Below are 54,228 nucleotides of genomic sequence, written 5' to 3'. Positions count from 1 at the left end.
ACGGTGTCGCCGACTTTCAGGTGCGTACCAGCATCTTCAACGCGGTCGCGCGAGATTTCGGAAGCGCGCAGGTAGCCTTCAACTTCTTCGGACAGTTGGATCACGGCGCCTTTAGGCTCAACCGATTTAACGGTACCGGTTACCAGCGAGCCTTTGTCGTTCATGGCTGCGAAGTTGTTGAATGGGTCACCTTCCAGTTGCTTGACGCCCAGGGAAACGCGCTCGCGCTCAACGTCGATGGCCAGAACGATGGCTTCCAGTTCGTCACCTTTCTTGAAGCGACGCACGGCTTCTTCGCCGGTTTCGGTCCAGGACAGGTCGGACAGGTGCACCAGACCGTCGATGTTGCCGGCCAGGCCGATGAACACGCCGAAGTCGGTGATCGATTTGATCGCGCCGCGGACTTTATCGCCCTTCTTGTGGGTAACGCCAAAGTCATCCCAAGGGTTGGCTTTGCACTGTTTCATACCCAGCGAGATACGACGACGCTCTTCGTCGATTTCCAGAACCATGACTTCTACTTCGTCGCCCAGTTGGACAACTTTGTTAGGAGCAACGTTTTTGTTCGTCCAGTCCATTTCGGAAACGTGTACCAGACCTTCGATACCCTGTTCCACTTCCACGAATGCGCCGTAGTCGGTCAGGTTCGTTACTTTACCGAACAGACGGGTGCTTTGTGGGTAACGACGGGACAGACCGGTCCAAGGATCGTCGCCCAGTTGTTTCACGCCCAGCGAAACACGGTTTTTCTCTTGATCGTATTTCAGGACTTTGGCGGTGATTTCCTGGCCAACCGTCAACACTTCCGACGGGTGACGTACACGGCGCCATGCCAGATCGGTGATGTGCAGCAGGCCATCGATACCGCCCAGATCCACGAACGCGCCGTAGTCGGTGATATTTTTGACGACGCCGGTCACGACCGTGCCTTCTTTCAGCGTTTCCATCAGTTTCTGACGCTCTTCGCCCATCGAAGCTTCGATGACGGCGCGGCGGGACAGAACCACGTTGTTACGCTTGCGATCCAGCTTGATGACCTTGAATTCGAGGGTTTTGCCTTCGAATGGGGTGGTGTCTTTGACAGGACGGGTATCAACCAGCGAGCCCGGCAGGAACGCGCGGATGCCGTTGGTCAACACGGTCAGGCCGCCTTTGACTTTACCATTGACGGTACCGACGACGATTTCGCCCGATTCCATCGCTTTTTCCAGAGCCAGCCACGAAGCCAGACGCTTGGCTTTATCGCGCGACAGGATGGTATCGCCGAAACCATTTTCCAGCGATTCGATCGCCACGGAAACGAAGTCACCAACTTTGACTTCCAGTTCGCCGTGGTCGTTCTTGAATTCTTCGACAGGGATGAATGCTTCGGATTTGAGGCCAGCGTTGACGATCACGAAATTGTGGTCGAGGCGCACGACTTCAGCGGAAATAACTTCGCCGGAGCGCATATCTTGACGCGACAACGATTCCTCGAAGAGCGCAGCAAAACTTTCCATACCGGTAGATTCGTTAGTTGTAACAGTAGACATAGGGTTCACACAGGTTATCCAGCAGAGTTCGCACGACGCGACTTAAACTGGGTTAGGTTTTTGACACACCCGGACAGGCCAGGAGCCGTCACGGGCACCACATAGCACGCACTACAGACATAACGCACGCTATTTTGCTGCTTATTTTGCAACTACCGCATACCATTTCAACACGGTTTCAACAGCCTCATCGGCCGTCATTTCCGAGGTATCGAGGACATGCGCCCCTTCTGCGGGGACCAGCGGCGCAATCGCACGGTGAGTATCACGTTCGTCCCGCGCCTGCAAATCCATCAGAAGGTCTTCCATATTAGCAGAAAAACCCTTGTCTATCAATTGCTTGTAGCGGCGTTGTGCGCGCGCCTCGGCGCTGGCCGTGAGGAAGACCTTCAGCGGGGCATGCGGAAAGATCACCGTGCCCATGTCGCGCCCGTCGGCCACCAGGCCCGGCGCCTTGCGAAAACCCAGCTGCAAACCGACCAGCGCCTGGCGCACGGTTGGCAGGACAGCAATTTTCGACGCCGTATTGCCCACCACTTCGGCGCGGATCTGCTCAGTGACATTTTCGTTTGCCAGCAGGATCTCGCCGCCGGCAAAGTGGCACGGCAGGTGTTCGGCCAGCTTGGCCAGCGCGTGCTCGTCGTGCAAGTCCGTGCCACGGCGAATCGCCGTCAGGGCCGTCAGGCGGTACAGGGCGCCCGAATCGAGGTAATGAAAGCCGAGCTTGTCGGCCACGCGGTGCGCTACCGTGCCCTTGCCGGAAGCGGTCGGGCCGTCGATGGCGATGACTGGGATGTGAGATGTGGACATTTTATAGGCTATCAATTAAATCAAAGTGTCCTGGGCAATCCCCGCAAACGCGGCAAAATATTCGGGGAAGGTCTTGGCTACGCATTTCGGGTCGTTGATGCGCATGGCGTTGCCGCGCCGCGCGGCGCCGTCGAGCGAGGCCAGCGAGAAGCACATCGCCATGCGGTGGTCGTCATAGGTATCGATGGTGGCAGCCTGGATGTGCGCCGGCGGCGTCACGCGCAGGTAGTCCGCGCCCTCTTCCACTTGCGCGCCGAGCTTGCGCAATTCGGTGGCCATGGCGGCCAGGCGGTCCGTTTCCTTCACGCGCCAGCTGGCGATATTGCGCAAGGTACTGGTGCCGTCCGCGTACAGGGCGGCCACGGCGATCGTCATGGCCGCATCGGGGATGTGGTTGAAATCCATGTCGATGGCTTTCAGCACGCCGTTGGAACGGGCCTCGATCCAGTTTTCGCCCATGGTGATGGTCGCGCCCATCTGTTGCAAGGCTTCGACGAAGCGCACGTCGCCCTGGATGCTGTCGCGTCCCACGCCTTCCACGCGCACGGGACCGCCGCCAATCGCGCCGGCTGCCAGAAAATACGAGGCCGACGAGGCATCGCCTTCGACGTGGATGGTGCCCGGGCTTTGATACTGCTGGCCCGGCTGCACGGTAAACGACTGCCAGCCGTCATGCTCGACCGTCACGCCGAAGCGGCGCATCAGGTTCAGCGTAATTTCGATATACGGCTTCGAAATCAGCTCGCCCGTGACATCGATGGTCACCGCATGGTCGCGCGCCATCAGCGGCGCTACCATCAGCAAGGCCGTCAAGAACTGGCTCGACACATTGCCGCGCACGGCGATGCGCTGCGCGTGAATGTGGCCACGGCGGATGCGCAGCGGCGGGAAGCCCTGCTCGCCCGTGTATTCGATTTGCGTGCCGACGGCATTGAGTGCATCGACCAGGTCGCCGATGGGGCGCTCGTGCATGCGCGACACGCCGTGCAGCGTGTAGTCGCCGCCGATCACTGCCAGCGCCGCCGTCAGCGGGCGAATCGCCGTACCGGCATTGCCCATGAAGAGGTCCGCCGCGTGCTGCGGGAAGACGCCGCCGCAACCTTCCACGTGGTGAATCTGGTGGGCCGTGGCCGGATCGCCCTGCAACTCGTCCTGCGTCCATTTGACGCCCAGCGAGGTCAGCGCCGTGAGCATGACAAAGGTGTCGTCGGAAGCGAGCAAATCGACGATTTTCGTCGTGCCGCTGGCCAGCGCGGCCAGCAGCAGCACGCGGTTGGAAATGCTTTTCGAGCCGGGCAGGCGCACCGTGCCTTCGGCATGCATCACCGGTTCTAAATCGATATGCTGGGGGTAGTGCTTGCTCTGGGTCATGCTGGAATCCTTCAATATTTAGTGTGTGGGCGCGGCCGGCGCAGGCACTTCCGCCGTTTCGATCGCCTCTGTCCATTGCTGCCGGGCGTGCTGGGCGTTCGCATACACGCGTTCAATCGCTGCGCCATCGTTGGCGGCAAGGTGCGCGCGCAAGACAGTCAACTGCGCCAGGTAGGCATCGAGTTCGTGCAGCAGCGCCGGCTGGTTGGCCAGGCTGATGTCGCGCCACATTTCCGGCGATGAACCGGCGATGCGCGTAAAGTCGCGAAAGCCGCTGGCCGCGTATTGAAACAGCAGGCCCGCGTGCGGTTTGTTGGCGATGTCGTCGACCAGCGCAAAGGCCAGCAGATGCGGCAAATGGCTGACGGCGGCAAACACCTTGTCATGTTCTTCTGGTGTCAAGGTGTGCAGGATGGCACCGCAGGCGCGCCACGCGGCCGCCACCAGCGCCACGTCGTCCGCGGCGTTTTCCGCCAGCGGCGTGAGCACCACTTTCTTGCCTTGATACAGATCAATGATGGCCGCATCGGGGCCATTCGTCTCGCGCCCCGCGATCGGGTGGCCGGGCACGAATTGCGCCACTTTGCTGCCCAAAGCCGCGTGCGCCGCCGCCACCACGTCGCTTTTCGTGCTGCCCGCGTCGGTGACGATGGTGCCGGGCTGCAGGTGCGGCGCGATGGATGCCAGGATCGCGCCAGTTTGCGCCACCGGCGCGGCCAGCAGCACCAGGTCGGCGTCCGCCAAGACGCCGGCCAAATCGTGCGCCATGTTGCCGCCGATCTCGTCGATGATGCCCAGCTCCAGGGCGCGCGCCAGCGAGGCTGGCGAACGGCCCATGCCGACCACCGTGCCCACAGCGCCCGCGTGCTTCAGGGCGCGCGCGAACGAGCCGCCGATCAGGCCCACGCCGAAAATAACGACCTTATTCATCATCGGTTCAAGCCAGCGCTTTCGTCAGCGCGGCGATGAAGATGGCGTTTTCCTGCGGCAGGCCGATGGAAATGCGCAGCCATTGCGGCAAGCCATAGCTGCCGACGGGACGCACGATCACACCCTGCTTGAGCAGCGCCAGATTCACGCGTGCGCCCGCCTCGTCGTCGTCGCCCACCCTCACCAGCACGAAATTACCGTGCGATGGCACGTATTCCAGGCCAAGTTGCGTGAACGCTTGCGTAAACTGCTGGTAGCCGGCCGCGTTGTTGCGCGCGCTTTGCTCCAGGAATGCCTTGTCATCCAGCGCGGCGATGGCTGCCGCCTGCGCCAGGGTATTGACGTTGAATGGCTGGCGGATGCGGTTCATCAAGTCCGTCAGCACCGGCTGGGCGATGGCAAAGCCGATGCGCAGGCCAGCCAGCCCATAGGCCTTCGACAGGGTGCGCGACACCACCAGGTTCGGATACTGGCGCACCCACGCCGTCGACTCGTACTGGTCCTCGGCCGAGAGGAACTCGTTGTAGGCCTCGTCGAGCACCACCACTACGTGCTGCGGCACTTTCTGCAGGAACGCTTCGAGTTGGGCAGCCGAGAGGAAGGTGCCGGTCGGGTTGTTCGGGTTGGCGATAAACAGCAAACGCGTGTCGTCGGTAATCGCCGCTGCCATCGCATCGAGATCATGGCCATAGGCTTGCGCCGGCACCACCAGGTGACGCGCGCCCAAGCCTTGCGTGGCCAGCGCATACACGGCAAACGAATACTGCGAGTACACCACCGACTGGCCATGCTGCACGAAAGCGTGCGCGGCGATTTCCAGGATGTCGTTGCTGCCATTGCCCAGGGTGATCCAGTCGGCAGGCACGTCATAGCGCTTGGACAGCACGGCTTTCAAATCAAAGCCATTGGCGTCCGGGTAGCGGCCCAGGTCGTCGATGGCGGCGATCATCGCCTGCTTGGCCGACTCGGGCATGCCGTACGGGTTTTCATTCGACGCCAGCTTGACGATGGAGGCCTCGTCGAGGCCAAATTCGCGCGCAACTTCGGCGATCGGCTTGCCGCTCTGGTAAGGGGCGATGGCGCGGACGTATTCTGGACCGATATTTTTAGACATGGTGTGTTTTAAAGAGATAGGTAATTAGAAAAAGCAGCGGCTTCACAGGCTGACGGGATATGACCCCAGCACCTTGAAGAAGGCCGCATTGCCCTGCAACTCGGCCAGCGCCTGGGCGACGGCGCCATCGTGCACGTGGCCTTCCACGTCGACATAGAAATAATACTCCCAGCTGCCCATGCGCGCCGGGCGCGACTCGAAGCGCGTCATCGACACGCCGTGCTTGGCCAGGGGCGCCAGCAACTGGTATACGGCACCGGCCTTGTTCGGCACGGCCAGCACCAGGGACGTCTGGTCCTTGCCCGACGGCGCGGTCTGCAAAGTGCCCACGACGGCAAAACGCGTGCGGTTGTGCGGATCGTCCTGGATATGGCCCTTGACCACGCCCAGCTTGTACTGCGCACCGGCCAGTTCGCTGGCAATGGCGGCGACCGCCGAGTCCTCGCTGGCCATGCGGGCCGCTTCGGCGTTCGACGCCACGGCGTGGCGCGCGATGTGCGGGTAATTCTGGTTCAGCCAGACCTGGCACTGCGCCAGCGCCTGCGAGTGGGCGCAGATGGAAGTGACGCCATCCATGTTGCCGCTCTTCGTCATCAGGCTGTGGTGCACGGCGATCGCCACCTCGCCGCTGATGACGAGGCTAGTCTGCAGCATCATGTCGAGCGTGCGGTTGACGGCGCCTTCCGAGGAATTTTCGATCGGCACCACGCCGAAATCGGCCGTTCCCGCTTCCGCCGAGCGGAATACTTCATCGATGGAAGCGCACGGCAAGCCTTCGACGGCGCTGCCAAACTGCTGATACACGGCCTGCTCGCTGAAGGTGCCGGCCGGGCCCAGGTAGGCCACGGTGACGCGCTTTTCCAGCGAACGGCAGGACGACATGATTTCGCGGAAGATGGTCTGCACTTCGCGGTCGCCCATGGGGCCGGGATTGCGCTCGGCCACGCCGCGCAGCACTTGCGCTTCGCGCTCGGGGCGGAACACGGGCGCCTGCGTTTCGGCCTTGACGTGGCCCACTTGCTGGGCGATCAGGGCGCGGCGGTTCAGGAGTTCGAGGATTTGCGCGTCGATCGCATCGATCTGTTCGCGCAGCGGTTTCAATTTATCGGTCATGGTGTTGTTTCGTCAGCTGTATGGCTATCATGGCCGCGCGGTCGGCTATGCGACTCTGCGTCCGGCAAATTCATTGAGGTAATCGACCAGGGCTTGCACGCCCTCGATCGGCATCGCGTTATAGATCGATGCACGCATGCCACCGACGGACTTGTGGCCCTTCAGTTGCAGCAGGCCGCGCTGCTTGGCGCCGGCCAGGAATGCGTCGTTCAAACTTTCGTCGCGCAGATAGAACGGGATGGTCATGCGCGAACGGTATGCTGGTGCGACCCGGTTCTGGTAGAAGTCGTCCGCATCGAGCGCCGCGTACAGCAGCGCCGCTTTCTCAATATTACGCTGTTCCATGGCTGCCACGCCACCCTGGCGTTTCAGCCACTGGAAAACCAGGCCGGCGATATAGATGCCGTAGGTAGGCGGCGTGTTGTACATCGACTCATGTTCGGCCACGATGGTCCAGTCAAAAGCCGACGGACAGATGGCCAGCGCCTTGCCCAGCAAGTCTTCGCGCACGATGACCAGGGTCAGGCCGGCCGGGCCGATGTTTTTCTGCGCGCCGCCGAAGATCACGCCGTATTGCGCTACATCAATCACGCGCGACAAAATGTGCGAGGACATGTCGGCCACGATAGTGGTGCCAGCCGGCACGCTTGGTGCCTGCTGGAATTCCACGCCATCGATGGTTTCATTGGTGCAGATATGCAGGTAGGCGGCGCCTGGTGTCAGCTTCCAGTGCGCAACTGGCGGCACGTGCGTAAAACTGGCCGCCTGCGAGGACGCCGCCACGTTGACGTTGGCGTACTTTGCCGCTTCCTTGATCGATTTGCCCGACCAGGAACCCGTGTGCACGAAGTCCACGGTGGCCGGCTGCGTGGCGCCATGGCCCACCAGGTTCATCGGGATGATGGCGTTCTCGCCCAGGCCACCGCCCTGCAGGAACAGTATCTTGTAGTTCTCGGGCACGGCCAGCAGTTCGCGCAAGTCGGCGATGGCCTGTTTGTAGATGGAGATGAATTCCGGGCCACGGTGGCTCATTTCCATTACCGACATGCCGCTGCCATGCCAGTCCAGCATTTCGGCAGCGGCCTGCGCCAGCACTTCCTTGGGCAGCACGGCCGGGCCGGCGGAGAAATTATAGATGTGAGTCACGATACGATCCTTGGCAAAATGGAAATTATTGAGGCGGCTGCGTGGCCGCCCGCATGACTTGCTCCAGCACGGCGTTGACGCGGGGAATCAGCACGCGCTGGCTGATGGCCATCGATTCGGCCGACAGCTGCGGCATGGTGGCCAGCATCTTGCGCCCCAGCGGCGTCTTGTAGAACGCCGTCAGCTGCTCGACTTCCGGCACCGTGTAGTAGCGCGCGTAGAGAGGCACCATCTCGGCGCTCAGTTCATCGAACAGGGTCGGATCGGCCAGTACCTGCGTCAGGGTGGCAACGGCAACGGGAATCTCTTCCTCGGCGCTGGCCAGCGCGCGCGCCTTGCGCTGCGCGTCCAGGTTCGGGTTGGTATTGATTTGCTGCTGCGCCGACTGGCGGATCATGGCCGGCACCGATTGCAGCATCTGGTCAAAGATGTTGCGCGTCAGCTGGGGGAACTGCATCGCGTCGAGCATGCGCCGCACGGCCACTCTCATGGCAGGGCTGGGCGCAGCCTGGCTGGCTGGCGTGGCTGGCGTGTTTTGCGCCAGGGCTGGCAGGGTCGCAAGAATGGCCAGCGAAAACGCGGCGAAGAAGGTGGCGACGATTTTTCTCATGGCATGCTGGACTTTACAAAAGCGGGGAACTACCTGGGGGTACGCAGGCTGGCGCCGCGATTGGCACGCCAACAGCATTGGGGCTCCTCGCGGAGCCCCAATCATCTTACTCCGGCTGGTCCGGATCAACAGGATCGGCTGGCTCAGCCGCTGCCGGCGCAGGAGTAGCTGCGGCATCGCTGCCCGCCTCCGTCGTCAGCTCGACTTCGTCGATATCCGTTTCCACCACGCGCTGCAGGCCGGACAGCTTGGTGCCGTCTTCCACGGCGATCAGGGTCACGCCCTGCGTCGCGCGGCCCATCTCGCGGATTTCCGACACACGGGTACGTATCAGCACACCGCCGGTGGTGATCAGCATGATTTCATCGCTGGTATTGACCAGGGTCGCGGCAACCACTTTACCGTTGCGCTCGCTGGTCTGGATGGCGATCATGCCTTTCGTGCCACGGCCATGGCGCGTGTACTCGGTAATCGGGGTACGCTTGCCGTAGCCGTTTTCGGTTGCCGTCAGCACCGACATAGGCGCAAGCTTAACTTTATCCGTCCCTTCGGTGGCAACATCAGTTTGCGCTACGTCTTTAGCCTCGACATCCAGCTCTTTCTCTTGTTCAGCCACCAGCATGGCGATCACTTGCTGGCCTTCTTCCAGGTTCATGCCGCGCACGCCGCGCGCCGTACGGCCCATCGGACGCACATCGTTTTCGTCGAAGCGCACTGCCTTGCCCGAGTCCGAGAACAGCATCACGTCGTGCTGGCCATCGGTCAGCGCCGCGCCGATCAGGAAGTCGCCGTCGTCCAGGTCGACGGCGATGATGCCGGCCTTGCGTGGATTGCTGAAGTCCTTCAGCGGCGTTTTCTTGACCGTACCCAGGCTGGTCGACATGAAGACGTAATGGTCTTCCGGGAAGGTGCGGTTCTCGCCCGACAGCGGCAGGATCACGGTGATCTTTTCGTTGTCTTGCAGCGGGAACATGTTGACGATCGGCTTGCCGCGCGAGTTGCGCGAGCCTTGCGGCACTTCCCACACCTTCAGCCAGTACAGGCGGCCACGATCCGAGAAGCACAGGATGTAGTCGTGCGTATTGGCGATGAACAGCTGGTCGATCCAGTCTTCCTCTTTGGTTGCCATGGCCTGCTTGCCGCGGCCACCGCGTTTTTGCGCGCGGTATTCGGTGATCGGCTGCGCCTTCATGTAGCCCGTGTGCGACAGGGTCACGACCATGTCTTGCGGCGTAATCAGGTCTTCCGTTTCCAGGTCGGTGGCGTTGAGTTCGATCTGCGAACGGCGGACGTCCTTGTTGCCGGCGCCGTATTCGTTCATGGCCGCCGTCATTTCATCGGTAATGATGACGGTGACGCGTTCCGGCTTGGCCAGGATGTCGAGCAAGTCGGCGATGTGCGCCATGATTTCCTTGTACTCGTTGACGATCTTGTCCTGCTCCAGGCCGGTCAGGCGCTGCAGACGCATCTGCAAAATTTCCTGCGCCTGGTCGTCCGACAGCTTGTACAGGCCATCTGACTGCATGCCGTAGTGTTTCGGCAAGTTTTCCGGACGGTAAGCGTCGATGCCGCCTGGCGTGTTGCCGTCGCCCGTACGGGCCAGCATCTCGCGCACCACGGACGAATCCCAGGCCGTTGCCATCAGCTCGACCTTGGCGATCGGCGGCGTCGGCGCGGCCTTGATGATGGCGATGAAGTCATCGATATTGGCCAGCGCAACGGCCAGGCCTTCGAGCACGTGGCCCCGTTCGCGCGCCTTGCGCAGTTCGAACACGGTACGGCGCGTCACCACTTCGCGGCGGTGCGACAGGAAGCATTGCAGCATCTGCTTGAGGTTCAGCAACTTCGGCTGGCCATCGACCAGGGCGACCATGTTCATGCCGAAGGTGTCTTGCAGTTGAGTCTGCTTGTACAGGTTGTTCAGCACCACTTCCGGCACTTCGCCGCGTTTCAGCTCGATCACCACGCGCATGCCCGACTTGTCGGACTCGTCGCGGATGTCGGAAATACCATCGAGCTTCTTGTCGCGCACGTTTTCGGCGATGCGTTCAAGCAAGGATTTCTTGTTGACCTGGAATGGCAGCTCGTCGACGATGATGGCGATGCGGCCGCCATCCTTGCCGTACTCTTCAAAGTGCGTCTTGGCGCGCATGACCACGCGGCCGCGGCCCGTACGGTAACCGTCGCGCACGCCCGAGACGCCATAGATGATACCGGCGGTCGGGAAATCGGGCGCAGGGATCAGCTCGATCAATTCATCGATCGTGCAGTCCGGATTGCGCAGCACGTACAGGGCGCCGTTGATGACCTCGGTAATGTTATGTGGCGGAATGTTCGTCGCCATGCCCACCGCGATACCGGAGGAGCCGTTGATCAGCAGGTTCGGGATACGCGTCGGCAATACCGTCGGTTCCTTTTCCTTGCCGTCATAGTTGGGCTGGAAGTCGACGGTATCTTTATCGATATCGGCCAGCAGTTCGCCGGCGATCTTGTCCAGGCGGCACTCGGTGTAACGCATCGCCGCGGCGCCATCGCCGTCGACGGAGCCGAAATTGCCCTGGCCATCGATGAGCATGTAACGCAGCGAAAAATTTTGCGCCATGCGCACCAAGGTGTCGTAGATCGAGGCGTCGCCGTGGGGATGGTATTTACCCATGGTTTCGCCGACCACGCGGGCGCACTTGACGTAAGGGCGGTTCCACACGTTGTTCATTTCATGCATCGCGAACAAGACGCGGCGGTGCACTGGCTTCAAGCCATCGCGCGCATCCGGCAAGGCGCGCCCGACGATCACGCTCATGGCGTAATCTAGGTAGCTCTTGCGCATCTCTTCTTCGAGGGAAATAGGAATTGTTTCTTTTGCGAATTGATCCATTGGCGGTTCGACTGATCTCAGGCTGTGGTTAACTTATCTGCTACGCAATGTATGACGCAATACTGCATATCCTGGGTGGCTGTTATGGCGGAGTGCCAGGCAAAAAATGCCCAGGACAGTGACAAGGCGGCAAGCCGTACCGGCGGTACGTTCAGGCCATGCAGTGCCACCGTGAACTTTTTGTTTAGCACTCTTAACAGTCAAGCGCTCGATTTTAGCATGCGCGCCCAGCTACCTGTACAAATTGGCCAGACCTGCAATATTGACAGTTTGCACCGCCAGCGTGCGCGCCACCCCATCGATAAGGCACAATGACAATACCAGTTCAAGGCCTCTGCCCTAAAAAGTGGCAAAAAAAACGATCAAATGTTACCGACGCGTTACAAATGGGCATTTACGTTGCGCGAAAACAACGTGCGGTCTAAAATCGGGCAGGCTTTGATTTAACCACGGTCGTGTGCCCATGATGCATGTGGCAAAATGACTAGGAAGTTAATTGCTAGTTTCGCAATCTGAAACGAGCGCATCTGGTCTACATGATAAAATCTTGGCACGTAGCACCAGTAGCGCAGTGTTATTCTGCGGATATCACCCCCCGAAAGGAAAAAAGAATGAATAAATTTGTAACGTTGTTTTTCGCTGCATCCGCAGTGATTGCTGGCTCGGCTTCGGCCCAAACCCCAACCTCCCCACCGTTCGCGCCAGTGACCACTGACATCAAAGCACCAAGCCCAAAAAGCGCTTACGTGCAAGATGCTCGCGGCATCATCGTGCGTGACCCGTTCGGCCTGTGCTGGCGTACCGGTTACTGGACACCTGCTGACGCGGTGCCAGGTTGCGACGTGCCACTGTGCGTAGAGCCAGAAACTCTGCAAGATGGCAAATGCGTGGCTCCACCTGCGCCACCAGTCGTCGCACCAGCACCAGCTGTTGTCGTGCCAGTACCAGTCGTTGTTGCTCCTACCTCGGAAAAAGTCAGCTTCGCTGCTGATGCATTCTTCGATTTCGACAAAGCCACGCTGAAGCCAGAAGGCAAAGCCAAGCTGGACGAGCTGACCGCACAACTGGGCGGCATCAACCTGGAAGTCATCATCGCTGTGGGTCACACCGACTCCGTCGGCACCGATGCTTACAACCAAAAACTGTCGGTACGTCGTGCTGATGCTGTCAAAGCCTACCTGGTCACCAAAGGCGTTGAAAGCAACCGCGTGTACACCGAAGGCAAAGGCGAGAAGCAACCAGTCGCTAGCAACGCTACCGCTGAAGGCCGTGCTAAAAACCGTCGCGTGGAAATCGAAGTTGTCGGTACCCGCAACAAGTAATAGCTGAGCCGCTACCTGCGCGCTTGCCGCAAGTTATCGCGCAAGTCAAGGTCAGCATGAAAAACCCCGCCTCGGCGGGGTTTTTTTTCGTCCGTGGCTGCCCAATTGTAAAATTGCCGCTATTATTCGACCTATGAACGCCGACCCTCTCGAAATCCAAAAATTCAGTGAGCTGGCCCACCGCTGGTGGGACCCCACTTCCGAGTTTCGTCCTCTGCACGAAATTAACCCCCTGCGCCTGGAATGGATCAACGCGAAAGTGCCGCTGGCCGGCAAGCGCGTGATCGACATCGGCTGCGGCGGCGGCATCCTGGCCGAATCGATGGCCGGCAAGGGCGCCGACGTGACGGGTATCGACCTGTCCGACAAAGCCCTGAAAGTGGCCGACCTGCACAGCCTGGAATCGGGCGCCAAGATGCGCTACAAGCTGATCGCTGCCGAAGCCATGGCCGACGAAGAGGCGGGCCAGTACGACGTCGTGACGTGCATGGAAATGCTCGAGCACGTGCCGGACCCCGCCGCCATCGTCAAAGCTTGCGCCACGCTGGTGAAACCGGGCGGCCACGTCTTCCTGTCGACCCTGAACCGCAACCCGAAAGCCTACCTGTTCGCCATCCTGGGCGCCGAGTACCTGCTGCGCCTGCTGCCGAAAGGCACGCACGACTACGACAAATTCATCACCCCCGCCGAGCTGTCGCAATATGCCCGCAGCGCCGGCCTGGATGTGAATAGCATGCGCGGCATGAGCTACAACCCATTGACCAAGATTTACTCACTTAATAGCGATACCAGCGTCAATTATCTGGTGGCCTGCACCCGGCCCCTGTAACCATCGCGCATAATCAAGGCGGCTGCGGCCGCCATTTTTCATTCCCACTTGACATACTTGCCGCCATGACCACAGACCATCTGCCAGCCCCGCGCGCCATCCTGTTCGACCTTGACGGCACCCTTGCCGACACCGCGCCCGACTTGGCGGCCGCCATCAACCTGCTGCGTTCGCGCGCCGGCCTGGAGCCAACGCCGTACGACATCCTGCGCCCCACCGCCTCGGCCGGCGCACGCGGCATGATCGGTGCGTCCTACGGCGTAGCCCCTGGAGAAAGTGGCTATGAAGCGCTGAAAGATGGCTTCCTCAACAACTATGCAGCGGCGCTGGCCGTGGAAAGCCGTTTATTTGACGGTATCCCTACCATGCTCGACGGCTTGAGCGCCCTGGGCCTGGCTTGGGGCATCGTCACCAACAAGGCCGCCCGCTTCACCGACCCGCTGGTGGGCCAGATCGGCCTGGGCGCCGCCGGCTGCGTGATCTCGGGCGACACCATGGGCCACCCGAAACCGCACCCCGCCCCCCTGCTGGAGGCCGCCCGCCGCCTGGCTCTGGCACCAGAAGAATGCTGGTATGTAGGCGATGACTTGCGCGACATCCAGGCCGGCCGCGCCGCCGGCATGCGCACGGTGGCCTGCGCCTGGGGCTACTGCGGCCCCGTCGAGCCCCAGCACTGGAACGCCGACCATTTGCTCGACACGCCGCAAGCCTTGCTCGAACTGGTACGCGAGCTGGTAAAGGCGGCGCAGGAGCGGCAGCTGGCTGCTTGAATCGGTATCGGTCTCACCTGGCACGCATACACGCGAATGCAGCATGCAAGAATGTGAAGATTGTGCCACGGGATTAAATGATAGTGCTAAGTATGTAGAACTGTCTGTGGAGTGCTTGCGGACGCGGGGATTGTGAGGGACTTCGACGGGCACAGCCCGGCGCCGCACAACCGGCTTGCGCTCGCAAGCGCAAGCCTCTCCGAATCGCCTGACTCAAGCGACTCGAAGAGCCGCCATTCCTTACCGCGAATGCATCATGCAAGACTATGAAGATTGCGCTACAATGAAGGTTCTGTGGGGACGACCAGGTTTCGACGTGGGTTGCAAAGCAGTGCAGGGCATACCGAGGGCGGGCTACCTCGTAAATACAACCTGAAAAAACTTAACTGCAAACGATAACTCGTACGCACTGGCAGCTTAATCGCTGTTAGCTCTAGAACACCTCGTCCCTGGGGTGGGCCGTTAAAAGCTCTAGAGTCATTTACAGGGACTCGTCTGATGCTGGGTTACTTAGCATTCGACTAAATAATAGGTAACTCGCTTGTTCATAACGTGCACATCCGTGCTGAACCGGTTAAATCAAATGATAGTGCTAAGTATGTAGAACTGTCTGTGGAGTGCTTGCGGACGCGGGTTCGATTCCCGCCGTCTCCACCACTGAATTGTTTAGAATCAAGTAGTTAGCAAGAAGAAGGCTGTCATTATTTGGGTTGTTTTTGGGCTGTTTTAGCCTAGGAATGACAACAAAATGACAGCTTTTTTTTCGCCTATTCACCGGTCATTGGCGCTGGATCGATGATGCCAATGCATCATCGATTTGAAATGACTAGCAGACTCTAGTTTTCAAGTCTTAAAAATATCTCTTTTATTCCAATAGCTTAGACCTAAAACACTTCCGCACGGAGCGTTTTTTCACTGCCGTGTAACGCCCAGCTTTCGCGGGTCTATCCAAATACTGCGGAAATGATTTTTGAGAGTAATGCTTACACATACATTTCACCTATATACTCTAGAGAGTTAGTGGTTCGAACAGCATTTATTAACGGCATTCTTGATATATTTAACTCCGTTCACAGGTGTAAGTTTGGCGTCCCTTAGTGATTTTCACTCTCTAACGTTGCGAAAACTCACGAATAAAATAGTACGGGCGCGGCATCCAGAATTGGCAATAATTACAATTAAAATTCATACCAAAATAGTCTCCCCGAGAAAGTTGCCATGAAACATTTAATCGACGCTACCAGGTTCGCACTGAAGGATGAAAACTGGTATGCAGCACTCGCGCTTGCATTGACTCTTCCTGATATATGCGGACGTATCGCTTATCCCCAACTAAAAAAAATGTCCGAAAAGCGTACTACGCTTTGGTTCGACAAGTATTTAGCGCCGTACTATAAAATAGGCGTATCGGCAAACATCCAGTTAATGCGTGGCGGAGACTTCTACGCCTTACGCTGTGCGTATTTACATCAGGGAGAATTTGATCTTGTCGGTCATAATGCCGCGAAGATCGTCAAAAAATTTATTTTTCACAGCCCAAAGGCCGGTGGCTCACATAAAAACATGAAAACCGATGGCATAGATGGAAATGGACTTCCTATCAATCCAGTGGTTCAATTAGATATTAGTAATTTTTCTGAGGAAGTCTGTGTCGCGGTCGAACAATGGATACTCGATACAGCGCTTGACGTGCGCATAAATACGGAGGTTGAAGCGCTTTCCAAAGTACATGACAGGTTCGTATTTTAAAACCGATGAACCGTTATATTTTAAGCCAATAAGGGATCAGTATTTTCACCCTAAAATAGATCACAAGAACACTCGGCACATAAAAATCTAAGTTAGCAAGATTGAATCGCTTCCTTGGCTTAGTTTTCTATATGCTGCGCATACCTATGATCACGTACACTTTTGGAGTTAACTTTGCGAAAATTTCTTTACCTGACACAACATGCATTTCAGGATGCTTGGATTAATGGCGGTGAAATCCCCATCATGCCAGCTAGCACATATCTGAGCGATGTTCGGAACGGCACATCAACTCCTGATGAAAATTTGATTCACAAATCCAAACATGACCTGACCAAATTCCCCTTACTTGACCTTAGTGCACCCAACGCATTTCTACTCAACGCCACCATCATCGGCTGCAGCTTTGATGGCATCAGAGTGCCAGATATTGTGAAGGCGAATTATTACACCGAAGACGGTGCGATACTTTCTTTCTGCCACGAAAAAAACGCTGAAATCATGAACCGCTTGGGCAAAGTATGCTGCGTTCGAATCCTAGACGTCGAGCGATTAAAGTCAGTAATTGACCTGCAGCTTGGAATAAAAGGAAAAATGGGATCATGTAAGTACACGAAAGACCATCAACGCAGCCATTTTCTAAAGTCAAACATGGATGCTTGGCAGCAAGAATATCGTCTCTTCTGGAAAAATGTGGGCAAGACATTTATTACACTTCCTCCTGGAATTGGTGAGGCAGTCCAATTTTAGCTACCTCCCAGCACATCTCTACTTTAGCTTAGTCGATCATTTTTAAAACCTATTGTTCGCTCGGCAGGCCTGCTTGTCACGCCTCCAACAGAAGTGTCATGCAGCCGCACGTCGTGCTATCGCGCTGTACCGGGTCAATCTTCAAAGCCAGTGATCACAGCAGTTTGCTCTACCTTAAACACACATTGATGCCGCACACCTCTTTGTACAGGTCAATCTTGCTTAGGCACTCATGAGTCAGCGAGGACTTTAATTGCATAGCTTGTCTCGTTGTAAATCACCGATCAATATGCATCAAAATGCGTCAAATCGAGTGCCCCCACATCGCCCCGCCGCGCCAGTCCTCATGCGCCTTCGGCCATGGCGCAAATTTGAGTCAAAAGACCCCTATATAGCGGGCAGGTGTGGAGGGGGGACAACTGCGCGCGCCGGGCCGAAATGGGCCTTTTTATTGCCTCCGAGGCAACAACATTCGCTGGGACGTGAAAAAGCCGCCTCGTGGGCGGCTTGTGCGGTGGCTGGGGCGCTCCGGTGCGGCTGGCCTGTCGCGGCCCCGCAATGCCAGCTATCGCGGCGTGGCGGTCATCCTGTGCGGCCGGCGCGTGCCTCGGCCGCCTGCTCCTTGTCGTAGTCGTCGCGGCAGTCCACACCACAGAACAGCAGCTCGGGCGCCACCGGCTCTTCACAGTAATGGCAGCGGAAGTCTGCCAGCAGCGCGGATTGACGGCGCACGGCGGCCAGGCCGCGCGCCACCTCGGCAAAGATGATCTTGTCGGTGTTGTCGATGTGGTCGCTCATGCTGCACCCTCCCCGCCTGTGGCCAGGTCATACGGGGCGAAGCGCACCACTTCCACGCCGGCCCACTCGTTGATGGCCATGAACTGCGCCTGCAGTGGCACCAGCTCGTTGCGGGCGAAGACGCGCGCGGCCGGTTCGACGGCGCCGAAGCCGCCGGCATTGTTCGGCAAGATGCCCATCAGCTGGGGCGGCACGCGGTGCGCGGCCAGCTGGTCGTCGCGCGTCACACTCTTGATGTTGAAAAACTCGTCCTTGGCGGCCACGTCCGACACGGGCAGGATCTGGATGCCGTCCTTCTTGCCGTTCGGCGCGTACATGAACAGGTTACGGAAGTTACCCGGCCCCTTGCTGTCGCGCATCGCCTGGCGCAGGTTGTCCACGTCCTGCGTGTTCGCTGCGGCGTCGGTCATGTAGAAGACGAAGCCGGCGTGCGAGCCGTTCTTGTAATACTTGCGGCGAAACAGGGTGGCCGCCTCGTTGAGCCAGGCCGATTGCAAGGCGCTCAGGTATTGCGGCACGCCGTACAGTTCCTGGTTCACGTCCGGTTCCATCAAGTGGAACACGCGGCCCTTGTCGAACTGGTGCACCGTTTGATATGCATTGACAAAAAAATACGTATCCAGATCGACGCCGCGCCGCATGTACTTGGCCAGGGCGTGTTCAAACTTCAGCGCCTTGCCGCTGCGGCTGGGCCGGTCTTCCAGGTAGGCATTGCCGAACGTCAGGAAGTCGAGCGCCATGCGCTTGAAGGCGTCGCGCGACAGGTACTTGCTTGGAATCAGCGTAGAGGCCAGCACGTTGGCCTTGAAGTGAATGGCGCTGCTGTGGTGCACACCCGCGTTGAAGGACTTGGCCAAGCCGGCCAGATTGACGGGCGGTTCATACCAGTGGCCGTTCTTCCAGCATTCGAAGCAGTCGAGAATGTCGGCGTGCTCCAGCACGGGCGTCGGGTCGCCGAAGGAAAACGCCTCGATGCCGGCGGCGGCCGGCGCCGTGATCGCTGGTGATGGCGCGGGCTGGGCCTGGCGGCCGCGCGCGCGCAAGTGTCGTGCTTTGCTCAAGAATAAATCTCCATGAAAGATTGGTTGTTGTCGGTCGTGCCTTCAAATGGCTCGTGATCGAGGGCATGCATGCAGGCCCATGCCAGATCGGCGTGGCCGGTTTCATCGGTGCGCCCCGCCACGTAAGTGACGTTGCGCCCGCTGGGGGTGAGGGTCTTGCGGATGGCCATGAACGATTGCGCGATGTCAGTCCAGCCGGCGTCAAACTCCAGCCTGGCCTTGCTGATGATGTTTTTCGCCTTCAAGACCATGCGGGTTTTGACTTCGGGCGAGTAGTTAATGGCCGTCGCGGCCGGGAAGAACTGGCGCACGATGGGGAAGACGCCAATGCCCATGCCCGTGGTATCGATGCCGATGTACTCGACGTTGTAACGCTGGGTCATCTGGCGGATGGCTTCGGCGTGATCCTTGAAATCCTGCCCACGCCACTGGTGGCGCTCCAGGATGCGGAACTTGCCGCCGGCCGTCATGGGCGGCGCCAGCACTACGCAGCCGGCGCTGTCGCCGTTCAAGGCAGGGTCATAACCGATCCACACTGGCCGGTTGCCGAACGGGCGCAGCGACATCAACGGCTTGTAGTCGTCCCAGTCCACCCAGGAATCGACCATGCAGCGCTGCAGCTCGGCCAGCGGGAACACCGAGGCCGAGTCGTCGATAAAGTTACACATCAGCAGATTGTCGAACTGGTCCGGGCTGTATTCGAAGTTACGCAGCTCGTCAATGTCGAACAGGTTGCAGCCGCCGCGCTCGGCGTCCAGGATGGTGACGATCTGGCGCCAGATCTTGTCCTCGCCCGTAAAACCCGACGACAGCCGGCCATGGCTCACGTCGATGTTGACCTGGTCGGCCTTGGCGCGGCGCTTGTTGAACAGCTCACCCGTCCAGAACGGATAGGCCTGGTGCGTGGTCGAGGAAGGCGTGGAAAAATAGGTCTTGCGCCATTTCTTGTGGATGGCCATACCCGAGGCCACCTTGTTCAGTTCCTGGAAGTTCTGTGTCCAGAAGAATTCATCGAAGTAGAAATTGCCGTGGTAGCCCTGCGCCGTGCGGGCGTTCGTGCCCAGGAAATACAGGTGGGCTCCATTCGGCAGCACGATGGGGTCGCCCGTCAGCTCGATGCCGGCCGCCTCGCGCGCGAACTGCACGATGTATTGCTTGAAGACGTGGGCCTGGCTCTTGGAAGCGGACAGGAAAATCTGGTTGCGCCCGGTCTTCATGGCGTCGGCCAGCGCCTCGCGGGCGAAATACCAAGTGGCGCCGATCTGGCGCGACTTGAGGATGGCGCGCGTGCGCTGATCGCCATTGCGATACCAGACCTTTTGATAGTCGAAGAGCGAATCCTGGAAGGCGTCGAGCAGCTGGATGCGCTGTTCTTCGCTGAAGTCGTTACGCATCGGCTTCTTCTTCGGGCCAGCATTGCGGTTCGCCAGCCTGGGGTTGAGATCGACCTCATTGCCGCCCGGTTGCTCATAGCGGCGCACGCGCGCCATCTGCACGATGGTGCGCGCCAGCAGGTCGATTTCCTTGTAGTCGCTGCCGCTCTTGACCTCTTTTTCGATCAATTTGACCAAGCGCAGCTCGGCGGACGCTTCGACGTGCTCGATGGCCTGCGCCTTGTCCCACTCGTCGCGCAGCTTCCAGCTGTTGATGGTGCTGCGCTTGATCCCCAGGTGGCGCGCAATGGACGAAATGCGCCAGCCCTTCCAGTACAGGGCGCGCGCGGCCCGGCGCGGCTCGGATTCGGGCACGGCCAGTTCAGCGATTTTTTGTTCGGTTTCTAACATGCCGCCAGCGTAGGCCGCGCGCGCGCGGAGCGGGGAAAGGCAAAAGTCGCTATGCCCGATAGCAACCCGCATCGCATTGAATCGCAGCGCCAAGACGTTGACCATGGCGTTATCCGAGCAACCGAGAACGCCCACCATGTCCAAACCATCGAAATTCTTCCAAGTCGCCACCGAAGGCGCCACCACGGACGGCCGCAACATCGACCGCGCCACCATCGAGCAGATCGCGGCCAGCTACAACCCGAAAACCTACGGTGCGCGCATCTGGCTGGAGCACATTCGCGGCATCCTGCCCGACAGCCAGTTCAAAGCCTACGGTGACGTGATCGCGGTGAAGGCCGAAGAAGTCGACACCGACAACGGCAAGAAACTGGCTCTGTTCGCGCAGATCGAACCGACGCCCGAACTGATCGCCATTAACAAGGCTAGTCAAAAAATTTACACAAGCCTGGAGATTCAACCCGACTTTGCCGACTCGTCGCAGCCCTACCTGGTCGGCCTGGGCGTCACCGACAGCCCCGCCAGCCTGGGCACCGAAGCGCTGAAATTCTCCGCCGGCCGCAAGCAGCAAGCCGCCAATATGTTCACTTCCGCCGTCGAAGTGACGCTGGAATTTGAAGAGCCGCAGGGCGGCATGCTGGCCGACGCCGTGAAAAATCTGCTGGCGCGCTTCTCCACCACCACCGGCAGCAACGCGGCGCAGTTTGCCGATATCACCGAGGCGGTGCAGGAGCTGGCCGGCCATGTCGTCACCGTCGGCGACAACTACGCCGCCGCAGTCAAGCGCATCGACACGGCCGAAAAAGCGCTGAAGGCGACGCAGGACGAGCTGGCCGCGTTCAAGAAACAGATGGATGAAGCGCCGGGCAACGGCGCGCGCCGCCCGCCCGCCACCGGCAACGACGGCGCCGTGCAAACCGATTTTTAAGCGCCGCGTCGCGTCACCACTACCCACCACACCAACAACGGAGCACCACCCATGAAGAAGCAAACGCGCCAGGTCTTTAGCCAGTACGAAACTCGCCTGGGCCAGTTGAACGACACGGACAACGTGGCCAAGACCTTCAGCGTCACGCCCAGCGTGCAGCAAAAGCTGGAAACGAAAATGCAGGAATCGAGCGAGTTCCTGTCGAAAGTGAACATCATCGGCGTGACCGAACAGGAAGGCGAAAAGCTGGGTCTGGGCGTATCCGGCCCGATTGCCAGCCGTACCAATACCAACACCAAAGACCGCGAGACGCGCGACCTGTCCACGCTGGACGGCACCAAGTACCGCTGCGAACAGACCAACTTCGATACGCACCTGAAATACGCCAAGCTGGATGCCTGGGCCAAGTTCCCCGACTTCCAGTCGCGCGTGGCAAATGCCATCCTGACGCGCCAGGCGCTCGACCGCATCGTCATCGGCTTTAACGGCGTCAAGGCCATGGCCGACACCGATCTGGATACCAACCCGCTGCTGCAGGACGTAAACAAGGGCTGGCTGCAGCACCTGCGCGAACTGGCGCCCGAGCGTGTGCTGGGCCTGGTCGGCGCCGGCCTGCCGGGCACCGTCATCATCGGCGACGTGGTCGATGCCGACTATGCCAACCTGGACGCGGCCGTGACGGACGCCGTCAACTTGCTCGATCCCTGGTATCAGGAAGACACCGGCCTGGTTGCCATCGTCGGCCGCAAGCTGTTGAACGATAAGTATTTCCCGTTGGTCAACACCAAGCAGACGCCGACCGAAACACTGGCAGCCGATATCATCATCAGCCAGAAACGCATCGGTGGCCTGCCGGCCGCGCGCGTGCCCTTCTTCCCTGATAACGCCATTCTCATCACGCGCTTCGACAATCTGTCGATCTACTTCCAGGAAGGCGCGCGCCGCCGCCGCGTGGAAGACGTGCCGAAACGCGATCGTGTCGAAAACTACGAGTCTTCCAATGACGCCTACGTGATCGAAGATCTGGGCCTGGCCGCGCTGGTGGAAAACATCGAGCTGAAAGACAAGTAATGGCCAACCAGTCCCCCGCCCTGCGCCACCGCGCGCGCATGCTGGCCGAGCGCACGGCCGGCGCCGCCGCGCCGCTGGGCGTTACCACCGGCACCGCCTATGAGCTGATGCTGTACAAGCTGGCCGACGACCGCCGGCGCTTGAAGTCCATCCAGTCGGTGGAACGCAAGATCGAGGTCAAGACCACCTTGCTGCCCGACTATGCGCAATGGATCGACGGCGTGCTGGCCGGCGGCAAGGGTGCGCAGGATGACGTGTTCGCCACACTACTGGTGTGGCACATCGACACGGGCGAGTACGAACGTGCCCTGGTCATGGCCGAATACGCGCTGGCGCACAAGTTCACCCTGCCCGATACCTACAGCCGCGACATCGCCACCCTGATGCTGGACGAATTTTCCGAAGGCTACCTGCACGGCAAGCTGGCTGCAGATCCGCAGCACGCGGCGCAGGTGCTGGGCCAGGTGGAACAGTTGACTGCCGCCAGCGACGCGCCCGACCAGGCGCGCGCCAAGCTGCACAAGGCCATCGGCCTGGCCATGATCGCCGTGCTGGACCAGGCGGACGACACGGACATTGCCCCGGCGCTGGTGGCGCAAGCGGAAACGGCCATGGGCCAGTTGAAACGTGCCCGCGCCCTTTCGGAGTCGTGCGGCGTCAAGAAAGATATGGAACGGCTGGAGCGGCGCATCAAGCGCGCGGCCACTTCCGAGTAAGAGCATCCCCCGCAGCACGGCGGCACGGGGGGATTCTGGCCGCGCATAGTCAACGATGCCGACCTGATGAACCCCGTCCACCGCCCACTTTTGAAAGCGCCCCGTATGTCCTTCATGGCCCTGCCTCCGTCATCCCCGCCGGCCACCACGCCGGCGCCGCCAGCACCGGCCATCGGCATCATCGAGAACGACGGCTGGTTTCCCGATATCTTTCTCACCGATATGCGCGATGCCATGCGGCTCGATGGCACCGTCACCGACGCCCGCCTGGTGCAAGCCGTGGTCGACGCCATCTTGCACGTCAACCGCGAGTTGGCGTCATGGCAAACCGCCCACGCGCAAGCACTCATCGCCACGCTGGCGGACGTGCCGGCCACGCGCATCAACCGTGAAAGCCGCCTGCTGGCGCAGTACCGGCGCGCCGTCTACAGCACGGCGAAAGCGGATCTGATCGAGCGCTACCGCGATTACGACACCACGGCCACCTCGCTGAGTGACAAAAAAAGCATGGAGTGGCTGGATGACGCACCTGGCGCGCAGCGCCGCAATGCGCAATGGGCCATCGCAGATATGGTCGGCCGCTCGCACCTGATCGTGGAATTGATCTGATGCAGGTACGCACGCAGCAGCATGACACCGTTGATGCACTGATCTGGCGCTACCTGGGCGCCGGCGCGGGATACGTCGAGCAGACGCTGGAGCTGAACCCCGGACTGGCGCAGCACGGCGCGGTGCTGCCTTCGGGCCTAGTCGTCACCCTGCCCGAACCGGCGCCCAGCACGGGCCAGGCCACCGACATCGTGCAGCTATGGGATTAACGCTGGAATCAACCATTTTTACCCTCATGAAAAATCTATCTAACCTCACCCCGGAGAATCAAGCAATGTCCGCAGAATCGTTTGGTGGTTTCGCCACCCTGGTCAAACTGTACGGCTTCAAGGCAGCGCTGGGTATGGTCGGCGCCGCCATGCTCTATATCGTGCTGCCACCGTTAAACAGCGACGGTACCTTCAACAAGGGCGAATTCGTCGCACGCCTGGGCTGCGCGGGCGTGTTCTCGTGCCTACTGGGCGGCACCGTGTACCAGCTGCTGTGCGCCCAGCTGCCCAGCATCGGCGCCATGGTCAACGCTTCCGCCATCGACCTGATCGTGGGCGCGCCCGGATGGTGGGTTTCGCGCGCCGTGGCCCTGTGGTTCCAGCGCCGCAGCGACAAGGACATCGCCGAGCTGGTAAAAGACGCGAAGGAGCATTGATGGCCACCATGGAGAATCCACTGATCGCGCGCACCATCGACGCCATCTTGCGCGCCGAAGGAGGCTATGTGAATGACCCACAAGACAAGGGCGGCGAAACCAATGTCGGCATCACCGTGGCCGTGGCGCGCGCTAACGGCTACACGGGGCCGATGCGCGACCTGCCCGTGGCCGTAGCGCGCGCCATCTACACAGCGCGCTACATCACGGAACCGAAGTTCGACCAGGTGCTGGCCGTGCATGCCGGCATCGGCGCCGAGCTGATCGATACGGGCGTGAACATGGGGCCGCACCGTGCGGCCGAGTTCCTGCAGCGCTGGCTGAACGGTTTCAACGACACTGGCGCTCGCTATCCGGCCCTGTTTGTCGATGGACGCCTGGGCGATATCTCGCTGGGTGCGCTGACCGCCTTCCTGAAATGGCGCGGCCAGGATGGCGCCACCGTGCTGCTACGCGCCCTGAACGGCGTGCAGGCCGAGCGCTATCTATCCATCACCGAAGCCAACACGACCCAGCGCCGTTTCCTGTTCGGCTGGATCAAGGAACGGGTGGCCATGTGACGACGCCCGCCTGGCGTCCGCAGGTCGCCTGCCTGCTGTGCGGCGCAATCGCGGGCTGGATGGCGCAGGGCTGGTGCAAGGACGCCGCCATCGCCGTGCTGCAGCGGGAGGCCGCCACCGGCGCGGCGACCGCAGCCACCAAGCTGGCCCAAGCCACCGCCCGCGTGCTGACGCTGGAGCGCGCCGCAGGTGCCGCCCTGGTGCAGCGCGCCGACAAACTCCAACAGGATCAAGACCATGCGAAAACTGAACGTGACCGTTTCAATGCTGATGTGCGCAGCGGTGCTGTGCGCCTGTCAATCCCCGTTGCCAGCGGCCAGTGCGCCGCAACTGCAGATACCTCCGCTGCCGCAGGCCATTGGCATGAAACGCGCGCCGAACTTGACCCAGCGACTGCGGCAGCTCTTGACGCCATTGCCGGCGACGGCGACAACGCCACCAGGCAGTTGAACGCCTGTATCGACGCCTACAACACCGTGCGAGACACCTACCATGTACAAACCGAATAGCCTGCGCCAGCACCTGGCCGCCGCCATCCCCGAGCTGCAGCGCGATCCCGACCGCCTGCTGGTCTTCGCCGACGAGGGCAACGTGGTAGCCAACGCCACCGCCTCCCTCTCCTTCGAATACCGCTTCAAGCTCAATCTGATCGTCACCGATTACGCTGGCGACGCCGACGCCATCATGGTGGCCCTGATCGCCTGGCTGAAAGTCCATCAGCTCGACCTGATGGCGAACGAGGAAACGCGCAAGCACGGCATCGCCTTTGAGGTCGATTTCAACAACCATGAGACGGTCGATATCTCGATCAAGCTGGATCTGACCGAGCGCGTGGCCGTCAAGGCCGGCGAGGCGGGCCGCCTGGACATCAAACACCTGGCCGAGATACAGCACATGCCAGCCTATGCGGACGAATTCTGGAAGCTGTATGACGGCGACACCCTGCTAGCCGAATGGCGCACGCCCGAGGCCACGCCGTGAGCGGCGACCTGCGCACGCTGGAAGCCTGGGCCGGCGCGCTGTTGGCAAAGCTGCAGCCAGCACAGCGCCGCGCCATCAATCACAAGGTGGCCATCGACCTGCGCCGCAGTCAGGCGCAGCGCATCAAGGCTCAGCAGGGGCCAGATGGCACCGCCTACCCCGCGCGCAAGCGGCGCAAGGAATTCAAGGGAAAGAATGGGCGCATCAAGCGGCAGAAGGCGGCGATGTTCGCCAAAATTCGCACTGCCAAACACCTGAAAGTAAAGGCGACCGGCGATCAGATCGAGGTCGGATTCTTTGGCTGGGTGGCGCGCGTGGCGCACGTGCACCAGTTTGGCCAGCAAGACCGCGTTACCAAAAAAGGGCCCGTCTACAAGTACCCGGAGCGGGCGCTGCTGGGCTTGAGCGAACCGGATCGGACGTTAATACACGAATCATTGCTGCGTCACATGGAAAAAACTACGATGCGTCAATGAAAACTTCAACCGATATTAATTGTCAAATTAGTTATATTTAAATGAAGCCGACCGCAACCGGCCCAGGCTGTGTAAAAACGCAATCCTGTTTCCACAATGGGGGACTCGGGCCGCCAAGCCATGCTTGAAGGGCTAAAACGCGTTGCACTGCGCCATATCGTTTTATGGGACTCCCCTTCGAAATGCCACGGCAATCGCCGCAAGCGCCGCTTTTAAGCCTCGCAAATGGATAAAAGCCTTGATGGCCTTCATCATATCCGCAATGCCGAGGATAGCGATCAGTCGCTTGAGGTTATAGGCGAGGACATGAAGGCTCATCTCGGTCTTCACGCGCTCCAAACCCTTGCTCAGGAAATGCGTCGCCCCCATCCAGGCTTTGATGGTGCCGTATGGATGTTCAACCGTGCAACGTCGAATACGCATGGCATCCGGCGTTTGCTCGAGACGCGCCTGCATGTTCTCAAGCACGTCCTGATGTTCCCAGCGGGTCACGCGCCGCTGCGGACTCGGCGTGCACTTTTCTTTAAGCGGGCACGCCTTACAATTCGAGCTCCAATATCGATGATTCGTCATCCCTTTTTCGACGGTCACAAAGCGCCAAATGAGTGATTGACCTGCCGGGCACCGATATTCATTCTTCTGCGGATCGTAGACAAAGTCGGCCTTGTCGAATCGCCCGTCAGCTTTGGCGTTTGAGGTTTTCGTCGGCGGCACCAAGGTGGAGATGCCGGCATCATGGCACGCCAGTATTTCCTTGCCATTGAAGTAGCCTCGGTCGGCAAGCGCCGTCAGCTCTGTTGTGCCAATTGCGATGCGTGCTTTCTTGGCCATTGCGGATAATTGATCACGGTCGCTGCCGCTGTTAGTCACCTCGTGCTCGACGATCAAGTGGTGCTTAGCATCGACGGCGGTTTGCACGTTGTAGCCGACGATGCCGCTGCCGCGTGTCATCATGGATCGGGCATCGGGATCTGTCAGCGAAATCTGTGTTTCGCCAGTCTCTACAAGCTTCGCTTCAATTTCCTTGAGCGAGGCCATCTGCAATTTCAATGCCGCTATTTTCTCTTCCAGCCGCACGCGTTTCGGTTTTGCGGCGCCGGGCTCCTGTCTGTCGGCACTGTCGAGCTCGGCCAGGTAACGACCGATGCTTGCTTCAATCTCTTCCATCCGTCGCTTCAGCTTCGCGTCGGTGAAATTGCGATCGCTGCTGTTCACCGCCTTGAATTTGCTGCCGTCGATAGCGACGACTGCATCCGAAAATAGGTCGAGCTGCTGGCACAGAACGACGAACTGACGGCATACATTGCGGATCGATTTGCCGTTGTCTTTTCGGAAGTTGGCGATCGTCTTGAAGTCCGGTTTTAGACGCCCCGTCAACCACATCAATTCGACGTTCCGCTGAGCTTCGCGCTCCAGGCGCCGGCTCGACTGAATTCGATTGAGGTAGCCGTAGATGTACAGCTTGAGCAGGACGCTCGGATGGTAGGAAGGCCGGCCCGTTGCCGCAGGCTGCACTCGCTCAAATCCCAGGCTGGCAAGGTCAAGCTGATCGACAAATACATCGACCACCCGAACCTGGTTGTCTTCGTCGACATAGTCGTCCAGTAGTTCGGGGAGCATCGTGGACTGGCCGCGGTCTGCACCTTCGATAAAGCGCTTCATTTCGCACCCCAAGTGATGAGATACTGGCTTAACGTTTACCGCTCAGGTTTCGTTTACAGCGATTGACGTTTTTACACAGCCTGGGCCAGAAGCAGTCGTTCACAGTAGCGTGACAATGAGCGAGTTTTCCTACGTGACAATTCGGTATGATCTGGAACCGTTATCGCCTGCCTATAGCGGTTTGCGAAGGGAAATTATGATGTTCGTCAATACCGTGCTTTTTGTCGTTGGGGTTGTTGTTGCCCTGACGATTAGTCTCTATGCCACATGGCTGCTCTCTAATCGTCTTCGGAACAAAGATCCGAAGCTGAAAGCATTTGGCGAATGGCTGAAAAATGTATTCGATGGCATTTGGGGGCTGTAGGTTCGATTTGGTGTGGAAGCAACCAAGGATCGCATCTGAGAAAGCTATAACGACACTTCAGCGGATTATCCACGGATTACCTATGACAAGAGGTTACATGCAAAGAATGAAACTTGAATAGTTGCCTTCTACAAAATACACCAGCTACACTGGCACACTGAAGTAGCATGAGCCTGCACGCCGACCGACCGCAGGCTTAAGCACGCCTGATGCAGGTCCGGCAATTTATACATCAAGTAAAACGCAATTTCACAGAAAGTTAAAATGAGCGAAATTCATCAGTACACCTATGACGAAGTCTCCAGCCGCCTCGAAGAACTTATTAAGAAAAGGCAGTCCTTTGTGCTTCGTGGGCTAACCGATCGGATGTCCGATACGATCACCAAAGTTGAATCAACCATCGAAAATCAGCAATTGACGTGTCGCGTTTACACGCGAAATCGTGCGGCAGTCGTGGCCGCTACAGCGTGGGTACCGGTTGTAAGCTGGGCAAATGCAGCTGCCCTGGCTGTCCACAACCTGGCAACTATGGATCCGGATTATGAAATTGGAAAAGACTACGTCGATAAACGGCTGCACGTAACTTACAAGCGCTAGGATAGTTGATCGTTTTCGAACAACCTGCACTCCGGTGCCAGCCTGGCAATATGACAGTCAAACAAATAGTCGCAGCAAGTGATAACGAAGTAATTGCTAGCGTTTGGCTTGCAACGTCCGCTTTGGCGAATGCGGACACTCCCACATTTCCATTGTTTCGAAAAAATAAATTAGCGTATCCAGCATTGCCATAGTCGCTAAGCCACATATCAACCCGCCCCCGCGTGCATCCGCACGCGGACTTCGGCAACATGCATTGCATGAACGCCGACCTGTCCGACCTCCTCCGCTTGCTGCAAAACCTGATCCGCCTGGGCACCATTGCCGAGGTCAAAGGGGCCAAAGCGCGCGTCCAACTCGGGCCGACACTTACTACTGAATGGCTGAACTGGGCAACGCCACGCGCCGGCAGCGCGCGCACCTGGTCGGCGCCCACCGTGGGCGAACAGGTGATGGTCCTGTCTCCAGGCGGCGACCTGACGCGCGGCATCATCCTGCCTGCACTGTACTCCAAAGCATTTGACGCGCCTGAGTCGAGCGACACGATCCACACCACGCATTACCCCGACGGCGCCGTGGTGCAGTACGACCACGCGGCCCACGCCTTGACGGCCACCCTGCCCGGCGGCACGGCCACCATTACGGCCGACAAGGTCACGTCCGACGCGCCCAGCACCATCTGCACGGGCGACTTGACCGTTATGGGCAATCTGATCGTCAAGCAAGCCGCGACCGTGGAAGGCGCCACCGCCTTGAATGGCGGCGTGAACGCCAAGGCCGGCGGCGCTGGCGGCGTGGCCATGGCCGTGCAAGGTAGCGTCAAAGCCAGTGACGACGTGCTGGCAGGCGCCATCAGCCTGATCAAGCACGCGCATGGCGGCGTCAAAGCCGGCGGCGACAAGTCGGGCGGGGCTCTGTGATGCCGGGCATGCACGCTACCACTGGCCGCGCCCTTTCTGGGCTGGCGCATATCCGCCAATCCATCAGCGACATCCTGACGACGCCCATCGGCTCGCGCCTGATGCGCCGCCGCTATGGCTCCGAAGTGCCCGAATTGATCGACCAGCCTTTGAACAGTGCAACCGTCTTGCGCATCTACGCCGCCACCGCCTACGCCATCCGCCTGTGGGAACCGCGCATCACCCTGACCAGCATGCAGTTTGAAACGGGCGAGGCCGGCGCGGCATCGCTGATCCTGGATGGCATGGCCGATGGCCAAGCTGTCCAGCTCGCGGTCGGCATCGGCCCGGAAGGTACGCCATGAGCACGGCAATCGACCTGTCTATGTTGCCGGCGCCAACCATCATTGAGGCGCTCGACTATGAAACGCTGCTGGCCGCCCGTCGCGCCGATCTCGTCGAGCGCTATCCGGCCGCCGCCGACATCATTACCTTGGAGTCCGAGCCGCTGAACAAGCTGCTGGAGGAATCCGCTTATCGAGAACTAATCCTGCGACAACGCATCAATGACGCCGCGCGCGGTGTGATGCTGGCGTTTGCGACCGGCGCCGACCTCGACCACCTTGCCGCCTTGTTCGACATCGCGCGCCTCGACGGCGAGCTGGATGATGCCTTGCGTCCACGCACGCAGCAATCGCTGTATCGCCTGTCAGTCGCTGGACCGAAAGAGGCGTATGCAAGCCATGCTCGCGCAGCAGCCCCATATATCAAGGATGTTGCTGTCACCAGCCCGACACCGGGAACTGTCCTGCTCACGCTGTTGAGCAGGAACGGTAATGGCACGGCCGATGCCAGCCAGATTGCCGCCGTGAACGCGGCACTGTCAGCCGACACCGTGCGCCCAATCTGCGACACCGTGGCGGTGCAGAGCGCCATCGTGATCGAATACAGCGTGGTGGCCACCCTGGAAACCATGGGAGGCCCGTCAGCCCAGGCCGTGCGCGCGGCAGCGCAGGCAGCAGCCGAGGACTACACGCGCAATGCCCACAGCATCGGCAACGCCATTACCCGCAGCGGGCTGTATGCCGCCCTGCGCCAGCCTGGCGTGACGCGCGTCACGTTGGCCGCCCCGGTCCAACCTGCAGGCGACAGCGACATCCTGATTCAGCCGGCCGCACTCGGCGCGGCCTGGTGCACGGGCGTTGCCGTCACGTTGAGCGACGAGCGAGGGTCGGCATGATCAACTTGCTGCCGCCGAACGCCAGCGCTATCGAGCGCGCCATCGCCGCTACCGGCGCCGGTATCGACACGCTGCCAGTGGCCGTGCGCGAGATCTGGAACCCGGCAACGTGCCCAGCCGCATTGCTGGCGTGGCTCGCCTGGGCGCTTGCCGTCGATGAATGGGACGAGGCCTGGAGCGAAGCGGTCAAGCGCACGGTGATCGCCGACGCCATCCAGGTCCACCGCCATCGCGGCACTGTATGGTCCCTCAAGAAATCGCTTGCACCGCTCGGCATGGCTGTGGAAGTGATCGACCAGGCAAGCCAGCGCGCCAGCTATGCAGCGCTGGAATCAGCGCAGCTTGACGGTTCGTGGCAACTCGACAGCACAACAAAAATCAGGCCAATCGAACTCTATGCCAACCTGCCTCAGATCCAGCACTGGGCGCAGTTCATCGTGCGCGCGAATCTGGCTGATGCCGTGCGTGCTGAGAATTTCACCGTGCTGCGTCATCTGGTAGAAAAATGGAAGCCGGCCCGCAGCTGGCCCCTGTTCATGTTCTGGCTGATGTTCGCCCTGGAAGTGCGCGCGCAAGCGAGCGCAGCGCTGCTGCTCAACAAACAGATCGGCGCACGCTACCCATGGAGTGGCCGCACGATCAGCGACGCCGCGAGCTGGCCTTTGGGCCGGGATGGATCGCCGGTGACACTGCCGCAGGCGTTCTCTTCATTTCGCCTAGGCGAACGACGTGGCGCGATCAGCGCATGGCGCTTAACAGGTAGTCGAGTTGACAGCAACGCGTGCATGCAAAGCGCGGCCTCGATCAGCGTGTACCGCTTGCCGCAGCTGGCCGAGATTGACCGCCGACTGAATGGCGCATGGCGCCTTGGCGAACGCATCGCCGGCGCAGCCAGCCATTCCACGATTGTAGCTAGCAGCGTCATCACCTCTCCCCAAAAGGTGGCGATCACCTACCACACCGCTATCCGCATCGACTACCCCGCGACGCCGGCAAAGTTAGGGGCCCGCACACGACTGGCCGCATGGCGGCGGCTGGATGGCCTCTGGGCGGTCGGGTCCAACACCACTGCCTGTCCCTTTGGCTTCGCCCTTCGGCGCGACGAAGCGATCCAGGCCGAAGCCAACATCGCCATGGCATCCACGTCAGCGTCGTACGTCAGCCCGGAGCGGCTTGCCAGGCGTGCGCCGGTCAAGATGGCGCCGACCGTGCGGCGGCTCGATGGCAGTTGGCGCCCAGGTGCAGAGAATCGCCTTGGCCGCTTCCGCCTCGATGGCCGCCGCCTACGAGTGCAGCAATTCGTCACCTGCCCGCGCATCGGTACGTTTGCCGTCATGCAGGGTGTGTCAGGCACCGATGAGGGTGCAAGCCGCCGGTTGCACCTGAATGGGGGCTGGCGACTGGGCGGACCTGCAGCGCCGCAATTCAACATCAACATCATGAAGGAGGTTCAACATGGCTGAAGCCATTACGGTCGACGCGTACCGCAAGCGGCTGGCAAAACACATGGCAGATAACACGGCGCTGCCGCCCATTGCCTACATGGCCTTCGGCGATGGTGGTCATAACGCTGACCTCACGCCCAAGCCGCCATCGGCGGGCGCAGTCGCCCTCGCCCATGAAGTGCTGCGCAAGCCACTCGCCGCGATAACGCAGGAAGATGCGTTCAGCACCACCGGCAAGGGCGTCATCGACGCATCGGAGCTGATCGGCGCCCGCATTTCCGAGGCGGCATTGATCGATGCCAACGGCCAGCTGGTCGGCTTGAAAAACTTCGCGCCCAAGCTCAAGGAATCCGACGAGCGTTATGAAATCAGCATCAAGCTGCGATTTTAAAGGACATCAGAATGACTTTGCCACACAACACGATTACCCCCATTCCGAATAATGAGCCGGATGCAGTACCGGCCCTGTGGAACACGCGCTACAGCGAAATTGACGAAAACTTTCTCAATCTCGACGGCCGAGTCGATGCCAGGGAGATTGAAATCACCGCCGCGCGTAAAGGCAAAGGCAGTCTTGATGCGCGCCTGGACGACATGGCATCGGCGATCTCGTCGACTTCTGTTGAGATGCAAAACGCTACTGTCGCTGCCCTGAAGTTCGCAATCGACCAGGCTGCATTGGCAAACTACAGTATCAAGGCGTTCAAACAGCAACTGCAGCAGGAAGGCGAAATGACCATCCAGAACAAGGGAATTGTCTCTGGCTGCGCCGCGACCAAATCCACCACGGCAGCGCGCAACCTGACGCTGTCCACTGGCGTGTGCTTTGCCAATGGCCGCGCTTATGCAGTTGCCGATGGCGTCAATGCTGCCAGTGTGCCGAGTAATACCGGCGTCGGCAGCGCGACCGTCTATGCGTATCTGTACCAGGATGCCGGTGGCCTGTGGCGCGTTGCTGTGACGGCAATCGGGCAGCAGGTTCCGCCCAACAGTATTCGCATCTACAACATCACCGTGCCGGCCAACAGTACCGATGCGACCGATCCCAGCTTAACCAGTGTCATCTTGACGGATATCCGCCGCATTGAGAGAAATTTTCCTTCTCGCCTGAACTCTCCTGCCTTGGCGTCTGCCGTCATCAATGGATTGTCTGCCAACAATTACCGGCTTGACTTTGACGTGGTGTCCGCAACTGGCGCGCCGTGCGAGGCAGCAGCCATTATGGTTTTCAGCCGGGCAACCAACGGTTTCACCGTACAGCTGGCCAGCGCGGCCGATAACGTCACAGTGCGCTGGCGTACTAGCAAGCTCAACAATTAATACCACTCGCAAAGGGAGTCTTCCGTGCCACAAATTATTTTGAAACAACCTGGTCAGACCGTCGCTGATTTTTCATTCAGCGGTACGATCGTCACAGTCGCCGGCGTCTCGGTAGATTGCGCCAAACGCCAACTGGACGTTGCCCTCGCCGTCGAAATCCGCAGCAATACGGCCGGCCCAAGCGAGGGGGGCAATGGTGCCTACCTCGCTCAGATCAGCATTCCCGCGCGCCGCTACCTCCCCGTTGAAGCGATCAGCGCGGAGCACGAAAGCGGTATGGGTCAATCCCACTCGATGCAAGAGCCGATTCCGCTCGATCCCAACGCCGTGCAAGTCACCCTTTGGCCTACCGCTTAATTCACTTCTTGGATAGAGAAAAAACATGGCAACGATTTTTAGTAAAGATAGCTTACGCGCCAGCGTCGAGGCAGCCAGCGGCGGTCGCCAGACTGTCTTGTATACAGCACTCGGTCAGCCGACCTACATGACTGTTATCCCGCAATTTGACGGCCAATCACTCGATCCCGGCCTGCCTGCAGGACCACACGCCATGTTCATGGTCGGCGGCGTCGCAAAAAGCGAATATTTTGTTGGCACGTATCAAGGCCAAGTCGTCAACGGTGAATTGTTGAGCCTACCTGGCGTTGATACCTCGACATCGGTAAGTCACGATCAAATCGTAGCCTATGCGCGTGCTTGCGGCGTAGGCCATCACGCCATGACAAACGCAGCGTTTGCAGGTCTTGCGCTGTGGTCTCGCGCGAATAGTTTCCAGCCGCGTGGCAACACGAGCTATGGAAAATCTTCTGACTCGGCATGGGAAACCGGGCGCCGTGTCGATGGCTTTAACCCAGGCAGCACCGTAGGCGCGCCGCGCATCCTTACCGGTTCTGGCCCCGTCTCCTGGCGGCACGACAATACGCCCGCCGGGATTGCTGACCTGAATGGCAATACCTGGGAATGGACACCAGGCATGCGCTTGATGGGCGGGGAAATTCAGATCATTGCAGACAACAACGCCGCGTTGTCCGCCACTGATCTGTCTTCCGCATCGGCTGAGTGGAAGGCGATCAACGGGGCGACCGGCGCTCTGATGGTTCCAACATCTACCGGCACTATTGCCGGTGGTGATTACGTTGCAACAACTGCAAACTCCGTGCGCATGGCCGCTGCAGGCACCGCCAATTACACGCTGGTTATCAAATCCGGGCAAAGTTTCGAAGCCATGACAAATCCAGGCGTCGTACCTGTCGGCGCAGTCGCCCTGGCATTGCTCAAATCACTCGGCCTATTCCCTGTCTCCGACCTGCTAGGTGGAACGCTTGCCATGCCGGCTGAAAATAGTGACGGTATTTGGTGCGAGTTGAGCGGTGAAAGACTCCCGCTTCGTGGCGGCAGCTGGCTCGTCGGTGCGAATGCCGGCCTGTTCGCGCTGCACTTGGTCAACGACAGAGCGTACATGGGTCCGGACTTCGGGGGGCGTCCCGCCTTTGTGCTCTGACATCGGTAGCGTGAAATCTGTCCGGGTGGGCAATAGCCCACCCCCTCACACCAAACAAAGGAATAGAACAAATGGCAACTGATTATCACCACGGCGTGCGCGTCATTGAAATTAACGAGGGTTCGCGCCCCATCCGTACCGTATCGACCGCCGTGCTGGGCCTGATCGCTACCGCCGACGACGCCGATCCGGAAGCTTTCCCGCTCGATACGCCCGTGCTCGTCACCAACGTGCTGGCCGCCATGGGCAAGGCCGGCGAAAGCGGCACCTTGTACCGTGCGCTGGAAGCTATCGCCGCGCAGACCAAGCCCCTGACCATCGTGGTGCGCGTGGCCGAAGGCGAGACGGAAGAGGAAACCGCCAGCAATGCCGTGGGTGGCGTGTCGCCTGACGGCAAATACCTGGGCGCCAAGGCGCTGCTGGCCGCGCAAAGCAAGCTGGGCGTCAAGCCGCGCATCCTGGGCGCGCCGGGCCTGGACACCCAGGCAGTCACCAATGCCCTGGCCAGCGTGGCCCAGCAACTGCGCGCCTTCGTGTATGCCTCGGCCTATGACTGCGCCACCGTCGCGGAGGCCATCACCTATCGCGGCCAGTTCGGCCAGCGTGAAGTCATGGTCATTTGGCCCGACTTCGTCAACTGGGATACCGCCATCGACGCCGAAGCCAATATGTCCGCTGTGGCCTACGCCATGGGCCTGCGCGCCAAGATCGACGAGGAAACGGGCTGGCACAAGACCTTGTCCAACGTGGTCGTCAACGGCCCGAGCGGCATCACCAAGGATGTGTTTTTCGACCTGCAAGACCCCGCCACCGATGCCGGCGTGCTCAATGCCAAGGAAGTGACCACCCTCGTCAACATGGGCGGCTATCGTTTCTGGGGTTCGCGCACTTGCGAAAAACCGGGCGGCTTCTTCTACTTCGAATCCTACACGCGCACGGCCCAGGTGCTGGCCGACACCATCGCCGAAGCGCATTTCGCCTTTGTCGACGTGCCGCTGCATCCCTCCCTGGTGCGCGATCTGCTGGAAAGCATCAATGCCAAGTTCCGCGAATTGAAACGCCAGGGCTACATCATCGATGGCACAGCATGGTACGACGAACAGTACAACGACAAGACGGCGCTGAAAGACGGCAAGCTGGCCATCGATTACGACTACACGCCCGTGCCGCCACTGGAAAACTTGCGGTTCCAGCAGCGCATTACCGACCGCTACCTGGCCGACTTCGCCTCGCGCATCTCGGCGTAACCACCCTCCCTGCCCGCCGCGCGCGGGCGCAATTGAACTCTGGAGAACACTATGGGCCTGCCCCGCAAACTGAAAAACTTCAACTTGTTTCAAAACGGCGTGTCCTTCATGGGCATGGTGCCCGAAGTCACCCTACCCAAGTTGAGCCGCAAAATGGAAGAGTATCGCGCCGCCGGCATGAGCGGCCCGGTGTCGGTCGACTTCGGCAACGAGGCGGTATCGCTGGAATGGAGCGCTGGCGGTCTGATCGGCGAAGCCTTGAAGCAATACGGCGCGCACAGCCACGGCGCCGTGCAGCTACGTTTTGCCGGCGCATACCAGGAAGACGATGACGGCACCGTGGCCGCCGTCGAAGTCGTCGTGCGCGGTCGCTACAAGGAAATTGACATGGGCACGGCCAAAGTGGCCGATGACACCACCCACAAATACACGATGGCCTGCAGCTATTACAAGCTGATGATCGACGGCGCCACCGTCATCGAGCTGGACTTCATGAGCGGCATCGAGAATATCGGCGGCAACGACACCACTGCCGCCATCCGCAAGGCCATCGGCCTGTAATCCACTTTTTATCCACCTTCACTACACCAGGAAAACAACATGAACATCGACAACCAAAACCAAGCCGTCATCACACTGGATGAACCCATCAAACGCGGCGATGACTTCATCACCTCGCTGACCGTGCGCAAGCCCAAGGCGGGCGCCCTGCGCGGTATCTCGCTGATCGAACTGGCCAACCTGAACGTATCGGCCCTGCAGATCGTGCTGCCGCGCATCACCGAGCCAACCTTGACGGCGCACGACATCGCCAGCATGGACCCTGCCGACTTGCTGGCTGTGGGCGCCGAGGTTGCCGGTTTTTTGGCGAGCAAAGCAGATCGCCTTTCGGTATCCCCGGCGAAGTAGAAGACGCCATGGCCGACATTGCCGGCGTTTTTCATTGGACGCCGGCAGCGATGGACGATTTTACGATTAATGAACTGATGGCCTGGCGCGAGCGCGCCAGGCAACGAAGCGGAGCGGAATAAATGGCTGGTCGGGATTTGAAATTACAGGTGGTCTTTTCGGCGCTGGACAAAATCACCGGCCCGCTCAAAAAAATCATTGGCGGCTCCAGTGAGACGGCCAAAGCGCTGAAAGCCACCAGCGACCGCTTGCGCGACCTCAATGCGCAGCAAAAGAACATCGGCAAATTCCGCGAGCTGCATGGCGGCCTGGACGCTACCCGCACCAAGCTGGAAGCGGCCCAGCAGAAAGTGGCCAGCCTGGCCATTAAGATGAAGCAGACGGAAGCGCCCACACGCGCCATGACGCGCGAGTTTAACGCCGCAGTCAAAGCGGCCGGCGCCTTGAAGACCGCCGGCCAGCAACAAAGCCAGCAATTGCAAATCATGCGCGAACGCCTGGCAAGCGCCGGCATCGGCACCAAAGACCTGGCCAACCACGAGCGCACCTTGCGCCGCGAGATCGAGGCCACCAATAAAACCATGACGCTGCAGCAACAAAAGCTGGCCAACGCGGCCGCCAAGCAGCAGCGCGTGACCACCGCCACCCAACATGCCGACAAGCTGCGCAACAAGGCGGGCAACTTGGCCATGGCCGGCGCAGGTGCGACCGCCACGGGCGCAGTCATCGGCGCGCCCGTCGTCAAAGGGCTGAACGAGGCCAAGCATTATCAAACAGAAGTGGGCCGCGTCAACGCGCTGGGCCTGGGTGACAAGGTGTCCGCAGAAGCCGTGGCCTTCGCGCGCAACATGAAAACCTACGGCACCAGCCAGCTCGACAACCTGCAATTGATGCGCGACGGCATGAGCGCCTTTGCAGATGTACACCACGCGGAAATGGTGGCGCCCATCCTGGCCAAGATGAAATTTGCCAACCATGCCTTCTATGGCGAGGCGGAAGGCGCCGACAACGAACGCAAGTTCATGGACATGCTCAAGGTGATCGAGCTGCGCGGTGGCCTGGAGAGCAAGGAAAAGTTCGAAGCCCAGGCCAATATCGTGCAGCAGGTGATTACCGCCACGGGCGGGCGCGTCGGCCCGAATGAATGGCTAAACATGATCAAGACCGGCGGCCTTGCCGCCAAAGGACTCAAAGACGAATCGTTTTACTACCAGATGGAACCTCTTGTGCAGGAAATGGGGGGTAACCGTGTCGGCACATCCCTGATGAGTGCTTACCAGAACTTGTACCAGGGCCGCACTACCAAGCGCTCGGCCAAGAAACTGGAGGAGTTCGGCCTGATCGGCGACAAGAGCAAGGTCAAACATGACAAAGCGGGACAACTTTCTTTCCTCAATCCTGGCGCGCTGCTAGGTTCGGAGCTGTTCCGCGAAAACCAATTCGAGTGGATGGAAAAAGTGTTGTTGCCGCAGTTGGCCAAGAAAGGCATCACGGAAAAGAACCAAGTACTCGATGCCATCGGCAGCATCTTTTCAAACCGCACGGCATCGAACCTACATTCACAGTTTTATTTGCAGCGCGTGCAGATCCACAAAAACGAAAAACTCAACCGTGGCGCCGCCAACATCCCGCAGCTGGAAAAGCTGGGGCGCGACTTGGCGGCCGGTAAGGAGCTGGAAGCACAGTCCAAGCTGGCCGATCTGAAGCTGACCATGGGCGAGAAAATCCTGCCGCTGTACGCGCAAGGGCTGGAAATGGCCATCAGCGCCGTGACGCGGCTCAACGGCTTCATGGAGCGCAACCCCACCGTGGCCAAGGTCATGATTACGGCCTTTGCCGTGCTGGCAGGCCTGCTGCTGGTACTCGGCCCGCTGATGCTGGGCATTGCCGCCCTGATCGGCCCGTATGCCATGCTGCACGTCATGTTTGCCAAGATGGGCGTGACGGGTGGCGTGCTCACGCCCATCCTGCGCGGCCTGGGCGGCGCCTTCATGTGGGCGGGCCGGGCCGTGCTGTGGCTGGGCCGCGCCCTCATGCTCAACCCGATTGGCATCGCCATCACGGTCTTGGCCGGCGCCGCCTTCCTGATCTATAAATATTGGGAGCCGATCAAGGGTTTCTTTACCGGCATCTGGTCGCACGTCAAGACCGCGTTTGCCGGCGGCATCGGCGGCGTCAGCAAGCTGATCGCCAACTGGTCGCCCGTGGGCCTGTTCTATCGAGCCTTCGCGGGCGTGCTGGGCTGGTTCGGCATTGAGCTGCCCGCCAAGTTCACCGACTTTGGCGCCAGCATCCTGCAGCGCATCACCGCGTCCTGGACGCCCATCACCGCCTTCTTTGCCGATATCTGGTCGCGCCTACGCAACGTTTGTGCCGGCGGCATCGGCAACATCACTGCCCTACTTATTAATTGGTCGCCGCTGGGCGTGTTTTACCAAGCGTTTGCAGGCGTGATGGGCTGGTTCGGTATCGAGCTGCCCGCCAAGTTCACCGAGTTCGGCGCCAACATTATGCGCGGCCTGGTCAATGGCATTACCGGCTCCATGGGCACCGTCAAGGATGCCATCAGCAATGCCGGTTCCAGCACCATTGCCTGGTTCAAGGAAAAGCTGGGAATCCACAGCCCGAGTCGCGTATTTGCGCAGCTGGGCGACTACACCATGCAGGGATTGGCGATGGGCTTGGAGCGCAGCGCGGGCGCGTCCATCACTCAAGTCAGCAGCCTTGCCAAGCGCCTGACCCAGATAGGCGCAAGTATCGCCATCGGGGCAGCAGTCGGCCCTGCCGCCGCGCTCAACGTGCAGCCGTCGGTCGATGCACCGGCAACTGGCAATGCCGCACTGCGTCAAGTCACCGGGCTGGCCCGTCAGCCGGCGCAGATCAACCCGGCACCGGCCCCCGCTGCCCCGCTCGATGCGCGCCCCCTGGTTGCGCCGGCGCCAAGCAATGACGCGCTGCGCCAGATCAGCGGACTGAACCGTCAGCGGGAGCATTTCAACGCTGTACCGGCCCCGACCGCGCCGCTCGATGCGCGCCCCCTGGTTACGCCGGCACCAAACAATGACGCCCTGCGCCAAGTCAACGGGTTGGCCCGCCAGCTGGCGCAGATCAATGCGGTACCGACCCCGGCCGCGCCGCTCGATGCGCACCCGCTGATTACGCCGGCACCAAGCAATGACGCGCTGCGCCAGGTCAACGGGCTGGCCCGCCAACTGGCGCAGATCAACGCGGTACCGGCCCCGGCCGCACCGCTCGATGCGCGCCCCCTGATTACGCCGGCACCAAGCAATGACGCCCTGCGTCAAGTCAACGAGCTGGCCCGCCAATTGGCGCAGATGAACGCGGTACCGGCCCCAGCCGCGCCGCTCGATGCGCGCCCCCTGGTTACGCCGGCACCAAGCAATGACGCCCTGCGTCAGGTCAACGGGCTGGCCCGCCAATTGGCGCAGATGAACGCGGTACCGGCCCCAGCCGCGCCGCTCGATGCGCGCCCCCTGGTTACGCCGGCGCCAAGCAATGACGCGCTGCGCCAGGTCAACGGGCTGGCCCGCCAGCTGGCGCAGATCAACGCGGTACCGGCTCCGACCGCACCGCTCGATGCACGCCCCCTGGCTACGCCGGCACCAAGCAATGACGCCCTGCGCCAGGTCAACGTGCTGGCCCGCCAGCTGGCGCAGATCAACACGGTACCGGCCCCGGCCGCACCGCTCGATGTGCGCCCTTTGGTTACGCCAGCACCTATCAATAACGCCCTGCGCCAGGTCAACGGGCTGGCCCGCCAGTTGGCGCAGATCAACGCGCTACCGACCCAGGCCGCACCGCTCGATGTGCGCCCCCTGGTTACGCCGGCACCAGGCAATGACGCGCTGCGCCAAGTCAACGGGCTGGCCCGCCAACTGGCGCAGATCAACACGGTACCGGCCCCGGCCGCGCCGCTCGATGCGCGCCCCCTGGTTATGCCGGCGCCAAGCAATGACGCGCTGCGCCAGGTCAGCGGCCTGGCCCGGCAGCTGGCACCACTCGGTGCCGGAATGAATATTGATGATGGGGGGCCTGCTCCAGCTATAGCGTTCGATACCCGGCCGCCGGTGACGGCGCGTGGCCAAGCCGCCAGCTACGACAGCCACGACACAATTCAAATTCACATTGCCACGGCACCCGGCATGGACCCGCAAGCCATCGCGCGCGCCGTGAATATGGCTCTGGAACAGCGCGACCGCGAAAAGGTGGCACGCATGCGCTCGGCCCTGTATGACCGCGAATAAAGGAAGCACACCATGATGATGATTTTAGGAATGTTCGTTTTCAGCTTACCGACGCTGGCCTATCACGAGCTGCAGCGGCAAACGGAATGGAAGCACGCCAGCACGGCCCGCGTGGGCCTGCGCGACGCGCATCAATATGTCGGGCCAGGTGACGACACCATCACCCTGTCGGGCTGGGTGGCGCCGGAACTGACCGGTTCCCTGTATTCGCTCGATGCGCTGCGCATGATGGCCGACACGGGTAAATCGTGGATTCTGATCCAGGGCACCGGCCGCATTCTCGGTTCCTACCGCATCACGAGCATGACGGAGGGGCGCAGCATCCTGGACGGCAGCGGCGGCGCGCGCCGCGTCGAGTTCTCGATTGCGCTCAAGCGCGACGACGACGGCGTGCTGGCCATGGTCGGCCTGGGCGACATCGGCGACCTGAAAAACATGCTCAGCATCGACGGCATGACCAGCAGCATTGCCGGCGCGGCCAAGAATGCCGTGGGCAGCGTCGTGGGCAATGTGGTCGGCGGCATCACGTCGAAATACGGCGGCGTCGTTAGCGAGATGAAAGACAAGATCGGCGGCAGCATCAGCGGCGCCATCGGCAGCGCGGCGGACAAGTTCAAATGAGCGACCATATCCCCGCCTTCAAGGTCAGCATCGAGGACAAGGATTTGACCGCCATCGTCTCGCCGCGGCTGATCAACTTGACGTTGACCCTGTGCCGTGGCGACGAGAGCGACCAGCTCGATATTTCTCTGGACGACAGCGACGGCAAGCTGGCCATGCCGCCGCGCGGCGCGCAGATCGCCCTGGCGCTGGGCTGGCAAGCCAGCGGCCTGGTGGACATGGGCAAGTTCACCGTGGACGAGGTGGAGCACAGCGGTGCGCCCGACACCATCACCCTGCGCGCCAGGTCGGCAAACCTGATCGACACCTTCAAACAGCAGCAAGAACGCAGCTTTCACAAAACCACCTTGGGTGCCATCATCGAGGCGATTGCCTTCCAGAACGAGCTGGCTTCGGGCATCTCGGTGCGTCTGCGCGATATCGCCATCGAGCACATCGACCAGACCCACGAAAGCGACGCGGCCTTCCTGCGCCGCCTGGGCAAGAAATACGATGCCGTGGCCACCGTCAAGAACGACACCTTGCTATTCATCCCCATCAACCAAAGCCGCACCGCCAGCGGCAAGGCGCTACCCGTCATCCCCATCACGCGCGCACTGGGCGACGGTCACCGCTACCACAGCGCCGAAAGCGATTCCTACACCGGCGTGCGCGCCTTCTGGCACGACGAGCGCTACGCGCGCCGCCGTAGCGTCGTGGCGGGTGTGGCCGGCAACAGCAAGCGCCTGCGCACCACCTTTGCCAGCGAAATTGACGCGCGCACGGCGGCCGTGGCTGAATGGCAGCGCATCCAGCGCGGTCTGGCAACCTTTGAAATGAGCCTTGCCCTGGGCAACCCCGCCGTGTTTCCGCAATCGCCCGTGACGGTAAAAGGCTTCAAGCCTGAGATCGACGCCACAGAGTGGCTATCGGTCAAGGTCACGCATAGCCTGGGCGGCAGCGGCTTTACCACGCGTGTAGAGTTTGAAACCAAAACCGAGGCGGTCGAGGCCGAGCGCGAAGTGGAAACGGACCCCGACGCGGGTATCACGGGCGTGGTGGCCAAGTGGAAGGATGTGGCGGCGAAGAAGAAGAAAACGGGCCAGGAGATGGCCGGCAAAAAAGACAAGGTCAAGACACTGGAGCACCTTTACAAAAGCAAAAGCAGCGCCATGCGGGCAGCGAAGTATGCGTGGCGGGACATCGGGGAGGTGCGCGCCATCATCAGGGAGAACAGCGAGGAGCCTTGGAAGCCGGAAGAGGCAGACTCCAAGGATTAGGCAGGTAAACTATGGCAGGATCACGGTTTTCACGCAAACACTCAAGACCTCACTCGCAATACTCTTGAGCGTTTCCATCGTTCCGGCCTTCACTGACTGAACCAATCGTTCGCCCAGCGTGGCTCGGGTGGCAAGACTATCGGGAACAGCCTTCAGCGCCGCAAGGCCTTTCTCGCTGAGTGCCGCCCCGGAAAATCCAGTGTTTGTCTTGCTATGAGGACGCACAGCGATATATCCCTCTTGTACAAGCCAGGCGGCTGTGTAAACGAACGCCTCCGCCTGTGGCGTCAGTTTCGCCCCGGTAAAGCTGCGAGCATCGTATACAGCGGCCTCACCACCGTCGAGAAAGCGCCGCGCATCTAGCAAGATCGGCTTAGGGAAATTTTCATACAACTTAGCAAAAATTCGCCCTGTTAATTCATCAAATGCATCAATATTGGAGAGTGTCATGATCGATAAAAATTTAGAAGAAATTGAACGCCATGAGGACGAGATTTGCAATCATATTCGTCGCCAGATACTTGGGCTGTCGGATCAAGTCCGCTCCAAAGAAACCTGGCATAAGATTTTGGCAGGTGCCGATCCTGAGGCCATTGCAAACGCTCTCAGTAGGCAACTCACGCATTTCAACTATCAGGAAGTGCCGCGCTGCAAATGTCGTGGAAAGTGCAGCTATTCGTGTACTTGAAGTAAGGCAGAAATCAGCGGCGCCGGTAACTCTTGGCGCCGCTATCGCTCAAGCAATACTCGCCACCACGCGGCCCGATGCAATAATTGCCGCTGCGGCAGGTGCAGCCAGAAGCATCGGCCACCGGCTCCTTTGCTGGCTTGGCTGGCTTGCCAGTGGCGGAGCAGATTTTTTTCGACGCGCTGATCGAACCATCATTGCAGACGAAGGTTGCGCCATCACAATTGGAAACGCCCCCTTTGCTGCCAGAGCATGGCGTGTTGGCGGCTAGCAGAGGGACGCATGCCAACAGGCATGCAGTAAAAAGCAATTTCTTGATGAGTGAAAATCTCAATTTATCACTCCTGTGGTCCAGCGGGGCACCCCGTCCATGCCGTTGTTCATACACTCACGTATCGTTCCATTCGGCATCCTGTTGGAACTGCCAATCGAGTATGCCTTGCCGTCGATGAAGCAGCGTGTCTCGGCAGAAGATTTCGATGCAGTATCGACAGTGGAAGGCAGCAACAGCCAGCCGCAAAGCAAGATCGCCCCCAGCAGCAATGCCCACTGCGCCACGACCATCGCCCGCACCAGCTTGATATCTGCTGCTTGCCGCGCGCAGAAAGCGCACGGTATCGCCGCCATGTATTTGTCGCAAGGGAATGCATTCATGCTGGCCGCACCAAGATTATTCGGCAACACACGGTAGACATCCAGCGTTGGCCCTCCGTCCCGTGCAACCCACGCCTTGACCTTCGCCGTTACATCTTGCCGCTGTAACTTCGTCAGCGCCTGGAATTCAATACGCGCACCACAGACCGCTTTGCTTTGACGCGCCACCTCAATGACATTGCCGACAACTACCTGCGAGACGTTCCCGTAAAAAGCTATGACTTCCTTGCAAGACATTTTTTCAGCGTCTCCAAAACTTTTAACATTACACTATCAATCTAGCCTTTAAAATCACATCGATTCGTCATCAACCAGTAAGCGGTTCGCGTCTGCGGGATGATTTTTTTTCCACGAATTACATACGAGGCGCGGCCGCCACTGATTGGGCAAATCGCTTTCACGACCTGGTTCGGCTCGTTCAAGAAAATATCAATCACTTCGTCACCTGCGAGAAAATAAGGCGGTTCATCCTCGCCTTTCCCAACTTTCCCGATTTTGATGTACTCCACAGTCATTCCGACCTTTGGCAGACGTTCAGCGAGGTTTTTGTAAGTAAGATCTTTGTCCGTCACGGGAATTCTCGCCAAGGCAGCTTTAATTTTTTTTGTATCAGTAGTTGATTCATCTGCAAAAGCGGACGAGATAGGCAGGGCCGCGAATAGTACGGCGATCAATATGGACTTCATTTTTTTTCACTAGTTTGAATTAAGTACGATCCACAAGGCAGACCTTGCAATCATTTTTTCTTGTTGCCAAGGTTGAATGTCTGCTTTCCGGTGACATCGCCAGTTACCTGTTGGCCGACCTTGCCATGAAAAACGACCGTGGGCTTGGCTGACTCGGGCTTCGACTTCAAAGACATTTCATCGGCATGCGCTGGCTCTACGATACCTTCAATAAGACCAAGCACGCGGGCCTTACTGCGTACGTCAAGCCGTCGATAGCCGATCAACAGTTCATTCTCATCAGAGGGCAAAGCCGAGGTCGAGTACCCACCCGTTAGCAAATAAAGCACATCCACGCCAGCATCTGCTATTGCTGCCAAGTAATCAGAGTCAGGGGTTCGGGAACCATTCTCATAGTTGAATTGCGCTCCTTTTTTTACACCACCGAGAGCCGCGAACTCATCTTGATTCAAGCCAAGGCGCTTACGCTCTTCTTTAAGACGTTCAAAAAAATACTTCATTTGAGTAAAAAAACCCTTATAAATCACTCAAATGAGTGATATAGTTACGCCATCCTGTAGCGATTACACATCATAACATTATGAATAACATGTCAAAAACCGGCCGCACCACGAAGGGGGTCACTTCTCAGCCACTCGGCGTCCGTCTGGCGCCTGATGAGGTGCTGGAAGTTGAGCGCTATGCGAAAGAGCTGGAACGCTCCCGCGCCTGGTTTTTGCGCTTCCTGATCTTGCGTGGCCTCGCCGACTACAAGCGCGAACTCGCATCCAAAACCCAAAACTAAGGACCACGTCATGTACCCCGATGCAAAACGTATCCGCAGCCACCGCGTCATGCTGCGCCTGGACGATTACGAGCACCAGCTGGTTTCCTCGCTCGCCGACTACCAAGGCGAAGCGCTTGCCGTGCTGGTGCGTCAGATCGTCATGCGTGAAGCCTTGACCGTTATTGCCGCCGATGAAGCCAACATCGACAGCGTACAGCTTCGCGGTGCTTAATCCGAGACACTGAATAGTAACTTTTGAGCAACTGCAAAGCTTCCCACATGCCAGATCACCAAATTACTCTCAATGACGACGAGCGCGCGCTGCTGGAAATCGTGCGCCAGCGCCAAGGGTTGGCCAGTATCGAGCAAGCAGCTGAATGGCTCATCAAGTCGCGCTTGCGCAAGCAGGCGAAAAACATGACGGGGCGCGGTCGCGCCCTGTACCAAGTGGAAAGAAAGCTGAAATGAGAGTCATCGGCCTGCCCTGCCCGCATTGCGAATACACCGTCCGCGCCGTCAAAAGCCGCACGATGTCGGCCATGTTCAAGGAAATCACCTACATGTGCCAGAACCCCGACTGCGGGCATGTCTTCGTGGCAGGCCTGGAAGTGCTGCGCACCCTCTCGCTGTCCGCCGTGGCCAAGCCTGACATCCGCATTCCAATGTCACAGCATGCGCGTGTGGCGGCCACCAATCAGCTGGCCTTTGATTTGACGGCGTGCTGACGATGGCCTTGACGCTCCAAGTACCGCCGTAACCCGGCCCCTATAACACCTCCCTTTGCTGTGCCCTGCTGCGCTCCTTTTTGAGCGTGCGGGATTCGTTCAACCTGAAATAAGGAAAGTCGATGTCAAACAGTCTTCAAACGCTTAAAACCGTCACCTTGTCGCATGAGTCCGTACTCGTCGCGTTGTGCGCGCTGGGTCGTCAGCGAAGCGAAGATCAGAACCTGCTGTTGATCTGCGGGGAGGCTCAGCGTGCTTGGGTGGAAAAGGAAATCGCCATAACCGATGCGGCGATCACTGCCCTGAGCGCCGCGACCTACAGCGAAGAAAAAACCGCTGCCCATATATCCAAAGATATGGATAAAGGAGTCGCAGCATGAGTATTAAAAAATCTGGTGAATTACTTCACCGGCTCGAAGCCAATTGCTCGCATGGCGCCGATAACAACCTGCCGAAACTCTGGATGCGGCTTCGTCGTCTCGATCTGGTTGAGCAACGAAAACAGCTCGTTAGCGCAGTCCTCTATTTCGTCGACACCCATTCCGTCAGTGAAGATACTGGCGATGGAGCCGCCCACGGCGTAAAGCCCGTCAAGCGTATCTGGACTGGCTTCGTGAGGAGCAGCAGCTCCCTTCAACTGCTTCATCGCGTTCGCTGCCGCGAGTTTTTTGGATGCACCCATCATGTTTCCCTGTGTAAATTGGGGATCGTAGCATGAGCAACCAGTCCAAGTATTTTGCCAAGGAAGGGGCACGCTAATGCTGCGCCTGGCCAAAACCTGCGGCGTCTGGCTGCTGTCGCTCCTGATCGTCATCACCCCCGCGCTGCTGCAGGCCATCGGCGCCATCAAGGACTGAGCCATGCCGGCGTCCCTTATCGACAATCACCTGTCCTTCCAGCCTGCCGCCGAAATTCTGGCGGCGCGCGCGAAGGATGTGCCGACGCCACCCGGCGCCGAGCATGCACGGGCCGCCATCGCCGAAGCCAAGGCGTCGCTGCGCAGCATCAAGCCGCGCAACATGGCGCCGTTCATCGCCCAGGCTTGGGGCTTGTCGCCACGTGGTGCGCGCCGCTCCGTGCTGATCGCTGCCGGCATGGACGCCGACCGCTGGGAATCGCCCATCCACTCCTTTACCGAAGAAGAGCGCATCGAACTACGCGCCGCCACTTCTGCCGCCATCCGTGTGTACGAAAGACTGTTGAATGCAATCTAAACAAATCCTGCTGCCTGCCGCCCAGCGTCACGAAGCCTTCCTGCAATCTAAACAATTCGCGCCCGAACTGGCACGCATTCCGTTCAAATGGCGCAAGCGCGTCATCACGGCGGCCATAGCGAAGATGGCGTGGTCGTCCTGGTACAAAATCTATGAGTCCATCGCCACCAGTTTTGTGCGCGAATTCGCCGAACAGTACGTGCCGGCCGGCGTCGACCTGTCGCAGAGCGATGCCGACATCGTGGCCACCGCCGAACGCGCGGCCGCTGGCGTCACCAAAATGCTGTGGATGGCCGTGTCCGACACGCACGCCCTGCAGATCATGGAAGACGAATGCGCCTCGTATGGCATCGAGCTGCCTGAGTTTGACGAATTGGCCGACACCATCGCCCGCCTGGTGGATGCACGCTGGTGGCGCCGCCAACTGCGCAAGCGCGTCAAGCGCGCTTTCGAAGCCGGCAATATCCGCCTGGGCTATGTGAACTATCGCGCCGAACCCTACGCCAGCAACGACGCCGTGCTGTCGCGCCTGGCGCAGAACCGCCGCAACGCGGCAGCGCTGGCCGCCACCCTGGTGCAGAACGAGAACGGCCAGCAATTCAGCATCGCCGAGCTGGCCGAGAAAACCACCGCAAACAAGGCCATCCGGCGCGGCGAACTGATGTTGCGCATCAACGGCTTTGAACAGATCGCCCGCGAATGTGGCGACCAGGGCATTTTCATCACCTGGACGTGCCCATCGCGCTTTCACGCCATGCAGCACAGTGGTAGGCCGAACGACAAGTTCGACGGCTCCACGCCGCGCGAGGCCAATGCCTACCTGGGCAAGATGACATCGCTGTGCCGTTCCGCGCTGGCGCGCCGTGGCATCGGCCTGTACGGCTTTCGCATCGCCGAGCCGCACCACGATGGCTGCCCGCATTGGCATCTGCTGCTGTTCGTGCGCCCGACCGCGAAATACAAAACGGCCCACCTGCAGGACGTGGCCGGCCGCGCCATCCGCATCATGAAGCGCTACGCCTGGCGCGTGGACCGTGGCGAACCGGGTGCCTTCGCGCGCCGCCTGGACGTGAAACGCATCGACTGGGCCAAGGGCAGCGCCGCCGGCTACATCGCCAAGTACGTGGCCAAGAACATCGACGGCGTGGCCGAGCACAAGACCAAAGAGGGCTATGTCGTCACGCCGGACGCGGACGGCGACATCGAGCTGACGCCATCGGCGCGCGTGGAGTCCTGGGCCGCGTGCTGGGGCATCCGTCAATTCCAGCAGTGGGGCGGCGCCCCCGTCACCGTATGGCGCGAATTGCGCCGGATCGAGAAAAGCATGGTCAACGAAGCACCGGCCACCATGCTCCGCGCCTGGACCGCCGTGCAAAAGATCGACGGCGAAAAGCGCGCCTGCTGGGCCGAATACCTACGCGCCCAGGGCGGCGCCCTGGTGCCGCGCAAGGAGCTGGCCATCACCCTGGCCAAGGACGAAAAGACCGTCATCGGCCGCTACGGCGAAACACAGCGCATCACGCCCTACGGCGTGCGCTGCAGCGACCTGATCGGCGTGGTCTTCAAATCCGTGCGCCATACGTGGACGCCCGTGCAAGCCACAGGTGGGCGTGGGGTGGCTGTTGGGGTTGCCGTTCCTCGGACTCGTGTAAATAACTGTACGCACCCCGACCGACCGGCCCCTGCCAGGCCGCCGGCGCCGCCACCGGCCGCGCCCGAATTCAACCTGTCCGACCAGGACAAGGCCAGCGTCATCGCCGCCTGGGCAGCAGTGGGTGCCTGCCCGTATCCGCGGCTGATTGTCCCGGACAGTCCGCCCCATGCCGGGGCCGGCACATGAGCACCTTTGCCGTGACCGTTCGCACGCAAACCGAACGCTTTGATTTTTTTGAGGTTGCCGCGTCTAGCGGCGACGTGATCGACGCTGCCATCGACCGCTACGGCGTGTGCGGCGTTACCGCCAAACTGAAAGGAACTCCGCAATGCTGAACAATCCAACCAACCTGCAGCAGCAAGTCGCCCGTGGCGACCAGGTGACATTCGATTCCGACGAAGGCTACCAGGCCGGCGTGGTGACCGACCTGCGCCGCGACGTGGGTAATGGCCAGCTGCACGCCTGGGTCGAGCTCGATCACCAGTGGCCCGGCATGTTCCGCGCCGTGCCGCTGTCGGCCATCGTTTCCAGCCGCCCTGCCTTGCCGGTGGCAGCATGATCGCCAACCCAGCACAAACCGAGCGCCACCACCTGGCCAACCAGGCCGCGCCCGTGTACTCGCTGGTGCGCAAGCGCTGCGCCTGCGGCAAGGCCAGCACGGCGCGCAAGCTGGCGCAGCATGGCCACTGCGTGTCTTGCATGCGGCAGATCACAGCCACGCAGACGGATGCGTACAAAGAATTCTGCCGACTGCGTGATTACCGTAAGCCCGGCGTTGAAGTACCGCAGTACACGGAAGCAGAAGCGTTTGCTTTAGCGATACAGACTCGTTCAAAAAATAGGGGAAAGACATGCTCCGCTACATGACCATACCAAAGTTCTCAAGCGAATCCGGGTACACCCCGGACGCGATCAGAACAAAGATACGGGACGGTATCTGGCCGAAAGACGCAATCTGGATCAAGGCACCAGACAATCGAATTTTAATTGACGTGAAAGGATACGAAACATGGGTAGAGACGGGCGAGGTGTTAAAGCTGCATCGGAAAGCAGCATCGAAATCACCTTCATGTATCGCGGCACCAGGTGCCGGGAAAGGATCGCGCTCAAGCCCACCTCCGCTAATCTGAAACGGGCCGAGAATCACCGAGCGGCAATCCTGCACGCAATCGCCACCAACAGCTTTGACTATGCTGCCACCTTTCCGCAGTCGTCCAATGCCGTCAAGTTTGCGGACCAGGTGGGCGACGTCCAGACCATCGAGGCGTATCTGGACAAATGGCTGGACAGACAAAAAAAGCACCTCAAGGCCAGCACGTACAACGGCTATCGCAAGATCGTCGTTGGCCAGCTGATTCCGTGGTTCGGCACCATCATGCTGTCGGCGTTGCGCAAGAAGGACGTGCGGGCAAAGCTGGAGCCCATGAACGCGACCAACAAGACCATGGCCAACATCCAGAGCGTGCTGCGCAAGGCACTGGACGATGCGATAGAGGACGAGCTGATCGAGATCAATCCTCTGGCGCGATGGTGCTATTCCACGGTTGAGGCGCCGCAGTCGAAAGACGACATCGACCCATTCACGAAAGAGGAGCAGGCGGCGATCCTGGCGCAAGCAACCGGCCAGGGGCGCAACCTGCTGCAGTTTGCCTTCTGGACTGGCCTGCGCACGTCCGAGCTAGTAGCCCTCGATTGGGCAGACGTCGACTTCGTGCGTGGCGTCGTGATGGTGACGCGCGCCCTCACCCAGCACTCCAAGGCGGCGGAGAGCACCAAGACCAACGCCGGCCGCCGCGAGGTCAAGCTGCTGGAGCGCGCCATGCATGCACTGCAGGAACAAAAAGCATTCACCTGGGCGAAGGGCGAGGAAGTGTTTCAAAATCCGCGTCTGGAACGGCGCTGGGAGGGTGACCAGCCGATACGCAAGACACTATGGACCGGCATTCTGCAAAACGCTGGCGTGCGGTATCGCAACCCTTATCAAACGCGACACACCTATGCCAGCATGATGCTGTCGGCCGGCGAGCACCCTATGTGGGTGGCAAAACAGATGGGGCATGCTGACTGGACGATGATTGCCCGGGTTTATGGTCGATGGATGCCTGATGCAGATCAAACTGCTGGATCAAAAGCAGAAAATATTTTTGGAGCTTAACTAGGTAAAGACTGCCAAATTGTTGGTTAAATTGTTATACAATTTGCCGCACATCAACCAATATCAGGAAAATAAATGAGCAATCGTAATGATGACAGCGCCGTTTTTCTCGTGGTCATCGCAATTATCGCAGTATGCGTGGTGGGGTACCAATTTGTGAAGAGTGTTGGCGAGACCATCGGATTACCACCTGGCCCAACCGCCTGGATATTGTTCGGGGTCGCATGCCTGATCAGTGGGTTGCTTTACGCCTGGGCACGTGGGCACCGGGTAGGCAACTGGACTTTATGGTTAGTAACCGGCACATTTGTGTTCTTCATCCCCGCCTTAGACTACTGGTCACTAGACACAGTGAGCAAGATGGCGGTCGATTCAAGCTGGTCACATGGAGACCTTATACACGCTTGGTATGGCAAAAAATGGGCGCAGGCAATAATGTTCACGTCCATGTTAGGTATTGCCGCCTTCGCTCAATATCGTGACAGCGACTAGCAAGATTACTTTCGGTTCGGAGCACGAGCTGTCTACGTCCTGCCTTTACTTCGTCTTTTCTCATTGAGGCTACTGTCATCAACAAAGACAGATTGTCGGTATTTTGACAGTGAAACCGTTAAGACAGCTAAGAAACCAAGGTTTACGGTAGGTTCGATTCCCGCCGTCTCCACCACTGAATAAATAAAAGGGCTTCCCCGTTTTGGCGGGGAAGCCCTTTTTATTTATTTCATGCATGCAGAGCGCGGGTATCGAATCCGCGTCCGGCACGGGCGCGGGGGTTTTGCGGGACTTCGGCGAGCACGGCTCGCCGCCGCAAAACCGGGTTGCGCTTGCAAGCGCAACCCTCTCCGATTCGTCTGACTGGCTCTTGCGCCGCAGGCCATTTTTCCTAAAGAAACATCAACGGCCCAGGTCGTGCCTGAATGGCAGACGCGACCCCACCTCGTGACCCCACCTCGAGAGAAAACAGCGAGGAGCCACAAAACTCAAATACGGGGACCTAATGGCAGCGCCGATATGTGCAGGGCGGGAGCAGCCGGTCATTGAGTGAATCGACCACCAAGATCGGCATTTCTGCGGAATAAAACGTTGCGGCAGCGGCCCTCCCTTGGCGATGTGCTGTGGTCAAGTAATTCCGGACACAACGATAGGTTCGCGTGCTGCCATTTTCCGTTCATAGACGGTGGGCGGCAGATTGCCCAGTGCTGAATTGATACGCTTGCAGTTGTAGAAGCCGACGATGTAATCGGTGATGTCGGCCTTGGCTTCAGCATGGTTGGCATATTGGCGCTGCCACACGCGCTCCATTTTCAAGTTCAGGAAGAAGCGTTCGGCCACGGCGTTATCCCAGCAGTTTCCCTTACGGCTCATGCTGCAAACGAAGCCATGTCGGGCCAGCATGTCCTGGTACAGCGCGCTGGCATATTGGCTGCCCCGATCCGAATGCACGATCAATCCCGGCGTCGGCTGTCGTTGCCCGATGGCCATGCTTAATGCATCGCAGACCAGCTTGGCAGGCATGCTCGGCGCCATCGCCCAACCGACCACTTTGCGCGCGTACAGATCCAGCACGGTGGCAAGGTACAGCCATCCGGCGCCGGTCCGAATATAGGTGATATCGCTGACGTAAGCGAGGTTCGGCGCGGCCGGATTGAATTGCCGGTTCAGCACATTGGCAGCGACCGGCAAGCCGTGTTTGCTGTCTGTCGTATGCACAAATTTGCGCTTCCAGACCGGCTTCAAAGCCGCCTGGCGCATCAGACGGCGCACCTTGTAGCGTCCGATGCGCAAACCTGCGTTGGCCATGGCCGT

At 59.7% G+C, this 54,228-nt stretch carries 64 protein-coding genes, 1 other RNA gene and 1 pseudogene (1 of these 66 only partly in view); 46 read left to right on the top strand and 20 right to left on the bottom strand.

Going from position 1 to position 54,228, the window contains the following annotated elements:
* The 9 genes from rpsA to gyrA form a co-directional block, all read right to left on the bottom strand.
* Positions 1–1,532, bottom strand: partial view of a 30S ribosomal protein S1 gene (gene rpsA / locus ACQ4W6_RS15445; RefSeq protein WP_071650172.1) — the 5' portion only. The gene continues 181 nt to the left of window position 1, outside the view; the window shows 1,532 of its 1,713 coding nt (coding positions 1–1,532); the start codon lies at positions 1,530–1,532; its stop codon lies beyond the left edge, outside the window.
* Between the two features lie 141 nt (positions 1,533–1,673).
* Positions 1,674–2,342: a (d)CMP kinase gene (cmk, locus tag ACQ4W6_RS15440; protein ID WP_436568057.1), complete on the bottom strand. Its 669-nt coding sequence runs from the start codon at positions 2,340–2,342 to the stop codon at positions 1,674–1,676.
* A 15-nt stretch (positions 2,343–2,357) separates the two neighbouring features.
* Positions 2,358–3,713, bottom strand: a complete 1,356-nt coding sequence (gene aroA / locus ACQ4W6_RS15435; RefSeq protein WP_436568056.1) for a 3-phosphoshikimate 1-carboxyvinyltransferase — start codon at positions 3,711–3,713, stop codon at positions 2,358–2,360.
* 18 nt (positions 3,714–3,731) lie between these two features.
* Positions 3,732–4,646 carry a prephenate dehydrogenase gene (locus tag ACQ4W6_RS15430; protein WP_436568055.1) on the bottom strand — a complete coding sequence of 305 codons (915 nt, stop codon included), beginning with the start codon at positions 4,644–4,646 and terminating at the stop codon, positions 3,732–3,734.
* Between the two features lie 4 nt (positions 4,647–4,650).
* Positions 4,651–5,757, bottom strand: a complete 1,107-nt coding sequence (gene hisC / locus ACQ4W6_RS15425) for a histidinol-phosphate transaminase (RefSeq protein ID WP_436568054.1) — start codon at positions 5,755–5,757, stop codon at positions 4,651–4,653.
* A 42-nt stretch (positions 5,758–5,799) separates the two neighbouring features.
* Positions 5,800–6,870, bottom strand: a complete 1,071-nt coding sequence (pheA, locus tag ACQ4W6_RS15420) for a prephenate dehydratase (protein ID WP_436568053.1) — start codon at positions 6,868–6,870, stop codon at positions 5,800–5,802.
* Between the two features lie 45 nt (positions 6,871–6,915).
* The gene (gene serC, locus ACQ4W6_RS15415) at positions 6,916–8,016 is read right to left on the bottom strand and encodes a 3-phosphoserine/phosphohydroxythreonine transaminase (protein WP_436568052.1); all 1,101 of its coding nucleotides are present in this window, start codon (positions 8,014–8,016) and stop codon (positions 6,916–6,918) included.
* A gap of 25 nt (positions 8,017–8,041) precedes the next feature.
* Positions 8,042–8,626: a DUF2059 domain-containing protein gene (locus tag ACQ4W6_RS15410; protein ID WP_436568051.1), complete on the bottom strand. Its 585-nt coding sequence runs from the start codon at positions 8,624–8,626 to the stop codon at positions 8,042–8,044.
* A gap of 106 nt (positions 8,627–8,732) precedes the next feature.
* The gene (gene gyrA / locus ACQ4W6_RS15405; RefSeq protein ID WP_436568050.1) at positions 8,733–11,501 is read right to left on the bottom strand and encodes a DNA gyrase subunit A; all 2,769 of its coding nucleotides are present in this window, start codon (positions 11,499–11,501) and stop codon (positions 8,733–8,735) included.
* Positions 11,502–12,112: 611 nt separating this feature from the next.
* Between gyrA and ompA the strand changes: the two genes are divergently transcribed.
* From ompA to ACQ4W6_RS15375, 6 genes are all read left to right on the top strand, one after another.
* On the top strand, positions 12,113–12,823 hold the full coding sequence (gene ompA, locus ACQ4W6_RS15400; protein ID WP_436568049.1) for an outer membrane protein OmpA: 711 nt from the start codon (positions 12,113–12,115) through the stop codon (positions 12,821–12,823).
* 133 nt (positions 12,824–12,956) lie between these two features.
* Positions 12,957–13,652, top strand: a complete 696-nt coding sequence (gene ubiG / locus ACQ4W6_RS15395) for a bifunctional 2-polyprenyl-6-hydroxyphenol methylase/3-demethylubiquinol 3-O-methyltransferase UbiG (protein WP_436568048.1) — start codon at positions 12,957–12,959, stop codon at positions 13,650–13,652.
* Positions 13,653–13,717: 65 nt separating this feature from the next.
* Positions 13,718–14,422 (top strand): HAD family hydrolase, encoded by a 705-nt coding sequence (locus ACQ4W6_RS15390; protein ID WP_436568047.1) that lies wholly within the window; start codon positions 13,718–13,720, stop codon positions 14,420–14,422.
* A 296-nt stretch (positions 14,423–14,718) separates the two neighbouring features.
* Positions 14,719–15,079: a transfer-messenger RNA gene (gene ssrA / locus ACQ4W6_RS15385) on the top strand.
* Between the two features lie 561 nt (positions 15,080–15,640).
* Positions 15,641–16,171, top strand: coding sequence for a hypothetical protein (locus tag ACQ4W6_RS15380; protein ID WP_436568046.1), 531 nt, complete (start codon positions 15,641–15,643; stop codon positions 16,169–16,171).
* A gap of 174 nt (positions 16,172–16,345) precedes the next feature.
* Positions 16,346–16,921 carry a hypothetical protein gene (locus ACQ4W6_RS15375; protein WP_436568045.1) on the top strand — a complete coding sequence of 192 codons (576 nt, stop codon included), beginning with the start codon at positions 16,346–16,348 and terminating at the stop codon, positions 16,919–16,921.
* A gap of 582 nt (positions 16,922–17,503) precedes the next feature.
* On the opposite strand, the gene ACQ4W6_RS15370 is transcribed toward ACQ4W6_RS15375, so the two are convergent.
* Genes ACQ4W6_RS15370 through ACQ4W6_RS15360 form a run of 3 tightly spaced genes read right to left on the bottom strand, consistent with a single transcriptional unit; the run spans position 17,504 to position 20,564 of the window.
* On the bottom strand, positions 17,504–17,719 hold the full coding sequence (locus tag ACQ4W6_RS15370; RefSeq protein WP_436568044.1) for a hypothetical protein: 216 nt from the start codon (positions 17,717–17,719) through the stop codon (positions 17,504–17,506).
* Positions 17,716–18,780 carry a phage portal protein gene (locus tag ACQ4W6_RS15365; RefSeq protein WP_436568043.1) on the bottom strand — a complete coding sequence of 355 codons (1,065 nt, stop codon included), beginning with the start codon at positions 18,778–18,780 and terminating at the stop codon, positions 17,716–17,718. Before ACQ4W6_RS15365 ends, ACQ4W6_RS15370 begins: the two co-directional genes overlap by 4 nt.
* Positions 18,777–20,564: a terminase ATPase subunit family protein gene (locus tag ACQ4W6_RS15360; protein ID WP_436568042.1), complete on the bottom strand. Its 1,788-nt coding sequence runs from the start codon at positions 20,562–20,564 to the stop codon at positions 18,777–18,779. The genes ACQ4W6_RS15365 and ACQ4W6_RS15360 overlap by 4 nt, the downstream gene beginning before the upstream one ends.
* A gap of 136 nt (positions 20,565–20,700) precedes the next feature.
* Between ACQ4W6_RS15360 and ACQ4W6_RS15355 the strand changes: the two genes are divergently transcribed.
* From ACQ4W6_RS15355 to ACQ4W6_RS15310, 10 genes are all read left to right on the top strand, one after another.
* Positions 20,701–21,492 (top strand): GPO family capsid scaffolding protein, encoded by a 792-nt coding sequence (locus tag ACQ4W6_RS15355; RefSeq protein ID WP_436568041.1) that lies wholly within the window; start codon positions 20,701–20,703, stop codon positions 21,490–21,492.
* A gap of 51 nt (positions 21,493–21,543) precedes the next feature.
* Positions 21,544–22,563: a phage major capsid protein, P2 family gene (locus ACQ4W6_RS15350; protein WP_436568040.1), complete on the top strand. Its 1,020-nt coding sequence runs from the start codon at positions 21,544–21,546 to the stop codon at positions 22,561–22,563.
* Complete coding sequence (gene gpM / locus ACQ4W6_RS15345) at positions 22,563–23,279, top strand: phage terminase small subunit (RefSeq protein ID WP_436568039.1); 717 nt, start codon at positions 22,563–22,565, stop codon at positions 23,277–23,279. Before ACQ4W6_RS15350 ends, gpM begins: the two co-directional genes overlap by 1 nt.
* A 105-nt stretch (positions 23,280–23,384) precedes the next feature.
* A complete protein-coding gene (locus tag ACQ4W6_RS15340) occupies positions 23,385–23,888 on the top strand; it encodes a head completion/stabilization protein (protein WP_436568038.1) in 504 nt (167 codons plus the stop codon).
* Positions 23,888–24,097 (top strand): tail protein X, encoded by a 210-nt coding sequence (locus ACQ4W6_RS15335; RefSeq protein ID WP_436568037.1) that lies wholly within the window; start codon positions 23,888–23,890, stop codon positions 24,095–24,097. The genes ACQ4W6_RS15340 and ACQ4W6_RS15335 overlap by 1 nt, the downstream gene beginning before the upstream one ends.
* A 65-nt stretch (positions 24,098–24,162) precedes the next feature.
* Positions 24,163–24,534, top strand: coding sequence for a hypothetical protein (locus ACQ4W6_RS15330; RefSeq protein WP_436568036.1), 372 nt, complete (start codon positions 24,163–24,165; stop codon positions 24,532–24,534).
* On the top strand, positions 24,534–25,094 hold the full coding sequence (locus tag ACQ4W6_RS15325) for a glycoside hydrolase family 108 protein (RefSeq protein WP_436568035.1): 561 nt from the start codon (positions 24,534–24,536) through the stop codon (positions 25,092–25,094). Before ACQ4W6_RS15330 ends, ACQ4W6_RS15325 begins: the two co-directional genes overlap by 1 nt.
* Complete coding sequence (locus ACQ4W6_RS15320) at positions 25,091–25,603, top strand: lysis system i-spanin subunit Rz (protein WP_436568034.1); 513 nt, start codon at positions 25,091–25,093, stop codon at positions 25,601–25,603. The genes ACQ4W6_RS15325 and ACQ4W6_RS15320 overlap by 4 nt, the downstream gene beginning before the upstream one ends.
* Complete coding sequence (locus ACQ4W6_RS15315) at positions 25,587–26,075, top strand: phage tail protein (protein ID WP_436568033.1); 489 nt, start codon at positions 25,587–25,589, stop codon at positions 26,073–26,075. Before ACQ4W6_RS15320 ends, ACQ4W6_RS15315 begins: the two co-directional genes overlap by 17 nt.
* On the top strand, positions 26,072–26,551 hold the full coding sequence (locus ACQ4W6_RS15310) for a phage virion morphogenesis protein (protein ID WP_436568032.1): 480 nt from the start codon (positions 26,072–26,074) through the stop codon (positions 26,549–26,551). Before ACQ4W6_RS15315 ends, ACQ4W6_RS15310 begins: the two co-directional genes overlap by 4 nt.
* A 234-nt stretch (positions 26,552–26,785) precedes the next feature.
* Here the strand turns inward: ACQ4W6_RS15310 and ACQ4W6_RS15305 are convergent.
* Positions 26,786–28,213 (bottom strand): annotated as a pseudogene (locus ACQ4W6_RS15305) (IS1182 family transposase); the annotation flags it as partial.
* Positions 28,214–28,328: 115 nt separating this feature from the next.
* Here ACQ4W6_RS15305 and ACQ4W6_RS15300 point away from each other — a divergent pair.
* From ACQ4W6_RS15300 to ACQ4W6_RS15220, 17 genes are all read left to right on the top strand, one after another.
* Positions 28,329–28,577, top strand: coding sequence for a hypothetical protein (locus ACQ4W6_RS15300; RefSeq protein WP_436568031.1), 249 nt, complete (start codon positions 28,329–28,331; stop codon positions 28,575–28,577).
* A 264-nt stretch (positions 28,578–28,841) separates the two neighbouring features.
* A complete protein-coding gene (locus ACQ4W6_RS15295; RefSeq protein ID WP_436568030.1) occupies positions 28,842–29,174 on the top strand; it encodes a hypothetical protein in 333 nt (110 codons plus the stop codon).
* A gap of 260 nt (positions 29,175–29,434) precedes the next feature.
* Positions 29,435–30,094, top strand: coding sequence for a phage baseplate assembly protein V (locus ACQ4W6_RS15290; protein ID WP_436568029.1), 660 nt, complete (start codon positions 29,435–29,437; stop codon positions 30,092–30,094).
* Between the two features lie 8 nt (positions 30,095–30,102).
* Positions 30,103–30,438: a GPW/gp25 family protein gene (locus ACQ4W6_RS15285; RefSeq protein WP_436568028.1), complete on the top strand. Its 336-nt coding sequence runs from the start codon at positions 30,103–30,105 to the stop codon at positions 30,436–30,438.
* Positions 30,435–31,313 (top strand): baseplate assembly protein, encoded by an 879-nt coding sequence (locus ACQ4W6_RS15280; RefSeq protein ID WP_436568027.1) that lies wholly within the window; start codon positions 30,435–30,437, stop codon positions 31,311–31,313. The genes ACQ4W6_RS15285 and ACQ4W6_RS15280 overlap by 4 nt, the downstream gene beginning before the upstream one ends.
* Positions 31,310–32,776 (top strand): phage tail protein I, encoded by a 1,467-nt coding sequence (locus tag ACQ4W6_RS15275; protein WP_436568026.1) that lies wholly within the window; start codon positions 31,310–31,312, stop codon positions 32,774–32,776. Before ACQ4W6_RS15280 ends, ACQ4W6_RS15275 begins: the two co-directional genes overlap by 4 nt.
* Entirely contained in the window at positions 32,769–33,149 is a 381-nt protein-coding gene (locus ACQ4W6_RS15270) for a hypothetical protein (RefSeq protein WP_436568025.1), read from the top strand. Before ACQ4W6_RS15275 ends, ACQ4W6_RS15270 begins: the two co-directional genes overlap by 8 nt.
* A gap of 11 nt (positions 33,150–33,160) precedes the next feature.
* Entirely contained in the window at positions 33,161–34,078 is a 918-nt protein-coding gene (locus tag ACQ4W6_RS15265; protein WP_436568024.1) for a hypothetical protein, read from the top strand.
* A gap of 24 nt (positions 34,079–34,102) precedes the next feature.
* Positions 34,103–34,435 (top strand): hypothetical protein, encoded by a 333-nt coding sequence (locus ACQ4W6_RS15260; RefSeq protein WP_436568023.1) that lies wholly within the window; start codon positions 34,103–34,105, stop codon positions 34,433–34,435.
* 25 nt (positions 34,436–34,460) lie between these two features.
* Positions 34,461–35,579, top strand: a complete 1,119-nt coding sequence (locus ACQ4W6_RS15255; RefSeq protein ID WP_436568022.1) for a hypothetical protein — start codon at positions 34,461–34,463, stop codon at positions 35,577–35,579.
* Positions 35,580–35,650: 71 nt separating this feature from the next.
* Positions 35,651–36,826, top strand: a complete 1,176-nt coding sequence (locus ACQ4W6_RS15250; RefSeq protein ID WP_436568021.1) for a phage tail sheath protein — start codon at positions 35,651–35,653, stop codon at positions 36,824–36,826.
* Between the two features lie 51 nt (positions 36,827–36,877).
* On the top strand, positions 36,878–37,387 hold the full coding sequence (locus ACQ4W6_RS15245) for a phage major tail tube protein (protein WP_436568020.1): 510 nt from the start codon (positions 36,878–36,880) through the stop codon (positions 37,385–37,387).
* 45 nt (positions 37,388–37,432) lie between these two features.
* Positions 37,433–37,735, top strand: coding sequence for a phage tail assembly protein (locus ACQ4W6_RS15240; RefSeq protein WP_436568194.1), 303 nt, complete (start codon positions 37,433–37,435; stop codon positions 37,733–37,735).
* Between the two features lie 8 nt (positions 37,736–37,743).
* A complete protein-coding gene (locus ACQ4W6_RS15235; protein ID WP_086138177.1) occupies positions 37,744–37,857 on the top strand; it encodes a GpE family phage tail protein in 114 nt (37 codons plus the stop codon).
* Positions 37,858–42,000 (top strand): phage tail tape measure protein, encoded by a 4,143-nt coding sequence (locus tag ACQ4W6_RS15230; protein WP_436568019.1) that lies wholly within the window; start codon positions 37,858–37,860, stop codon positions 41,998–42,000.
* Positions 42,001–42,012: 12 nt separating this feature from the next.
* The gene (locus ACQ4W6_RS15225; RefSeq protein ID WP_034785845.1) at positions 42,013–42,621 is read left to right on the top strand and encodes a phage tail protein; all 609 of its coding nucleotides are present in this window, start codon (positions 42,013–42,015) and stop codon (positions 42,619–42,621) included.
* Positions 42,618–43,880, top strand: coding sequence for a phage late control D family protein (locus ACQ4W6_RS15220; protein ID WP_436568018.1), 1,263 nt, complete (start codon positions 42,618–42,620; stop codon positions 43,878–43,880). Before ACQ4W6_RS15225 ends, ACQ4W6_RS15220 begins: the two co-directional genes overlap by 4 nt.
* Before the next feature lie 9 nt (positions 43,881–43,889).
* On the opposite strand, the gene ACQ4W6_RS15215 is transcribed toward ACQ4W6_RS15220, so the two are convergent.
* Positions 43,890–44,330 (bottom strand): hypothetical protein, encoded by a 441-nt coding sequence (locus tag ACQ4W6_RS15215; protein ID WP_436568017.1) that lies wholly within the window; start codon positions 44,328–44,330, stop codon positions 43,890–43,892.
* Between ACQ4W6_RS15215 and ACQ4W6_RS15210 the strand changes: the two genes are divergently transcribed.
* Complete coding sequence (locus ACQ4W6_RS15210; protein ID WP_436568016.1) at positions 44,329–44,568, top strand: hypothetical protein; 240 nt, start codon at positions 44,329–44,331, stop codon at positions 44,566–44,568. The two genes, ACQ4W6_RS15215 and ACQ4W6_RS15210, sit on opposite strands and share 2 nt — an antisense overlap.
* Before the next feature lie 13 nt (positions 44,569–44,581).
* Here the strand turns inward: ACQ4W6_RS15210 and ACQ4W6_RS25750 are convergent, their stop codons facing one another.
* The 4 genes from ACQ4W6_RS25750 to ACQ4W6_RS15195 are packed head-to-tail and all read right to left on the bottom strand — an operon-like array spanning position 44,582 to position 46,408.
* Positions 44,582–44,956 (bottom strand): YdcA family protein, encoded by a 375-nt coding sequence (locus tag ACQ4W6_RS25750; protein ID WP_495542723.1) that lies wholly within the window; start codon positions 44,954–44,956, stop codon positions 44,582–44,584.
* Entirely contained in the window at positions 44,899–45,459 is a 561-nt protein-coding gene (locus ACQ4W6_RS15205; protein WP_436568015.1) for a hypothetical protein, read from the bottom strand. Before ACQ4W6_RS15205 ends, ACQ4W6_RS25750 begins: the two co-directional genes overlap by 58 nt.
* Before the next feature lie 41 nt (positions 45,460–45,500).
* The gene (locus ACQ4W6_RS15200; RefSeq protein WP_436568014.1) at positions 45,501–45,908 is read right to left on the bottom strand and encodes a hypothetical protein; all 408 of its coding nucleotides are present in this window, start codon (positions 45,906–45,908) and stop codon (positions 45,501–45,503) included.
* A gap of 50 nt (positions 45,909–45,958) precedes the next feature.
* The gene (locus tag ACQ4W6_RS15195; RefSeq protein ID WP_436568013.1) at positions 45,959–46,408 is read right to left on the bottom strand and encodes a helix-turn-helix domain-containing protein; all 450 of its coding nucleotides are present in this window, start codon (positions 46,406–46,408) and stop codon (positions 45,959–45,961) included.
* 89 nt (positions 46,409–46,497) lie between these two features.
* Here ACQ4W6_RS15195 and ACQ4W6_RS15190 point away from each other — a divergent pair, with 89 nt between their 5' ends.
* The 5 genes from ACQ4W6_RS15190 to ACQ4W6_RS15170 all read left to right on the top strand — a co-directional run bounded on the left by ACQ4W6_RS15190 (position 46,498) and on the right by ACQ4W6_RS15170 (position 47,779).
* Positions 46,498–46,692 carry a hypothetical protein gene (locus ACQ4W6_RS15190; protein ID WP_436568012.1) on the top strand — a complete coding sequence of 65 codons (195 nt, stop codon included), beginning with the start codon at positions 46,498–46,500 and terminating at the stop codon, positions 46,690–46,692.
* A 10-nt stretch (positions 46,693–46,702) separates the two neighbouring features.
* A complete protein-coding gene (locus ACQ4W6_RS15185; protein WP_436568011.1) occupies positions 46,703–46,906 on the top strand; it encodes a hypothetical protein in 204 nt (67 codons plus the stop codon).
* 47 nt (positions 46,907–46,953) lie between these two features.
* Positions 46,954–47,142, top strand: coding sequence for a hypothetical protein (locus tag ACQ4W6_RS15180; RefSeq protein ID WP_436568010.1), 189 nt, complete (start codon positions 46,954–46,956; stop codon positions 47,140–47,142).
* Entirely contained in the window at positions 47,139–47,399 is a 261-nt protein-coding gene (locus ACQ4W6_RS15175; protein WP_436568009.1) for an Ogr/Delta-like zinc finger protein, read from the top strand. The genes ACQ4W6_RS15180 and ACQ4W6_RS15175 overlap by 4 nt, the downstream gene beginning before the upstream one ends.
* Before the next feature lie 122 nt (positions 47,400–47,521).
* Positions 47,522–47,779 carry a hypothetical protein gene (locus tag ACQ4W6_RS15170; RefSeq protein ID WP_436568008.1) on the top strand — a complete coding sequence of 86 codons (258 nt, stop codon included), beginning with the start codon at positions 47,522–47,524 and terminating at the stop codon, positions 47,777–47,779.
* A gap of 20 nt (positions 47,780–47,799) precedes the next feature.
* On the opposite strand, the gene ACQ4W6_RS15165 is transcribed toward ACQ4W6_RS15170, so the two are convergent.
* Entirely contained in the window at positions 47,800–48,084 is a 285-nt protein-coding gene (locus tag ACQ4W6_RS15165; RefSeq protein ID WP_436568007.1) for a hypothetical protein, read from the bottom strand.
* A 175-nt stretch (positions 48,085–48,259) separates the two neighbouring features.
* Here ACQ4W6_RS15165 and ACQ4W6_RS15160 point away from each other — a divergent pair, with 175 nt between their 5' ends.
* The 7 genes from ACQ4W6_RS15160 (at position 48,260) to ACQ4W6_RS15130 (ending at position 52,914) form a co-directional block, all read left to right on the top strand.
* Complete coding sequence (locus tag ACQ4W6_RS15160; protein ID WP_436568006.1) at positions 48,260–48,613, top strand: hypothetical protein; 354 nt, start codon at positions 48,260–48,262, stop codon at positions 48,611–48,613.
* Positions 48,603–50,453, top strand: coding sequence for a replication endonuclease (locus ACQ4W6_RS15155; RefSeq protein ID WP_436568005.1), 1,851 nt, complete (start codon positions 48,603–48,605; stop codon positions 50,451–50,453). Before ACQ4W6_RS15160 ends, ACQ4W6_RS15155 begins: the two co-directional genes overlap by 11 nt.
* The gene (locus ACQ4W6_RS15150) at positions 50,450–50,602 is read left to right on the top strand and encodes a hypothetical protein (protein ID WP_436568004.1); all 153 of its coding nucleotides are present in this window, start codon (positions 50,450–50,452) and stop codon (positions 50,600–50,602) included. Before ACQ4W6_RS15155 ends, ACQ4W6_RS15150 begins: the two co-directional genes overlap by 4 nt.
* Complete coding sequence (locus ACQ4W6_RS15145; protein ID WP_436568003.1) at positions 50,596–50,826, top strand: hypothetical protein; 231 nt, start codon at positions 50,596–50,598, stop codon at positions 50,824–50,826. Before ACQ4W6_RS15150 ends, ACQ4W6_RS15145 begins: the two co-directional genes overlap by 7 nt.
* Positions 50,823–51,134 carry a hypothetical protein gene (locus tag ACQ4W6_RS15140; protein ID WP_436568002.1) on the top strand — a complete coding sequence of 104 codons (312 nt, stop codon included), beginning with the start codon at positions 50,823–50,825 and terminating at the stop codon, positions 51,132–51,134. Before ACQ4W6_RS15145 ends, ACQ4W6_RS15140 begins: the two co-directional genes overlap by 4 nt.
* A 142-nt stretch (positions 51,135–51,276) precedes the next feature.
* Positions 51,277–52,422 (top strand): Arm DNA-binding domain-containing protein, encoded by a 1,146-nt coding sequence (locus ACQ4W6_RS15135; protein WP_436568001.1) that lies wholly within the window; start codon positions 51,277–51,279, stop codon positions 52,420–52,422.
* A gap of 75 nt (positions 52,423–52,497) precedes the next feature.
* Entirely contained in the window at positions 52,498–52,914 is a 417-nt protein-coding gene (locus ACQ4W6_RS15130) for a hypothetical protein (protein WP_436568000.1), read from the top strand.
* 627 nt (positions 52,915–53,541) lie between these two features.
* Here ACQ4W6_RS15130 and ACQ4W6_RS15125 read toward each other — a convergent pair.
* A partial coding sequence (locus ACQ4W6_RS15125) for an IS3 family transposase (RefSeq protein WP_436567999.1) occupies positions 53,542–54,228 on the bottom strand: 687 nt, incomplete at its 5' end.

Origin of the sequence: Janthinobacterium woesei, assembly GCF_051380875.1 — a bacterium.
Lineage (GTDB): Bacteria > Pseudomonadota > Gammaproteobacteria > Burkholderiales > Burkholderiaceae_D > Janthinobacterium.
The sequence above is the reverse complement of the archived record's forward strand: the minus strand, read 5'-3'. Positions and strand labels throughout refer to the sequence as shown.

What these genes read in the sequence shown, in the direction of transcription:
- cmk (WP_436568057.1), bottom strand. Translation starts at nt 2,342, where the DNA reads ATGTCCACATCTCACATCCCAGTCATCGCCATCGACGGCCCGACCGCT.
- aroA (WP_436568056.1), bottom strand. Translation starts at nt 3,713, where the DNA reads ATGACCCAGAGCAAGCACTACCCCCAGCATATCGATTTAGAACCGGTG.
- ACQ4W6_RS15430 (WP_436568055.1), bottom strand. Translation starts at nt 4,646, where the DNA reads ATGATGAATAAGGTCGTTATTTTCGGCGTGGGCCTGATCGGCGGCTCG.
- hisC (WP_436568054.1), bottom strand. Translation starts at nt 5,757, where the DNA reads ATGTCTAAAAATATCGGTCCAGAATACGTCCGCGCCATCGCCCCTTAC.
- pheA (WP_436568053.1), bottom strand. Translation starts at nt 6,870, where the DNA reads ATGACCGATAAATTGAAACCGCTGCGCGAACAGATCGATGCGATCGAC.
- ACQ4W6_RS15410 (WP_436568051.1), bottom strand. Translation starts at nt 8,626, where the DNA reads ATGAGAAAAATCGTCGCCACCTTCTTCGCCGCGTTTTCGCTGGCCATT.
- gyrA (WP_436568050.1), bottom strand. Translation starts at nt 11,501, where the DNA reads ATGGATCAATTCGCAAAAGAAACAATTCCTATTTCCCTCGAAGAAGAG.
- ompA (WP_436568049.1), top strand. Translation starts at nt 12,113, where the DNA reads ATGAATAAATTTGTAACGTTGTTTTTCGCTGCATCCGCAGTGATTGCT.
- ubiG (WP_436568048.1), top strand. Translation starts at nt 12,957, where the DNA reads ATGAACGCCGACCCTCTCGAAATCCAAAAATTCAGTGAGCTGGCCCAC.
- ACQ4W6_RS15390 (WP_436568047.1), top strand. Translation starts at nt 13,718, where the DNA reads ATGACCACAGACCATCTGCCAGCCCCGCGCGCCATCCTGTTCGACCTT.
- ACQ4W6_RS15380 (WP_436568046.1), top strand. Translation starts at nt 15,641, where the DNA reads ATGAAACATTTAATCGACGCTACCAGGTTCGCACTGAAGGATGAAAAC.
- ACQ4W6_RS15370 (WP_436568044.1), bottom strand. Translation starts at nt 17,719, where the DNA reads ATGAGCGACCACATCGACAACACCGACAAGATCATCTTTGCCGAGGTG.
- ACQ4W6_RS15360 (WP_436568042.1), bottom strand. Translation starts at nt 20,564, where the DNA reads ATGTTAGAAACCGAACAAAAAATCGCTGAACTGGCCGTGCCCGAATCC.
- ACQ4W6_RS15355 (WP_436568041.1), top strand. Translation starts at nt 20,701, where the DNA reads ATGTCCAAACCATCGAAATTCTTCCAAGTCGCCACCGAAGGCGCCACC.
- ACQ4W6_RS15350 (WP_436568040.1), top strand. Translation starts at nt 21,544, where the DNA reads ATGAAGAAGCAAACGCGCCAGGTCTTTAGCCAGTACGAAACTCGCCTG.
- gpM (WP_436568039.1), top strand. Translation starts at nt 22,563, where the DNA reads ATGGCCAACCAGTCCCCCGCCCTGCGCCACCGCGCGCGCATGCTGGCC.
- ACQ4W6_RS15340 (WP_436568038.1), top strand. Translation starts at nt 23,385, where the DNA reads ATGTCCTTCATGGCCCTGCCTCCGTCATCCCCGCCGGCCACCACGCCG.
- ACQ4W6_RS15335 (WP_436568037.1), top strand. Translation starts at nt 23,888, where the DNA reads ATGCAGGTACGCACGCAGCAGCATGACACCGTTGATGCACTGATCTGG.
- ACQ4W6_RS15330 (WP_436568036.1), top strand. Translation starts at nt 24,163, where the DNA reads ATGTCCGCAGAATCGTTTGGTGGTTTCGCCACCCTGGTCAAACTGTAC.
- ACQ4W6_RS15325 (WP_436568035.1), top strand. Translation starts at nt 24,534, where the DNA reads ATGGCCACCATGGAGAATCCACTGATCGCGCGCACCATCGACGCCATC.
- ACQ4W6_RS15315 (WP_436568033.1), top strand. Translation starts at nt 25,587, where the DNA reads ATGTACAAACCGAATAGCCTGCGCCAGCACCTGGCCGCCGCCATCCCC.
- ACQ4W6_RS15300 (WP_436568031.1), top strand. Translation starts at nt 28,329, where the DNA reads ATGAGCGAGTTTTCCTACGTGACAATTCGGTATGATCTGGAACCGTTA.
- ACQ4W6_RS15295 (WP_436568030.1), top strand. Translation starts at nt 28,842, where the DNA reads ATGAGCGAAATTCATCAGTACACCTATGACGAAGTCTCCAGCCGCCTC.
- ACQ4W6_RS15290 (WP_436568029.1), top strand. Translation starts at nt 29,435, where the DNA reads ATGAACGCCGACCTGTCCGACCTCCTCCGCTTGCTGCAAAACCTGATC.
- ACQ4W6_RS15285 (WP_436568028.1), top strand. Translation starts at nt 30,103, where the DNA reads ATGCACGCTACCACTGGCCGCGCCCTTTCTGGGCTGGCGCATATCCGC.
- ACQ4W6_RS15280 (WP_436568027.1), top strand. Translation starts at nt 30,435, where the DNA reads ATGAGCACGGCAATCGACCTGTCTATGTTGCCGGCGCCAACCATCATT.
- ACQ4W6_RS15275 (WP_436568026.1), top strand. Translation starts at nt 31,310, where the DNA reads ATGATCAACTTGCTGCCGCCGAACGCCAGCGCTATCGAGCGCGCCATC.
- ACQ4W6_RS15270 (WP_436568025.1), top strand. Translation starts at nt 32,769, where the DNA reads ATGGCTGAAGCCATTACGGTCGACGCGTACCGCAAGCGGCTGGCAAAA.
- ACQ4W6_RS15265 (WP_436568024.1), top strand. Translation starts at nt 33,161, where the DNA reads ATGACTTTGCCACACAACACGATTACCCCCATTCCGAATAATGAGCCG.
- ACQ4W6_RS15255 (WP_436568022.1), top strand. Translation starts at nt 34,461, where the DNA reads ATGGCAACGATTTTTAGTAAAGATAGCTTACGCGCCAGCGTCGAGGCA.
- ACQ4W6_RS15250 (WP_436568021.1), top strand. Translation starts at nt 35,651, where the DNA reads ATGGCAACTGATTATCACCACGGCGTGCGCGTCATTGAAATTAACGAG.
- ACQ4W6_RS15245 (WP_436568020.1), top strand. Translation starts at nt 36,878, where the DNA reads ATGGGCCTGCCCCGCAAACTGAAAAACTTCAACTTGTTTCAAAACGGC.
- ACQ4W6_RS15235 (WP_086138177.1), top strand. Translation starts at nt 37,744, where the DNA reads ATGGCCGACATTGCCGGCGTTTTTCATTGGACGCCGGCAGCGATGGAC.
- ACQ4W6_RS15230 (WP_436568019.1), top strand. Translation starts at nt 37,858, where the DNA reads ATGGCTGGTCGGGATTTGAAATTACAGGTGGTCTTTTCGGCGCTGGAC.
- ACQ4W6_RS15225 (WP_034785845.1), top strand. Translation starts at nt 42,013, where the DNA reads ATGATGATGATTTTAGGAATGTTCGTTTTCAGCTTACCGACGCTGGCC.
- ACQ4W6_RS15220 (WP_436568018.1), top strand. Translation starts at nt 42,618, where the DNA reads ATGAGCGACCATATCCCCGCCTTCAAGGTCAGCATCGAGGACAAGGAT.
- ACQ4W6_RS15210 (WP_436568016.1), top strand. Translation starts at nt 44,329, where the DNA reads ATGATCGATAAAAATTTAGAAGAAATTGAACGCCATGAGGACGAGATT.
- ACQ4W6_RS15215 (WP_436568017.1), bottom strand. Translation starts at nt 44,330, where the DNA reads ATGACACTCTCCAATATTGATGCATTTGATGAATTAACAGGGCGAATT.
- ACQ4W6_RS15205 (WP_436568015.1), bottom strand. Translation starts at nt 45,459, where the DNA reads ATGTCTTGCAAGGAAGTCATAGCTTTTTACGGGAACGTCTCGCAGGTA.
- ACQ4W6_RS15200 (WP_436568014.1), bottom strand. Translation starts at nt 45,908, where the DNA reads ATGAAGTCCATATTGATCGCCGTACTATTCGCGGCCCTGCCTATCTCG.
- ACQ4W6_RS15195 (WP_436568013.1), bottom strand. Translation starts at nt 46,408, where the DNA reads ATGAAGTATTTTTTTGAACGTCTTAAAGAAGAGCGTAAGCGCCTTGGC.
- ACQ4W6_RS15190 (WP_436568012.1), top strand. Translation starts at nt 46,498, where the DNA reads ATGTCAAAAACCGGCCGCACCACGAAGGGGGTCACTTCTCAGCCACTC.
- ACQ4W6_RS15185 (WP_436568011.1), top strand. Translation starts at nt 46,703, where the DNA reads ATGTACCCCGATGCAAAACGTATCCGCAGCCACCGCGTCATGCTGCGC.
- ACQ4W6_RS15180 (WP_436568010.1), top strand. Translation starts at nt 46,954, where the DNA reads ATGCCAGATCACCAAATTACTCTCAATGACGACGAGCGCGCGCTGCTG.
- ACQ4W6_RS15175 (WP_436568009.1), top strand. Translation starts at nt 47,139, where the DNA reads ATGAGAGTCATCGGCCTGCCCTGCCCGCATTGCGAATACACCGTCCGC.
- ACQ4W6_RS15170 (WP_436568008.1), top strand. Translation starts at nt 47,522, where the DNA reads ATGTCAAACAGTCTTCAAACGCTTAAAACCGTCACCTTGTCGCATGAG.
- ACQ4W6_RS15165 (WP_436568007.1), bottom strand. Translation starts at nt 48,084, where the DNA reads ATGATGGGTGCATCCAAAAAACTCGCGGCAGCGAACGCGATGAAGCAG.
- ACQ4W6_RS15160 (WP_436568006.1), top strand. Translation starts at nt 48,260, where the DNA reads ATGCCGGCGTCCCTTATCGACAATCACCTGTCCTTCCAGCCTGCCGCC.
- ACQ4W6_RS15155 (WP_436568005.1), top strand. Translation starts at nt 48,603, where the DNA reads ATGCAATCTAAACAAATCCTGCTGCCTGCCGCCCAGCGTCACGAAGCC.
- ACQ4W6_RS15150 (WP_436568004.1), top strand. Translation starts at nt 50,450, where the DNA reads ATGAGCACCTTTGCCGTGACCGTTCGCACGCAAACCGAACGCTTTGAT.
- ACQ4W6_RS15145 (WP_436568003.1), top strand. Translation starts at nt 50,596, where the DNA reads ATGCTGAACAATCCAACCAACCTGCAGCAGCAAGTCGCCCGTGGCGAC.
- ACQ4W6_RS15140 (WP_436568002.1), top strand. Translation starts at nt 50,823, where the DNA reads ATGATCGCCAACCCAGCACAAACCGAGCGCCACCACCTGGCCAACCAG.
- ACQ4W6_RS15135 (WP_436568001.1), top strand. Translation starts at nt 51,277, where the DNA reads ATGGGTAGAGACGGGCGAGGTGTTAAAGCTGCATCGGAAAGCAGCATC.
- ACQ4W6_RS15130 (WP_436568000.1), top strand. Translation starts at nt 52,498, where the DNA reads ATGAGCAATCGTAATGATGACAGCGCCGTTTTTCTCGTGGTCATCGCA.